Raw genomic sequence first — 46,483 nt, forward strand, 5'->3', positions numbered from 1 at the left:
TCGCCGCCTGAGAACACGAACCTTCACATGCCCGGAGCATGCCGCCAGAGAATTTCCACAGCATTCGCGACACGACCCATGGGATCCGGCACGACCCTGATCGCGGCCGAAACAACCGGCCGGGTCTGCCTCGGCGTGGAACTGAACCCGGCCTATGTCGATGTGGCCATCGAGCGATGGCAGGCCTTCACGGGTCAGGAGGCAGTGCTGGCGGAAACCAGCGAGACCTTCACCGCCCTGAGAGCCAGGCGGCTGGCTGCATGACGATGCATCTGCGCCCGAGCCAGATCGCGTTCTGGCCGCTGGATCGGCTGAAACCCTACGCCAGGAACGCGAAGATCCACGGTGCCGGCCAGGTGGCAAGGATCGCCGCCAGCATGGCCGAGTTCGGCTGGACCGTCCCCTGCCTCGTTGCCGCCGACGGCGAGCTAATCGCAGGCCACGGCCGCGTCCTGGCCGCCGCCCAGCTCGGGCTCGCCGAAGCGCCGGTCATCGTGCTGGACCATCTGACCGAGGCGCAGCGCCGCGCCTATCGCATCGCCGACAACAAGCTGACCGAAATGGGCGGATGGGACGAGGCACTTCTGTTCGAGGAACTGCGGGGCCTGATGGCGGAGGACTTCGACCTCGGGCTGATCGGCATCCCCGAGGAAGAACTGCACGCCCTGCTGCACGATGCCGACGATGACCGCGCGCCCATCGACGATGACACAGCCGACACCATCCCGGAGGCTCCGGCCGAGCCGATCACCCGGCCGGGTGACATCTGGGCGCTGGGGGATCACCGCCTGATCTGCGGCGATGCGACCGACCCGGCCGTGGTGGCGCGGCTGATGGACGGCGCGCAGGCCTCGCTGATGTTCACCTCCCCGCCCTATGCCCAGCAGCGCGACTATGGCGCCGCGAAGGAGAAGGTCGGTGACTGGGACGCGCTGATGCAGGGCGTCTTCGCCGCGGCTCCCGTCACCGCCGATGGCCAGCTGCTGGTAAACCTCGGCCTCGTCCATCGCGACAGCGAATGGACCCCCTATTGGGAGGGCTGGGTAGACTGGATGCGCGCGCAGGGCTGGCGGCGCTTCGGCTGGTATGTCTGGGACCAGGGGCCCGGCCTGCCGGGTGACTGGAACGGGCGGCTGGCGCCGTCGCACGAGTTCATCTTCCACTTCAACCGCCAGCCCCGCAAACCTAACAAGACAGTGGAGAGCAAGCACGCGGGCGAGACCCTCGGCGGCGGCGGGTTGCGCGGGGCCGACGGTACGGTCCATCGCAAGACCGGCTATGGCAACGCGATCCAGAGCCACCGCATCCCGGACTCCGTGTTCCGCATCATGCGCCACAAAGGGGGCTTGGGCGCGGCCGGATCGCACCCGGCCGTCTTCCCCGTGGCGCTGGTGGAGGCGGTGCTGGACACATTCACCGACCCCGGCGACCTGGTGTTCGAACCCTTCTGCGGTTCCGGCACCCAGCTGATCGCAGCGGAACGCACCGGGCGGCGCTGCTGTGCGGTGGAACTGGACCCGGTCTATTGCGACGTCGCCGTGCGGCGGTGGGAGGTGGCGACGGGGCGAGCAGCCCACCGGATCACTGAACAGGAGGAGGCCAGGAAACAGGCGCGCCGGTCGAGGAAGCGGGCATGACGCAGTCGCGCCGCATGTCGTTGGTCGAGGCCATCACCAATGTTGCCGTGGGCTACGCACTGGCGGTCGTCACGCAGATCATGGTGTTCCCATGGTTCGGCCTGCACCCGAGCCTCGGTGAAAACCTGGCGCTGGGCGGGCTCTTCACCGCCATATCCCTGATCAGGGGCTACGCGCTACGCAGGCTGTTCGAGCGATTTCGTTGACGGCGCGTTCGCGGTTCTCTACCTTTTCGTCAAACGATGGCCCCGACAAAGGCCTTGACGGAGCAAGAGTTCCCTCAGGTCGGCAGGACCATCCCTGACGACATCGTTGTACGGACTGCGGAACCACGAACCATCGGGTCTCGCGCGAGCAAGAGCTTCCCGCCGGGGAGCGCCCGCTTCGGGCGTCGCGCATTCGCTTCTCACGAAGTTGAATGGAGACCCCGTGGATGGGAAAGCTGTCGAATATTCGTCGAACCATGATGCTGGCGCAGGAGGGGCGGTGCTACTACTGCGACCTGCCGATGTGGGATCCGGAGCTGGGTCATGCCGTGCCGGAAATCTGCCGGGCACCCGCCATGCGGAGATATCTCCGCTGCACCGCAGAGCATCTGCACCCTCGATCCGAAGGCGGTGCCGACACGCCGGGCAACATCGTCGCGGCATGCTGGTACTGCAACACAAGGCGACATCACAGGAAGGCGCCACCCTCCCCGGACGTCCATCGCGCACGCGTTCAGGAAAGGATGGCAAAAGGGAAATGGCTGGCCGCGCAGTTGAAACAGATCAGCGCATCTGTCAGCCCGTGCGCGAAGCTCCAACGGGGCGTGCCGCTGCGGCCATGATCAGCGGAGAGAGTAGACGGTCCCCCTGCCCTCGACCTTCTCTGAAGTGACAGGAAGCCCCAGCTTCTTCTTCAGCGCGCCGGAAATGGCCCCTCTGGCAGTGTGAGCTTGCCACGACGTCGCCTCGACGATCTCGGCGATGGACGCCCCCTCGGGCCGCTGAAGGAGCGCGATGATCTGCGCCTGCTTGGTGCCTGCGCGGATGGCGACGGGCTTTGGCGCGTCGGTTGTCGGTGCGGGTTCCGCATCCGGCTGTGGCTTAGCCCTTCGTGCGGTAGCGACGGCGCTGGCCGCGACCGGCTCGATCCCGATGGCTTCCAGCCCGGCTTCGGTGGCGACCAGCGTGGTGCCATGTCCATCGCCGGTCTCGCGCCAGAGCGGCTCGCCACGGCGCAGGTCGGCATCGACCTCGTCCAGCCATCCACGCGTGATCATCGCGGTGACGGCCTTCTGCGCGGCGGCTCCGTGCAACCCCTCGGGCAGCGGCATGGCCAGATTGCCGGGGCGGGTCGCCGCGCGGCTGAGGATGAGGCTCTGGGTGTCGGTGAGTTTCGGCATGGGTCGTCTCCATGGTCAGGGCCGCGATCATCGCCGGCCTTCCACGACCCCAGGCCGCGCAGGCGCGCGGCAGGAGTTCCGGCAGCGCCGGAGATCAACGAGCGTGTTCGCCTTCGCCGAAGGCGCTGTCGGTGATGCGCTTCAGGAGGCTGGCGTAGTGCTCCAGCGTGCCGACCATGACCCAGCCGACCTCGTCGAGGTGGCAGTTGAAATGGTCGTCGCTGAGCGCCTGCAGGCGGGCGAGCATTTCGTCGATCTCGGCCTTCTTGCCGATGAAGGCATTCAGCGCGGCTTCGCGGTTGCGGCGCGCTTTCTCGGCGCGGAGTTCGTGGCGCGGGGTGGTGATCGGGTTGAGGCGGGTCATCGGCGTGGCTCCGTGGTGAGTTGCATCGTTTCCGTGAGACAACCATCGCTCCGGTGCGACGATTATCGTAGGCAAATCAGAGCGATAGAGTTTCTATCTGATCGCCACGCAGCGCGCCTGCGCGACGGGATCATGGCCGCAGCGCTTCGGGCTGCGCAGCCTCGGGATCCAGTTCGACCCACGCCCCATCCTGCCAGACGTAGAGATGGCACAGCTCGCGGGTCGGACGCGGCAGGATCGGGGGCTCGCGGGGCGGGTCGAAGCAGTCGAGTTCGTCGGACCGGACCTGCCGGATTTCCTTTGCGGCGAGGATGTCCTCGGGCGTCCACGGGGTCAACGCGGGCAGCATGTGCTCGGGATAGCCGTCGTAATGGCAGTACACATGGGCCCATTCCTCGGGCCCAAGCTGGATGGCGATCTGTGCGCGGGTGCTCATGGTCGTTCCCCTTCAGATCAGCTGCAGGCTGGCCAGCATCGTGCTGGCAGCGGCGAGCTGGGTGGTCGGTAGTTCGATCTTGATGTGCGAGATGACGTCCGAGGCCTCGGCCGTGATCCCCTCGTCGCGCAGTGCGGCCTCGATCATGCGGGCGGCGGCGTCGGGGCCCTTGAGGTTCAGCGGGTCCGGCAGCGCGGCATGGTCAATGCGGATGGTGGTGATGGCGGTCATGGTGGGATCCTTTCAGGGGTGGGTTTCGGCAGGGCCTGTGCGGCACCCGGCCTCGAAGGCCTCCTCGAGCGCGGCGCGGATGGCCCAGACGGCGACGTCGTGGAAATCCAGCCGGTCCCAGTTGCGGGTCTCCAGCGTCTCGAGATGGAACTGGCGCTGGGCGATCTCGAGCAGCTGGGCATCGCGCTGGGCGGTCGGGTCGGTGTTCTTGCGGTGCGCCATGGTCAATCCTCCCAGCGGTGTTCGGGGTGGGTGGTCCGCGCGCGGGCTTCCTCGCGCATCATCTCCTGGACCTTGGCCATCTCGACCATCCCGTCCGCCTGGCTCATCCGTCCGGACATGACCTCGTCCATCACCCAGTTCACCCGCTCCTGCGCGGGGCTGGTGTGGTCCCGCCACCCCTCGCTCATCGAGCTGTGCCCCATTCTTTCCTGTGCGCGCATGGCTCTCTCCGATCCTTGGCCGGGGGGTGCGATGCACCCGTTTCGTTGGGATCAGAGTCGCTCTATCCGGTAGTGTAATCAACTGAATAAGAAGAGCATTTACGTTTAATTCCAATATCTTGAGGATCACCGCAGCGCCATGGAAGGTATGTCCGAACGCGCCTATGCCGCCCATTCCGGCCTCTCGCGCGGGGCGGTGCAGAAGGCGCGCAAGAACGGTCGGCTGGTGCTCTTTGCAGATGGGTCGATCAACGCGGCGGCCTCGGATGCGCGCCGGGGTGCGATGACCGATCCGGACCAGCAGATGCGGTCGCGCAGTGGTGGCGAGGGGATGATCAGCGGGCCGGGAGAGACCGCGTCCTACATCAAGGCGCGCACGCTGCTGACAGTCTATTCCGCTCAGGACAAGCAGATCGCGGTCCAGAAGAAGAAGGGCGTGCTGGTCGACCGCGCGCGCGCCGAGACGCTGGTGTTCCGCCTCGCGCGCCAGGAGCGCGATACATGGGTCACATGGCCCACCCGCGTGGCAGCAACGATGGCCGCGCAATTGTCCGCAGAAATGGAGAAGGCCTCGGGGGTGCCCGTGACGATCGAGACTGCGATCCTGCAAAGGGTGCTGGAAACCCATGTCCGAGAGCAGCTCGACGCCCTCGCAGACCTCCGGGTCTCGCTTGCATGAAGGAGACGATGATCACGACCTGACCGACAGCGACCTGACCGAGGGGCTCGACCTCGGCTTTGACGGGGCCGAGGACGTCCTGCGCGCCTGGCGGCGGGGCATGCGCCCGGACGCAGATCTCACCGTGTCGGAATGGGCCGATGCGCATCGCTGGCTGTCTTCGCGCGCCTCGGCCGAGCCCGGGCGGTACCGCACCGCGCGCACGCCCTATCTGCGCGCCATCATGGATGCGCTGTCCCCGAGCCACCCGGCACAGCGGATCAGCTTCATGAAGGCCGCGCAGGTCGGGGCGACCGAGGCTGGAAATAACTGGATCGGCTTCGTGATCCATCACGCGCCGGGGCCGATGCTGGCCGTGCTGCCGACCGTCGAGATGGCCAAGCGCACCTCGCGGGGCCGGATCGACACGCTGATCGAGGACAGCCCGGCTCTGAAGGAACGAGTCAGCCCCGCTCGCTCGCGCGACGCCGGCAACTCGATGCTCTCAAAAGAGTTCCCCGGCGGCATCCTGGTGCTGACCGGGGCGAACTCGGCCACCGGCCTGCGGTCGATGCCCGCGCGCTATGTGTTTCTCGACGAGGTCGACGCCTATCCGGCGTCCGCCGACGAGGAGGGCGATCCGGTCACGCTGGCCGAGGCGCGCACCACCACCTTCGCGCATCGGCGCAAGGTGTTCATGGTCTCGACCCCGACCATCCGGGGCCTGAGCCGGATCGAGCGCGAGTTCGAAGCCTCTGACCAGCGGCGCTACTTCGTGCCCTGCCCGCATTGCGGCCACAGGCAATGGCTGCAGTTCGAGCGGCTGCGCTGGGCGAAGGGCCGACCGGAAACGGCGACATACCATTGCGAAGGGTGCGAGCGCTCCATTGCCGAGCACCACAAGACGGAGATGCTGGCGCGCGGCTATTGGCGCGCGACCGCCGTATCCGCCGACCCGACCGCCATCGGCTTCCACCTCTCGGCGCTCTATTCGCCGATCGGCTGGAAGAGCTGGGAGCAGATCGCGCGGGACTGGCTGGCCGCCCAAGGCTCGGACGATATGCTGCGCGCCGCGCGCAACACGCTGCTGGGCGAGACCTGGATCGAGAGCGGCGAGGCCCCGGAATGGCAGCGGCTGGCGGATCGACGCATCACCTTCCCGGAGCAGATCCCCGCAGGCGGGCTGTTCCTGACCGCTGGTGCCGATGTGCAGAAGGACCGGATCGAGGTCGATGTCTGGGCCTGGGGCCGGGGCTTGGAAAGCTGGCTCGTGGATCACATCGTGATCCCCGGCGGGCCGGACGATACGGCCTGCTGGGACAAGCTGACGGCCCTGCTCGGGCAGACATGGACCCATGAGAACGGCGCGGTCATGACACTGGCAAAGCTCGCCATCGACACCGGCTACGAGTCGGCGGCGGTCTATGCCTGGGCTCGCAAGCAGGGCATCGCGCAGGTCGCGCCGGTGAAGGGGCTCGAAGGGTTCAACCGGGTCACGCCGGTGTCGGGACCGACCTTCGTGGATGCGACCGTGAACGGGCGGAAGCTGAAGCGCGGGGCCCGGCTCTGGACCGTGGCCACGGCCACGTTCAAGGCGGAGACCTATCGCTACCTGCGCATCGAGCGGCCCAGTGACGAAGATCGCGCGCTGGGCGCGACGAACCCGGCAGGGACGATCCACCTGCCCGACTGGGCCGACAGCGAATGGCTCAAGCAGCTGGTGGCCGAGCAGCTGGTCACGATCCGCGACCGGCGCGGCTATGCCCGCCAGGAGTGGCAGAAGCTGCGCGAGCGCAACGAGGCGCTCGACGCCCGGGTCTATGCGCGCGCCGCGGCATGGATCCTCGGCGCCGACCGCTTCGACGAGCGGATGTGGCGACAGCTGGAGAAACAGGCGGGGGTGGAGACCGCCACCGGTGCCGCAGCCAAGAACGAACCCGAGATACCGAGCGCGCCCGAGGCCGGGCGCATCACCGCCCCCCGGCGACGTGGCTGGAAGATCAGCACGCCCCGATACATGGAGTGATCAGAAGCCCGAGAAGACCATGTCGAGGGCGCCCCGGATCTCGTAGTCGAACCGCGACAGGTCCGCGACGGGCGGCGCCTTGAGCAGGGCCGAAGGGATCGCGGCCATCTCGGCCGTGTGCAGGACATGCGCCGCGCCCTCGATCTCGAAGACCGGCTCAAGCCGCCCGATGGCCTTCGGCCCCGAGGCGGCGGGCACCAGCGGCGCGACCACCCGCGTGCCGGTCTCGATCAGATCGGTCTGGAGGTCGAGCACCATCCGGCCGCCAGGCACGCGATAGACGTGGAACTGCGCCATCAGCCGAGCTTCAGGACCTGGAGATCGGCCAGAGGGGTGCCGTTGGCCTCGATCCAGGCTCGACGCTCGGCGATCGCCTCGGCGTTCTCGCGCGCCCAGGCCTCGGCCTTCGCCGCACGCACGGCCTCGGCCAGCGCGGCATCGCTGATCGCGGAGACATTGAGTCCGAGCGCGCGCGCGGCGGCAAGGGTGGACGCTGTCAGCGAGACATTCGTGCGCTGCTTCGCGGTGCTGTTCTGCGGCATCGGGCCCTCCATCGACACAACCGTAATACACACACCTCGTGTGCTCATCAAGAGACACCCATGACCCTCGACGAGCTGAAGTCCCGACACAGCGCGCTGCTGGCCGCGCGCTACAGTGGCACGCGGTCGGTCAGCTATGACGGCAAGAGCCTCACCTATGGCTCGGACGCGGAACTGGCCGCCGCCATTGCCGATATCGAGCGCCGGATCGCGGCGCTGGAACGGACCAGCCGGCGCGTGTTGCGCCCCTTCGCCGTGAAGGACCTCTGATGAACTGGCGGCAGCGCCTCGGCGCCTTCATCGGCGGGTTCGATGCCGGCCAGCATCATCGCCGTCTGCGCGGCTTCCGGGCGACGCGCGCTCATGTCAACGCGCTCATCGCTGCCGCGGGGCCCGACATCACCGCCCGCGCGCGCTGGCTCGTGCGCAACAACGGCTATGCCGTGAACGCAGTCGAGAGCTGGGCCGCGAACACCGTGGGTGACGGGATCAAGCCGATCTCGAAGATCGGCAATGCCGCGCGCAAGGAAGAGCTGCAGCGCCTCTGGCTTGCCTGGACCGACGAGGCCGATGCCGAAGGGCTGACGGATTTCTACGGGTTGCAGCGCCGCGCGGCCCGCGAGGTGTTCATGGCGGGCGAGGTGTTCTTCCGGATCCGCATGCGCCGCGCGGGAGATGGGCTGACAGTGCCGCTGCAGCTGCAGATGCTGCCGGCCGAGATGCTGCCGCTGGAGCAGACCGGCACGGCCGCCAATGGCAACGCCATCCGGCAGGGCATCGAGTTCGACCGGATCGGGCGGCGCGTGGCCTATCACTTCCTGCGCCGCCACCCGGGCGACAGCACCGATCCGGGGCTCGCGGGTGAGGTCGTGCGCGTACCCGCGTCGGAGGTGATTCACGTGATCGACCCGGTGGAGGGCGGTCAGCTGCGCGGCGTGTCGAAACTGGCCCCGGCCATCGTGAAGCTGTTCCTGCTGGATCAGTATGACGATGCCGAGCTCGACCGGAAGAAGGTCGCAGCGATGTATGCGATGTTTGTGACCTCGCCTGCGCCGGAGAACCCGCTCGCGCCTGCCGAGGACGACGACGTGCCAGATGGGGTGGAAATCAGCCCCGGCCAGATCGTACGGCTCGATCCGGGCGAGGATGTCACGGTAGGTCAACCTGCCGACAGCGGCGCGACCTATGAGCCGTTCCAGTACCGCACGCTGCTGCAGATCTCGGCCGCGCTGGGCATCCCCTATCCCTATCTCGCCAATGACATGGTGAAGGGGAACTTCTCGAACTCGCGCCTGGCGCTGATCGAGTTCCGCCGCCGCGTCTCGGCCTGGCAGCACTCGGTAATGGTCTGGCAGCTGTGTCGGCCGGTCTATGCGCGCTGGATGGATGCGGCGGTGCTGTCGGGTACGCTCACCCTGCCCGGCTATGAGGCGAACCGCGCGCGGCTCCTGACTGCCGACTGGCTGCCCACGAAATGGGACTGGGTAGATCCGCTGAAGGACGCCAATGCCGAGATCGCCCAGATCGAAGCCGGGCTGAAATCCCGAACGCAGGCCATCGCCGAGCGCGGCTACGACGCCGAGCAGGTTGATCGCGAGATCGCAGCCGAACGCGCCCGTGAACGCGCGCTGGGCCTCGACTTCCGCCGCCCCGGCTCACCCGCGCAGGGCGTGCAAGCAGTGCCTGTCGGGAACAACGACGACGACCAACAGGACGACACCGATGACGCGGAGGATCGCCCGCGCCCAGACGAGGACCAGCCCTGATGCTCCATGCCCGCATTGCCGCGCGCGCCTTCAATACGCCGCTGCTGGTGGAACCCTCCAAGGCCATGGCCTTCCTGTCCGGCCTTGGTCCCCGCATCCTGGGGCGGCGGGTCGAACTGGCGGACGGCGCCGAGGCGCCGGATGGAGGGGCCACCCTGCCCGCTCGTGCCAGCTTGCTGGCTGGCGGCCTGTCAGACAGCTACCGCCAGCATGGCGATACGCCCTTCCCGGTCGTGGACGGCATCGCCGTGATCGAGATCGCAGGTGTGCTGATCCATCGCGGCGGCTGGATCGGCCAGTCCTCGGGCCAGACCAGCTACGAGGGGATCGCAGCCCAGATCGAGGCGGCGGCCAGCGATCCCGCCGTGCGCGGCCTGGTATTGGAAATCGACAGTTTTGGCGGCGAGGTTGCCGGAGTTTTTGACCTCGCAGATCGCATTCGTGCCATCCGAGGAGCCAAGCCGGTCTGGGCCTTTGTGGCCGAGCACGCCTTCTCGGCGGGCTATGCGCTGGCGAGCCAGGCCGACCGCATCCTCCTGCCGCGCACCGGCGCGCTGGGCAGCATCGGCGTCGTGGTGCTCCATGCCGACCTCAGCGCGCAGCTCGATCAGGACGGGGTGCGCGTCACGCTGATCCACTCGGGCAAGCACAAGGTCGATGGCAATCCGTATCAGCCCCTACCCGAGGGCGTGCGCGATGACATCCAGCGCGAGATCGACGTGCTGCGGTTCCTGTTCGCGGAGACCGTCGCCGCTGGTCGCGCCGGTCGACTGAGCCAGAACGCTGCGCTGGCGACCGAGGCCGCCACCTATCGCGGGGCAGACGCTGTCGTCGCGGGCCTCGCCGACGAGGTCACCGATCTGGCGCGCGGGTTTTCGGCGTTCCGGCAGATGCTGTCCCGCACACCGACCCTTTCACCCGCGCGCACGCGGCGCGCATCTCTTCCCCAACCCAGACAGGAGGCACTGATGGCCACCGAGAACAACTCCGACGACAGCCCGCAGGACACCGGGATCGGTGTGACGGATATCGACGATGCTGAACCTGATACCACAGATGATCCGCCTGCCGTTGCCGAGCCGTCCCCGGCAGCACCTGGGGTGCCCAGTGCCGCGGCATCTGCCCCCGCGCCGACCGCCCTGCAGGCTGGCAATCTGGCCGAGCTCTCGGCGCAGCTTCGCGAGGCGGCGGCGGAGATCGCAGAGATCGCGGCGCAGGCGGGCCGCCTCGGCATCGCCATCGACGCGGCGAAGGCGCTCCGCGAGGGCACCACCCCCGAGGCCCTGCGCCGCCTGGTGCTGGAACGCGCCAGTGCTGCCGCGGATGCCCGTGACATCGTTGCGGCCCCGCACTCGCCGGTCCTGCTGCTCGCCAAGGAAAGCCCCATCGTCGCCGCCGCGAAACGCGCCGCGGCATCAGGCCACCGGACCTGAAGCCCGACAGCCACCACCGCCGACCCCCTGCAACCGCCAGCCCCTCGCCCCCGCCGCATCCCGCGGCGGGGGTTTTGTCCCTTGCATCCCTGAGAAAGGCACCCCGCCATGACCGTCCTTCACCAGCCCGCCACGACGGGCGATGTCCTCAAGTACGAGGTCAACCCGAACTACACCCGCGAGACCGTCACCCTGCTCGAGGGCACGAACTATCCGGTCGGCGCGGTGCTCGGCCGGATCACCGCGAGCGGCAAGTACAAGCTCGCCACCTCGGGCGGCTCGGATGGCGCACAGACCGCAGCGGCCGTGCTGCTCTACGCCGTCGATGCCAGCGCCACGGACGCCATCGGCGTGGTGGTCGCGCGTGGCCCCGCCATCGTCTCGAAGGCAGCGCTGGTGTTCGACGCCACCGTCGATGACGCGCCCAAGACCGCCACCAAGCACGGCCAGCTTGCCGCGCTGGGAATCGTGCCCCGCGACACAGCCTGATCTGACGGATCGACCGTTTCCCCTATCGCGCTCTCGCGCGTTACCCCTCTCTCCCCGGAGTTTCCCATGACCATCACCCGCAACCCGTTCGACGCGGGCGGCTACTCGCTCGCCGAGATGACGCAGGCCATCAACATCCTGCCCAACCTCTACACTCGCCTCGGCCAGATCGGCCTCTTTCGCTTCGAAGGCGTGACCCAGCGCTCCATCGTCATCGAGCAGCGCGAGGGGGTACTGAGCCTCCTGCCCTCGGTGCCGCTGGGCGCGCCCGCCACCGTCGGCAACCGCGAGGCGCGCTCCATGCGCAGCTTTGCCCTGCCATGGATTCCGCATGACGATGTGATCCTGCCCGCCGATATCCAGGGGATGCCCGCGCTGGGCGTCTCGGATGCCGCCGATCCACTGGTCGAGGTGATGAACCGCAAGCTGACGCTGATGCGCCGCAAGCATGCCCAGACCCGCGAATACATGGAGATGAACGCGCTCCGTGGCATCGTGAAGGATGGCGCGGGCACGACCCTCTACAACTACTTCACCGAATTCGGCCTCGATCAGATCTCGGTCGACTTCGTCTTCGGCACCGCCGGCACCAACATCCAGGGCAAGGTCCGCACCACGCTGCGCGCAATCGAGGACAATCTTCTGGGCGAGACCATGACCACCGCCCATGCGCTGGTCAGCTCCGAATTCTTCGACAAGCTGATCAGCCACCCCAAGACCGAGGACGCCTACAAGTTCTTCTCGGCCACCGGCGGACAGCCGCTCCGCGAGGACATGCGCCGCGCCTTCCCCTTCGCCGGCATCCTCTTCGAGGAATACAACGGCTCGGTCACGCTCTCGAACGGCACGTCTGAACGGCTGATCCCGACCGGCGAGGGCATCGCCTTCCCGATGGGCACCTTCGACACCTTCACCACCTATGGCGGGCCCGCGAACCTGCTGGAGACCGCCAACACCGTGGGCCTGCCGCTCTACGCCCGCCAGATGATGGACGCCAAGGGTCGCTGGATCGACCTCATGACCGAGGCCTCGATCCTGCCGGTGAACAAGCGCCCGCGCCTCGCGATCCGCCTGCACAGCTCGAACTGACGGGCGCGCGCATGTCGGTCTTCACAGCGGCCATCGACAACCTGTTTGCCGATCCCAACATCGCCCGAGATGCCACCTGGATCGCGGACGGGGGCGCACCGAAACTCGTCCGCGCGGTCACCCGCCGCGCGGACGAGGTTACGGGCTTCGGTGACGCCCGCCTCTGGTCCGAAACCACCCGCATCGACCTGCGCGTGGCCGAGGTTCCGAACCCGCGCCCCGGCGACCGGATAGAGCTCGAGGGCGAGGCATTCCTCATTCAGGGCGAACCGGTACGTGACCGCGAGCGGCTGGTCTGGACCGTCGATCTGAGGCCGGCATGAGGTTGCAACTCGACATCACGCCGGACCTCGTCGCCATGATGGCCGCCGAAATCAGGGCAGGCGAGCGGGCCGTGAGCCAAGGGGTCAGCGAGGCCGGCAACAGCGTGAAATGCTCCTGGCGCGCGCAGATCACCGGCGCAGGGCTGGGTCAGCGCCTCGCCAACACCATCCGCTCGGAGCAGTTCCCGAAAGGCCGCCCCAGCCTCAGCGCGGCTACGGTGGTCTGGTCGAAGGCCCCGGTCATCATCGGTGCCCATGAGACCGGCCCTCTGATCCGGTCCCGCAACGGCTTCTGGCTGGCGATCCCCACGCCCGCCGCCGGGAAATCCTCGCGCGGAGGGCGGATCACCCCCGGCGAGTGGGAGCGCCGCTCGGGCCTGCGCCTGCGCTTCGTCTATCGGCGAACCGGGCCCAGCCTTCTGGTCGCCGAGGGGCGGCTGAATGCGCGCGGGCGGGCCGTGGCAAGCAGATCGAGGACCGGCCGAGGCGTGACGACCGTGCCGATCTTTCTGCTGGTGCCGCAGGTTCAGCTGCGCAAGCGGCTGGACCTCGCTCGCGATGCAGCGCGGGCGCAGGAGGCGCTGCCAGGCGCGATCGTCGCAAACTGGGTGGAGGCGCGGCTTTAGCGAAGGGGTTTCCCGATACCGGCAAACATCGAGCCGAGCAGTTGATCGGCATGCGAGGCATAGACGGCCAGGGCTTCCTCCCGGCCCGCACCACCCGCCGCAGACGCAAGCGCGAACCCGTGCAGGTGGTCCACCAGGATGTCCCTCCAGATCCCAGGCAGGCCACGTTCCAAAATGCAACGCGTCACGGCATCGGTCCATGCCCGGTGGGGCGCGGGCAGCGCGCCATGTCGCGCCACGATGGCGGAGGTGAGACCCGGATATTGCAGGACGCGCCCACAGTACCAGAGCAGGAGGTCCCGAAGATCATGATCCTCGCCGCAGTCATCCTGTGCGGAACCCTCCTTGAAGCAGCGTTCGGCCATCGCCTCCAGGAGCCCGTCCAGGTCGCCGATATGGGGATAGAGTGCCATCGGCGTGACGCCCAGAGCGGCAGCGAGGGCGCGCAAGGACAATCCACCCGGGGACCCTTCGACGAGATCCAGAGCCGTCGCGATGATCGCCTCGCGTGTGAGCGACACCGCCGATTTCGGGGGACGTCCACGCCGCGCCGCCATCAGCGGGGCACCTCATACCGCGACTGAACAAGGCCGGAGGGAAACGCCCGGGTCTCGATATGGCGGAGGGGAAGATCTCCGGACAAGGGCCCGAACAGGGGCAGGCCGGTCCCGATCAGCACCGGAATGCGCGAGATGACCATGTCGCTGATTGCACCGGCGTCGAGGAAGGCACGGATGGTGGCTCCCCCATCGACATAAATACGATCCCACCCCCTGCGCTGCCCCTCCGCAAGCGCGTCGGAAACCGACCGAACGATGGTGATCCTGTCAGCGAGATGGGAAGGAATGTCCGCAGGATCGAGCTTTCTGCTCAGGACGAGCAAGGGCTTGTCGTAGGGCCATGGCTCGAAGCCCAGGGCGATATCGAATGTCGCCCGGCCCATGACGATGCCGTCGATCCCGTCCATGAATTCCTGATATCCATGATCCTCGCCTGCCGTGTTCGCGGTGTCGAGCCAGTCGAGCCCCCCGTCGAGACGGGCGATGAACCCGTCGAGGCTGGTTGCACTGAAGACGTGTCCTGTGGGCATCCCGCGCGATTCTCCGATTAAATATATGCCGTATAATTATTGTTGATCCGTCCGGCAAGCACCCCCGATGAGAGCGAATGATGTCCACCCCCCGCGAGACCATCCTCACTACCCTGGCGGACCTGTTGCGCACGGTGCCGCATGTGCCGGTGCTGCGCGGCGAGGTGCTGCCCGAGCGCGTTCCCGCCGCAGGCCTGATGATCCTGCGCGATGGCGAGCCGGGCGAACCCGGCGTGACGCTGTCACCGCTGCGCTACCATTACCAGCACCGCGCCGAGATCGAGGCGGTCGTGCAGGGCGCTGACCGGGACACGACCTTCGCCGCGCTCTGCGCCAGTATCGGTGCCGTGATTGCGGGCGACCGCACTCTGGGCGGCCGCTGCGACTGGATCGAGGCGGAAGCGCCCCGCCCGGTGGACCTGCCTGTCGACGGCGCAGCCAGCCTGAAGGCGGCCGTGATCCCGGTGATCCTGCACTACAGCACGGCCGACGCGCTGGCCTGACCCCCAAACACCACAGGAGACGAGACGATGGCACGAGCCCACGGGGCGCGGGCGCAGATGGCGCTGGCGTTCGAGACGACCTATGGCACGCCGCCCGGCAGCGGCTACACCCGGATGCCCTTTGCCAGCACCACGCTGGGGGCGGAACAGCCGCTTCTGAACTCCGAGCTTCTCGGCTACGGCCGCGATCCGCTGGCGCCGATCAAGGATGCACTGACGGCGGATGGCGACGTGGTCGTGCCGATCGACGCGAACGGCTTCGGCTTCTGGCTGAAGGGGGCGTTCGGTGCGCCCACCACCACCGGCACCTCGCCCGGCCCATTCACGCATGAGTTCCGCTCGGGCGGCTGGCTGCTGCCCTCGATGGCGATCGAGGTCGCCATGCCCGAGGTGCCGCGCTTTGCCATGTACGCAGGCTGTGTCGTCGATCAGGTCTCGTTCCAGATGCAGCGCGCGGGCCTCCTGACCGCCACCGCCCGGCTGGTCGCGCAGGGCGAGGCGCTGGCCGCGACCACTGGCGCGGGATCCCCGGCCGCGCTCGACCTGCTGCGCTTCGGCCACTTCAACGGCACGGTCACGCGCAACGGCACGGCGCTCGGCAACCTTGTCACCGCCGAGGTGACCTATGCCAACAATCTCGACCGGATCGAGACCATCCGCGCCGACGGACGGATCGACGGCGCCGATCCCGGCATGGCCGCGCTCACGGGGCGGATGGAGGTGCGCTTCGCCGATCAGGTGCTGGCGAACCAGGCCATCGCCGGGGACCCCTGCGAGATCGAATTCGGCTGGACGCTGCCCTCGGGTGAGAGCCTGACCTTCACCATCCACGCCGTCTACCTGCCGCGCCCCCGCGTCGAGGTGCCGGGTCCGCAGGGCATCCAGGCCACCTTCGACTGGCAGGCGGCGGTCGATCCCGCGCTCGGGCGGATGTGCACGGTGACTCTGGTGAACGAACGGGAGACGTACTGATGCTGACTCTGGACCTGACGAACGCGCCGCGCTGGCTCGATCTGCTGCCCGGGGTGCGGCTGAAGCTGCGCCCGCTGACGACCGCGCTGATGGTCTCGGCCCGCGCAGATCCCGCGGTCGAGGCCTTGCCGGCCGAGGCCACGACCGAGGAACTGGCGCTCGCCATGGCCAAGGCGGTGGCCCGTCTGGCGATCCTCGAGTGGGAGGGCGTCGGCGACGCCGAGGGCAACCCGGTCGCTGTCAGCCCCGAGGGGATCGACGCGCTCCTCGAAATCTGGCCCGCCTTCGAGGCCTTCCAGGCGGCCTATGTGGCGAAGGGGCTGCTGCTGGAACAGGAAAAAAACGCCTCATCGCCCTCGCCGAGTGGTCCTACGGCGGGGGCGAAAGCTACTGCGCGGCCTGCCCGCAAGCCTGCCCGGACTGCCCGGCAAGACTGAACCGGCCGCTGACCTGGGAGGGCGGCCAGGTCTGGGACCTGGCGCAGCGCCTCGGCGGCCAGCTGCGCATCCTGCCCGGCGCGGTGATCGGGTGGGACATGGGCGCGGCGCTCGCGCTGGGCTGTGCGCTGGGTGTTCCGCCCCTCGCCATGGCCGAGTTCCTGCCGCCCATCGAGGCCGTGATGGTGCGCCGGATCAACGAGCAGATGGCGGCAGAGCGCGGCTGATGGTCAGGTGTCTACCTTCGGGATGAGCCGGACCCCCGGCAGACCGTCGAAATGTGCATCGCAGGTCAACAGCGTGGCGCCCTGCGCCCGCGCCGTGGCGAAGACGATGGCATCGGCGGTGGCGAGGCGATGCGCGCGGCAGGCCTCGGCCGCCGCGAGCGCGATCTCGGTGTCGAGCGGCACGACCCGGCAGACCTGCGTGAAGGCGATCACTTGATCGGCCTTGTCCTCGCCCACCTCGCGGGCGAGCCACTTGGCGAGTTCGAGCTGGACCATGGTGGGCACGACCCAGGCCTCCTGCTCGGGCAGATTTCCGGCGACCGCCTCGCCGGTGGGCGAGCCGATCAGCCATTCGATCCAGGCCGAGGTGTCGACGAGGACCATCAGGTCCGGTCCGACCGGTCGCGAAAGTCCTCGGGCCGCGCACCCTTCGCGAGCCCTTGAAGGCTCTCCTTCTTCGGCACCGGCACGAGCAGCACGCCGGTACCCTTCGGGATGAAGGCAAAGGTCAGCCCGGCCTCCCAGGCTTGCGCCGTCCGGATCGCCTTGGGGATCGAGATCTGGAACTTCGAGGACAGGGTCGCGGTCTCGGCCATTGTCATACGCCTTATTGGTCGATGCCAATAACGTAAGACACGCGAGCCACCAAGGCAAGGAGCATCCGATGACCGAGAAACGCGTATCCGTCCGCCTCGCGGCGGTGGGCGGACGGCAAGTGCGTGCCGAACTGGAGGGCGTCGGCGAGGCCGGGGCCCGTGGCTTCGGTCGACTGTCGCGCGAGATGGAGCTGGCCAATACCCGGCTTGCCGCCTTCGCGCGCCGGGCCCGGATCGCGGCGGCGGCTGCGGCCGGGGCGCTGGCGGCGGCAGCCACGGCGATGATCCGCTCGGGCCTGTCCGTCGTGGATGCGCAGGCCAAGCTCGCGGCCTCGCTCGATACGACGGTGGCGTCGATCCAAGTGCTGGAGCGCGCGGGCGATCTGGCGGGCGTGTCGATGGGTCAGGTCGAACAGGCGGCGATGCAGCTGACGCGACGGCTGAGCCAGGCCGCCGTCGGGGCCGGGCCCGCGACGGAAGCCCTGCGCCGCCTGCGGCTGTCGGCGGGGGAGTTGCAGGCCCTGCCGCTCGACCAGCGCATCGCGCTGATCCAGGATCGGCTGGCAGACCTCGTGCCCGAGGCGGAACGCGCGGCCATCGCCTCGCAGCTCTTCGGCGACCGGGCTGCGCTGGTCTTCACGCGGATCGATACGGCCACGCTGCGTCAGGCGACACAGGATGTGCGGGATTTCGGGGTGGTGGTCAGCGATCAGGACGCGCGCCAGATCGAACGGACCAATGACGCGATCTCGCGACTCGGCCTGATCTGGCGCGGGCTGTCGAACCAGCTGGCGGTCGCGGCGGCGCCTGCGCTGGAGGCGGTGGCCGACGCCATGGCAGCAGTCGCACGCACCACCGGGCCGCTCGGCATCGCGATCCGGACCCTGTTCGACAATCTCGGCCGTCTCGTCAGCATCGCGGGCACCTTTGCCGCCCTCATGGCCGGGCGCTGGGTCGCAGGCCTCGCGGCGGCTGCGCTCTCGGTGCGCGGACTGGCCACTGCGCTTGTGATCCTGCGTGGGGCACTGATCCGCACCGGCATCGGGGCGCTGATCGTCGGTGCGGGCGAGCTGGTCTATCAGTTCTCCCGCCTCGTCACCGGGGCGGGCGGCTTTGGGAACGCGCTGGAGCTGATGGGCAACGTGGCCCGCGCGGTCTGGGACGGCATCAAGACCACGATGGGCTCGCTGGTCGACGATTTCCGGGCCCTGCGCGCGGATATCGAGGGCATCTGGACCCGGCTCATGGCCTTCCTTGCCGGGAAGTGGGCCGACTTCCTCGGCATGATCGGCCCGACCTTCAACGCCGTGGCCGACAGGATTGGCGCGGATTTCCAGATCGACTGGTTCGGCGCGCAGTCCTGGGCCTCGATGCTCGACCATGCCGCCAGCAACGCAGGCACAATGGCCGAACGCTTCCGCGAGCGCGCGGCCGACACGCGCGCGGGGGCGTTCGACGGGGTCCGCGAGGCCGTCACCGCGCTGGTCGATGCCGTGCGCGGGTCTGGAGAGGAAACCGAAGGCGCGCTCGATGCGGCCGCAGCTGGCGCTCGGCGCGTGGCCGAGGCGCTCGACGAGGCGGAGACATCGGCGGGACGCGCGGGCGCTGCCGGGCGGCAGGCGGGAATCGACACCGCGACCGGCGCCGAGGAAGCCGTGACCGGATGGCAGGCGGTCACCGCCGCACTCGCCGACTATGCCGCCAAGGCGCGCGAGATCGGGGCCGATATCGGCGAGGCGCTCGTTGGCGCGTTCGGCGCGGCCGAGAACGCGGTTGCCGACTTCGTGCGCAAGGGCAAGCTCGACTTCCGCGATCTGGTGACCTCGATGATCGCCGATCTCGCCCGGCTCGCCGCGCGGCGCTTCATCCTCGGGCCGCTCGCAGGGCTTCTGTCAGGGGTGCTTGGCGGCGCCGGGGGCATGTTCGCCTCTGTCCTGCACGCTGGCGGCACGGTGGGCATGCCCGGCCCCGGCCGGATGGTCCCGGCGCTGGCCTTCGCGGGCGCGCCGAGGATGCATTCGGGCGGCTGGGTCGGCCTCAAGCCGGACGAGGTGCCTGCCATCCTCCAGCGCGGCGAGCGCGTGCTCTCGCGCCGCGAAGCCGCCGGGTACGGCGGGCGCGGCAGCGCACCCAGCGTCAACGTCACCATCATGGCCCGCGACGCGGAGAGCTTCCGCCAATCGCGCACGCAGGTCGCCGCCGACATCGCCCGGGCGGTGTCGATGGGCCGACGCGGTCTCTGAGGATCCCGAGCATGGCGTTTCACGAGGTCCGGTTTCCGGACGCGATCAGCCGTGGCGCGCGTGGCGGGCCGGAACGGCGCACGCAAGTGGTGGAACTGGCGAGCGGCGACGAGGAGCGCAACGCCAGCTGGGCGAACTCGCGCCGCCGCTACGACGTCGCCTACGGCATCCGCCGCGCCGACGATCTGGCCGCCGTCGTCGCCTTCTTCGAGGCGCGCAACGGGCGCCTCCACGGCTTCCGCTTCAAGGACTGGGCCGACCACAAATCTTGCCTGCCCTCGGGCACGCCCTCGCCGCTGGACCAGCCCCTCGGCACCGGCGACGGGGTGAGGACCGCCTTCCAGTTGGCAAAGCGCTATGCATCGGGCGGGCAGTCCTGGACGCGCGCCATCACCAAGCCCGTCGCGGGCACCGTCCGCGTGGCCCTCGGCGGGACCGAGCAGCTCTCGGGCTGGTCGGTCGATACCAGCACCGGCCTCGTCACCTTCGGCTCGGCCCCCGCGGCGGGCATCCCCGTCACCGCGGGCTTCGAGTTCGACACCCCCGTCCGTTTCGACACCGACACGCTCGACGTGACGCTCGACCTCGAGCGCCTCGGGTCCATCGCCTCCATCCCGCTTCTGGAGATCCGCAGATGAAGCAACTCGCCCCCGCCCTGCAGGCGCATCTCGATGACGGCACGACAACGCTGGGCTGGTGCTGGCGCATCACGCGGGCTGATGGTGTGGCCTTCGGCTTCACCGATCACGACCGGGTGCTCAACTTCGATGGGACGGACTTCGAGCCCGAGAGCGGCTTCACCGCCTCCGAGGTTCGGGCCGGATCGGACCTGTCGGTCGACGCGCAGGATGCCGAGGGGGTGCTGTCCTCCGACCGGATCACCGAGACCGACATCCTCGACGGGCGCTGGGACAATGCCGAGGTCGAGCTCTGGCGGGTGAACTGGGCCGATCCCGGCCAGCGCGTGCTGCTGCGCCGGGGCGCCATCGGCCAGGTCCGGCGCGGGCGCGTGGCCTTCGTGGCCGAGGTGCGCAGCCTCGCCCATGCGCTGGGCCAGACGGTCGGACGGACCTTCCAGGCGGGCTGCGACGCCGCGCTGGGCGATGGCCGCTGCGGCGTGAACCTCGAGGCGGCGGCGTTTCGCGGCACGGGCACGGTCACCGACATCCTGCGCGACCGGGCCTTCACGGCCTCAGGCCTGTTCGCCTTCGCGGCGGGATGGTTCGCGCATGGGACGGTTGAGTGGACCTCGGGCGCGAACGCCGGGCGCCGGGCGGAGGTATTGTCGCACGACGTGGTCGACGGGCTCGCGATCCTGACGCTGCTCGAGGCTCCGGTGCGCCCTGTCGCCGAGGGCGACAGCTTCCTCTCGCGGGCGGGCTGCGACAAGCGCGTCGCCACCTGCGGCGCGAAGTTCGGGAATGTCGCGAACTTCCGGGGTTTCCCGCATATCCCCGGCCAGGACACCATCCTGCGCTACGCCTCGCGCGACGGCGGGCATGACGGAGCGGTGCTGTGACAGCGCCACGCGCTGCCGCCGATCCGGCGTTTGTCATCACCATCGCCCGCGCCTGGCTGGGCACGCCCTACCACGACCAGGCGAGCGTCAAGGGTGTGGGCTGCGACTGCCTCGGCCTCGCCCGTGGCGTCTGGCGCGAGGTGGTCGGCCCCGAGCCCTATCCGATCCCGCCCTACAGCCGGGACTGGGGCGAGACCGGGCCGCGCGAAGTGCTTGCCGAGGGCGCGCGGGGCATGATGATCGAGGTGCCGCCCGCAGAGGCCGGGCCCGGCGCGCTGATCCTCTTCCGCATGATGCCCCGCGCCATCGCCAAGCATGTCGGGATCCTCACCCGACCCCACTGCTTCATCCACGCCTATGAGCGGCTTGGCGTGATCGAAGAACCGCTCACCCCGTCCTGGCGGCGGCGCATCGCCTTCGCCTTCCTGTTCCCGCAACGTTGAGACCCACACATGGCCACCCTCGTACTCGGCGTCGTCGGCTCCAGCATCGGCATGGGTTTCGGCGGCGCGATCCTTGGGCTGTCCGGTGCCGCCATCGGCGGGCTGATCGGCTCGACCGTGGGCTCGGTCATCGACAGCTGGATCATCTCCTCGCTCGCCCCCACCCAGCGCATCGAGGGCGCGCGGCTGGAGAGCCTGCGCATCACTTCCTCGACCGAGGGCGCCGTGATCCCGCGGCTCTACGGGCGCATGCGGATCGGCGGCAACATCGTCTGGGCCACGGATTTCCGCGAGGAGACCAGGACCACGACCCAGCGCGGTGGCGGCAAGGGCGGTGGCGGCGGGAAGGTCCGCACAACGGAGTATCTGTATTTTGCCAGTTTCGCGGTCGCCCTCTGCGAGGGCCCGATTACCGGCATCGGGCGCATCTGGGCCGATGGCAAGCCGCTCGACATGAGCGGCATCACGATGCGCTGGTATCCGGGGGACGAGGCGCAGGCGGCCGATCCGTTCATCACGGCGAAGATGGGGGCGGCGAACACGCCGGCCTATCGCGGCACGGCCTATGTCGTGTTCGAGGAACTGCCGCTTTCGGATTTCGGGAACCGGATCCCACAGCTGAGCTTCGAGGTCTTCCGCCCGCTGGCCGATCCCGACACGGCCGAGGGGCTGACGCGCGCGGTCACCATGATCCCGGCGTCGGGCGAGTTCACCTATGCGACACAGGCGATCCGCAAGACCACGGGCGGTGCCTTCGGCGGCACGAGCGGCGGCACCACCACCGCCGAGAACCTGAACGCGCTGCCGGACACCACGGACATGGTGGTGGCCCTCGATCGGCTGCAGGCCATGGCGCCGGCGGTCGAGAGCGTCAGCCTCGTGGTCGCCTGGTTCGGCACCGACCTGCGCGCGGGCAACTGCCAAGTCAGGCCCGGCGTCGAGGTCGCAGTGAAGGCCACGACCCCGCGGGTATGGTCGGTGAACGGCGTGAACCGGGCGAGCGCGCATCTCGTCAGCCGCGACAGCGAGGACCGGCCGGTCTATGGCGGCACGCCCTCAGACTTCGCGGTGGTGCAGGCCATCCAGGAGATGAAGGCGCGCGGTCTGCGCGTGACCTTTTATCCCTTCATCCTCATGGACGTGCCGCCCGGCAACAGCCTTCCGAACCCCTACAGCGACAACGCCGCCGAGGAAGGCCAGCCGGTGTTCCCGTGGCGCGGGCGGATCACCTGTTCTCCTGCAGCAGGGTTCGCGGGCAGCGTGGACAAGACCGCCACGGCCGCCACGCAGGTCGCGAGCTTCTTCGGAGCCGCGACGCCGGCCAACTTCTCGGTCTCGGGCGAGATCGTCGGCTGGACCGGCCCCGCGGGGGACTGGGGCCTGCGCCGGATGATCCTGCACTACGCCCATCTCTGCGCGGCCGCCGGGGGTATCGATGCCTTCCTGATCGGCTCGGAGATGCGCGGGCTGACCACGATCCGCTCGGGCGCGTCCACCTATCCGGCCGTGCAGGCCTTTCGCGATCTCGCCGCAGCCGTGCGCAGCATCCTCGGGCCCACGACGAAGATCAGCTACGCGGCGGACTGGTCGGAATACTTCGGTCACCAGCCGGGCGATGGCAGCAATGACGTCTTCTTCCACCTCGACCCGCTCTGGGCCGACGCCAACACCGACTTCATCGGCATCGACAACTACATGCCGCTCTCGGACTGGCGCGACGGGTTCGAGCATGCCGATGCGCAGGCCGGCTGGCCCGCGATCCACGACCGGGGCTACCTGCAGGCCAATATCGCGGGCGGCGAGGGCTTCGACTGGTTCTATGCCTCGGAGGCCGATCGCTCGGAGCAGGCTCGCACGCCGATCAGCGACGGTTCTGCAGGCAAGCCATGGGTCTTCCGCTACAAGGATCTCCGCGCCTGGTGGTCCGAGCCCCACTTCAACCGCCCTGGAGGGGTGGAAAGCGGCACGCCCACCGCATGGGTGCCGCAGTCGAAGCCCGTCTGGTTCACCGAACTCGGCTGCCCTGCCATCGACCGGGGCACGAACCAGCCGAATGTCTTCTTCGACCCGAAGTCCTCGGAGAGCTTCACGCCGTATTTCTCGCGCGGCTGGCGGGATGACGCGATCCAGCGCGCCTATCTCGAGGCGACGTATCTCTGGTGGAACGATCCGGCGAACAACCCGACCTCGTCCGTCTATGGCGGCCGGATGGTGCACGTGCCCGAATGCGCCGCCTGGACCTGGGACGCGCGGCCCTATCCGTTTTTCCCCGCGCTGACCGGCGTCTGGACGGACGGGCCCAACTGGCGGCTCGGGCACTGGCTGACCGGGCGGCTGGGGGCGGTGTCGCTCGCGGCCCTCGTCCGGCACCTCTGCCTGCGCGCCGGTCTCCCGGCGAATCGCATCGACGTCACCGGCCTCTGGGGCGCGGTCGAGGGCTATGTGATCGGCGCACTGGAAAGCCCGCGTGCGTCCATCACCACGCTCGCGCGGCATTTCGGCTTCGATGCGGTCGAGACCGGCGGGGTGATCCGCTTCGTCATGCGCGGGCGCGCGGCGGTGGCCGAGATCGGTGCCGACGATCTGGTCGCCACCCCCGATCCGCGCGCCGAAGGGCTGGAACTCACCCGCGCGCAAGAGACCGAGCTGCCGCAAGCGCTCAAGTGGCAACTGGCGCGGGCAGACGAGGACTATGACGCGGCTCAGGTCGAGGCGCAGCGCATTACCGTGTCCACGAGCCGGATCGCCTCGGAAGCCTTCCCCATGGCCGTCGCGCCCGAGGAAGCCGAGCGCCGCTGCCGCCGCGCCCTGATGGAAGCCTGGATCGGCCGCGAGACCGCGAGCTTCCGCCTGCCACCCTCGCGTCTGGCGCTCGACCCGGCCGACGTGATCCGGCTGCAGCACGACGGGCGCAGCCTCGATTTCCGGCTCCTGTCCACGGCGGATGCCGAAGCGCGCGGGATCGAGGCGATCCGCCAGGACCGTGCCGCCTACGACCTGCCGCCGGGCGATCCGCGCCCAGCGATGCTCGCGCGCCCGCTGGTGCTGACTGCGCCGGACGTCGCCTTTCTCGACCTGCCGCAGCTGACCGAGGACCAGCCCGCGCACAGGCCATTCCTCGCCGCCCACGCGCGGCCATGGCCAGGGGAACTTGCGGTCTTCCGGAGCCCCGGCAGCGACGGGTTCGAACTCCTGACCACCGTGCCCGCCCGGGCGCGGATGGGCGTTCTGGCCTTCGACCTCTGGCCCGGCCCGGTCTCGCGCTTCGATCTCGGCAATGGCCTGACGCTCGATCTGTTCACCGGCTCGCTGGAGAGCGTCACCGACCTGACGCTGTTCGGCGGGGCGAACGCACTCGCGATCGAAAGTGCGTCCGGCATCTGGGAGATCGTGCAGGCGGGCACGGTCGAGCTGATTGGGCCCGGACGCTATAGGCTGACCCGCCTCCTGCGTGGTCAGCGCGGGACCGAAGGGACAATGGGGAACCCGGCTCCCGCCGGAGCGCGGGTCGTGGTGCTCGACAGCACGCTCGCCCCTCTGCCCATCGCGCTGGGCGATATCGGCCTGCCGTGGAACTGGCGCGTGGGCCCCGCAACCCGGCCGCCCTCGGACGAGACCTATGTGGCGCAGGCCTTCACGCCCGCAGGCGCTGGTCTGCGCCCCTTCGCGCCAGTGCATGTCACGCAGCCCTGGCGGCAAGCCCGTGTGCCCGGCGACCTCACCATCCGCTGGACCCGGCGCTCCCGCGCGCTCGAGGCAGATGCCTGGGAACAGGTCGAGGTGCCGCTGGGGGAGGAGGTCGAAGGCTACGAGGTCGAGATCCGTGACGGTGCGCAGCACGCGGTGAAGCGGGTGCTCACGAGCAGCACCACGTCCGTCCTCTACACCGCCGTCCAGCAGACCGCCGACTGGGGCGCGCCGCTCGGCCCCGGCGATGCGCTCGCCCTCCGCATCTTCCAGCTCTCCGCCCGCCTCGGGCGCGGGGCGCCTGCAAGCGCGACACTCTTCTTCTGAAGGTCATCTCCCATGTCCGACACCACCACCCATCTCGGCCTGCCGTATCTCATGGCCGCGCAGGCCCAGAAGCATGTCACCCATAATGAGGCGCTGCGCCTGCTCGACGCCATGGTGCAGCTTTCTGTTCTGGACCGCACCCGCACCGCGCCGCCCGCGAGCCCTGCCGACGGCGACCGGCATCTCGTGGCCTCGGGCGCGACCGGGCTCTGGGCCGGGTGGGATCTGAACGTGGCCTTCCATGTCGACGGCGCATGGATCCGGCTCGTCCCGCGCCCCGGCTGGCTGGTCTGGGTCGCCGACGAGGGCGCCTTCCTCGTCTGGTCCGGCTCCAGCTGGGCCAGCGTGGGCGAGCCGCGCGACGTGCCCGACAGCGTCTTCAGCCTGGTGAACGACGCCGATCCCACGAAGAAGGCCGTCTTCTCGCTCGCCTCGATCTCCACTGGCCAGACCCGGACCTACACGCTGCCGAACACCTCCTCGGAACTCGCGATCCTCGCGGGCACGCAGACCTTCACCGGCAACAAGACCTTCTCCGGCACCCTGACCGCCTCCGGGAGCACGGCCACCCTTGGCACCTCGACCGGCACCGCCACCTACGGCGTCGGCACCGGCGCCACGGCCAACGGCACCACCAAGACCGTCAACATCGGCACCGGCGGCGTGTCGGGCTCGAACACCGTAGTCAACATCGGCTCGGCGACGTCCGGCGCGGGCGGGACGACCGTGATCAACACGCCCACCGTCACCTTCGCGAACAGCGTCACGCAGGTCGGCATGCCCCAGGCGAACCTGACCGCCCAGCAACTCGGCCTCGGCTGGGCCACCGCCGACGCCTTCAACCGCTTCTCGATCAACACCCCCGCGATGCTGTTCAATCACGCGGGCAACGGGATCGAGGCGACCTTCAACAAGAACACGCCGGGCGACGATGCCGCCTTCGCCTTCAAGACCGGCTTCTCCGCCCGGGCGCTGATCGGGCTCCTCGGCAACGACGACTTCAGCTTCAAGGTCAGCCCGAATGGGTCGGCCTATTTCGACGCCATCCGCATCGACCGCGCCAGCGGCCGGGTCGAACTGCCTGAGCCCATGGTCCTGCCCGGACGCGCCACGCCGCCCGATCCGCCGCCCGCGGGCCGCATCCATCTCTACGCCCGCGACCGGGCGGGGTCGGCCTGGCTCGAGGTGATGCGCCCCTCGGGGCGGCTCTTTCCGCTGCAGCCGCATTTCGGGGTGAACCGGATCGCCTGGTGGGCGCCGTCCTCGGGCACCACGATCAACGCGATCGGCATGCCGCGGACGGGCGTCGGCACCGCCTCGACGCCCGGTCTCGCCACCACCAACCTCTCGACCTCCATGCGCCGCTGGCGGATGACCAGCGCGGCCACCGTGGACGCGGCGGCCGAGGAGCGCTCGGCCGGCTGGGTCTGCTGGCGCGGCAATGCCGAAGGTCTGGGGGGCTTCACCTATGTGAACCGGCTGTCGCTGACGACCCTGCAGCCCACCGGCATGGGCTTCTTCGGGCTGATGGGTTCCACCGCCGCGCTGGCCACGACGCTGCTCCTGAGCGCGGTCGTGAACGCCATCGGCATCGGCTTCCAGCGCGGCACGCATACCAACTGGCAAATCGTCCACAACTCGGGTTCAGGCGCGCCCACGCTGATCAACTTGGGCGCCAGCTTCCCCGTCGATGCCCCAGCCAACGTCCTGACCCTCTTCCTTTACGCCGCCCCGAACGCCACCTCCGTCTGGGTCCGCGTCGTCGAGGAAGTCTCCGGCGCTGTCGCCGAGGTGGAGCTCAATTCGAACCTCCCCGCCTCCACCCAGCTCCTGAGCCCCCGCAACTACATGAACACCGGCAGCACCGCCGCCGCCGTCGCCTACGACTGCAGCGGCGTCTACGTCGAGACCGACTATTGAGAGGCCCGCCATGACCGACCGCACATCCCTCCTCGAAGAGGTCGCCCGGGCCTTCCGTGACCACGGGATCACCGCCGCCATCACCGCGCTGATCGGTGGCACGCTGGCGCTACTCGCCGCCATCACGCGCCGGGCCTTCACCAATGATGCAATGCTCGCCCGGCTCGACCGCGAGCTCCTGATCGAGCGGGATCGGGTAGAAAGGCAACGCGCCGAGGACCGCAAGGCCGATGCCGACCGGCTGGAGCGGATGGAGGGTGACATCCGCGCCATGCGCAACCTGATGTTCGAAGCCTTCCAGCGCCGCCGCGACGACTGACCACAACCCGGCGCCCAGCGCCCCGACCGACCGTCTCCCCACGTCCACGAGCCCGATCACCGCCCCTGCCCCGCCGCCCCAACAGCGGCGGGGTGCCCATTCCTGCATGTCCAACACCCCGAGGAGGTTCCCATGCCCGACCCTGTCCGCACCTTCCGTCACTTCCGCGAGGTGCCCCTGCATCTCTGGCGCTGGCCCAACTTTTCCCCGGCCGAGATCGCCTGCCGCGGCACCGGCCAGCTGAAGCTGCATCCCGCCGCGCTGGACAAGCTGCAGGCCCTGCGCGACCGGCTGGGCAAACCGCTGATCGTGCGCTCGGCCTATCGCAGCCCCGAGCACAACCGCGCCGTTGGCGGTGCCCCGCGCTCGAAGCACATGATTGGGGCGGCCTTCGATATCGCCATGTCGAACCACGACCCCGCCGCTTTCGAGGCCGCGGCACGGGAGGTGGGGTTCCTCGGCTTCGGCGCCTATCCCCGGTCGGGCTTCATGCATATCGACCTCGGCCCGGCGCGATCCTGGGGCGATCCCTTCCCGCCGCGTCCCGTCCCCTTCGCCGCCGAGACCCCGCCCGCGCGCGAAACACTGGCCGCAAGCCGCACGCTGCGCGGCACCGGCGCGGCCGGGGTGGCGACGGTGGGGGCCGCCGGGGTCGATGTCGCCCAAGAGGTGCTGACGGAGGCACAGGGCGCGATCCTGCCGCTGGTCCCCTACCTCGACACCCTGCGCTGGCTGTTCATCGCACTCGCGCTGGGCGGGATCGCGGTGGCCGTCTGGGCGCGTCTTGATGACTGGAAACGAGGGCTGCGCTGATGTGGGCCAGCCTCCTGGCTGGGCTTCTTGCCCGACCATGGGCGCGGCGAGTGGCTGCTCTCGCCCTCGCCCTGCTCACCATCGCCCTGTTCATCCTCAACCTTCGCCGCCAGGCCGAGCGCGCAGGCCGCGCCGCCGAACGGCTCGACCAGCTGGAGCAGACCCATGCCTTCCACCGCCAGATGCTGGACGCGGCCGCCCGCCGCCCTCGCAGCCGCGACGATCTTCTTGACCGCCTGCGCGACGGCGGGTTCTGACGTCCCGCCCGGCGCCTGCCCGCCCGTCGTGACGTACAGCCCGGCCGAACAGGCGCGCGTGGCGGAGGAAGTCACCGCGCTGCCCGAGGGGGCGCTGATCATGGGGTGGCTCGCCGACTACGCCGTCCTGCGCGACCAGGCGCGGGCCTGCCGATCCCCGCGCGCTAGCCGCTGACTCTCGACTGGACTATACCCGCAGGCCACGCCTGATGTCGTTGTGCCGCGTCAACGGAGCCGCACGGAATGACCCCGCAATACCCCGACATCACCGTCACGCTGACCGGCCAGGACGGCAACGCCTTTGCCATCCTCGGCCGTTGCCGCGAGGCCGCTCGCGATGCCGGGCTCTCCGATGACGAAATCGCCGCCTTCATGGCCGAGGCCATGGCGGGCGATTACGACCATCTCCTGCAGACCGCGATGCGCTGGTTCGATATCAGGTGATCGGAGCTGATCCGCTTCAGGAAGAAGCGTCTGCCTGCGCACCGAAGACCGCCGCGCACTCGGCCTCCCATGCAGCACGGTGCTGCCCCGGATCCTCCGGAAACCGGCCCAGCGCCACCGCGAGATCGAAGAAGCCTCGCCGGGGCATGTCGCCCGCGCGGCTGATCACCAGTGCTGCGATCATCGGCCGACCAGCGGCAGCATCCTCACGCATAGTCTGCTCGAGCGCGGCGGCAACGCGCTGGATCGTACCGGGCGGTTGAAGGCCGAGCGCCGTGGCCACCTCCTGATAGGTCGTGAAGGGGTCAGCCGGGGTGCGGCGCGACAGCAGCGCCCGCAGATCGGCCGCCAGCGCGGTCGGATCATTACCCACGTCGGTCATTCGCCCAGCCCCAGACGTTCGCGCACATCCTCAAACCCCGGATCCTCAGCATAGACCCGTTCTAACTCTCGCCGCGCCTGCGCCCTGCGTCCGACCTGATCGTAGAGCACCGCGCGCTCGTAGCGCAGCTGGCGCAGCAGCGTGTCGGCACGATCCTTGCGGCGGCACAGCGCCAGCGTGAACACGTCGATGGCGGCGTCAGCCAGCCCGAGCCGGGCAAGCGCCCGGCCGCGGTAGAGCAGGAGCGCCGTTTCCACCGGCGTCTCGTTCGCGATCCCGGCGGTTAGAGCGACGACCTGCTCCAGCTGCGCGCGGTCCGCGCCGCCCTCGAGGGTCAATTCGGCGAAGGACAGCAGGACCACCGGATCACCCGGTTCGATCGCCAGCAGCCGCTCGACATGGCGCATCGCCGCTGCGCGGTCGCCGTTGAGCTGGGCGATCTCGACCAGCGCCAGCGTCGTGCCGCGCTCGCGCGGGCGGGCATGGGCATCGACCTCGGGCGTTACCGGAAAGGTCACCTGCGCGGCGATCCCGTATTTCTCCAGCAGACTCCCCAGCCGGTCCAGCCCGCCCAGCGCGGCCTCCAGATGACGCCGCGCGGGCGCGAATTCCTCGCGCCGGAGCCGCAGCATGCCCGCCATCCAGGCGGCGTCGGGCAGGCTGGCAGCCCTCTCGAACTCGGCAAGCGCAGCCCCCTCATCGTCCGCATTCAGCGCCTTCAGCCCGTCGACCAGCGCGCGCTCATCCGCAGGCGTGAACAGCCGCTGGAAGAAGCCGAGGTTCAGCCGGTCGCGCTGGGCGACACTCGGCGCATTGGCGGCTGACGGGCGGCGTGGTTCGTGGACGGTGTAGAACAGGCCCGTCCCCGGAAGACCCGCGGTGACCCGGTTGCCGCGCGGGCTGACGGTGTATTTCGCGCCGCGCGGGCCGAAGGACAGCGAGGCCGTCGATTTCGACAGGTTCAGCGTGACCCCGGGAGCAATCCGGATGCGGCGCCAGAAGCGGAAGGACATGGTTCAGCCCCCGCGGGCGCCGGCGGCGATCCGGTCGAGCGTGTCCAGCGCATCCTCGAGCGTCTTCACGGCACCGAACTTTTCCATCTCGGTCATGTTCGGGTTGGACCGGATCGCCCCTGTGCCCTGCACCAGCGCCTCGCGCACAGCCGCACCGCGATCCGGCGTGCCCAGCACGATCTGACCCATCAGGATCTGGATCAGCATGTTCTGGGCCACCAGCTGCCCCGCGAAGACCTGCGTGTCGTTGCTCTTCATGATCGTCGTCGAATCCCTGCGACCTGGCCGAGGCCTGCCATCTTCAGTTGCGTTCTCGATGCCTTATAGGCAGGGAAGCGGACGAAGCCAAATCGGCAGTAGCCATCGCCTGCCATCATCCGGGATCCGTTTTGCCGATTTCCAGCTGCCGGTTTTCAGACAGTAGCCATTCCTCGATTGCCGCAGCAGTCTGCTCGACTGATCGCGGCTTTCGCAACGCGCATTCCCATACTGTCGCCACGCGCCACCCATCTGCCACCAGCGCCTCGCATGCCGCACGATCGCGCCTGACATTCGCGGCGAACTTCTCTGCCCAGAACTCGGGGCAGGTCGCGGGCGTGGTCGCATAGCGGCAGCCTTCGTGACGGTGCCAGAAGCAGCCATGCACGAAGATGACGGCCCGGTGCTTCGCGAGGATCAGGTCCGGCCGACCGGGGACACCCTTTCCATGCAGCCGATACCGGAAGCCGCGCGCGTGAAGCGCGCGCCTCAGCACCATTTCCGGCTTCGTGTCCTTGCCCCGGATCCCGGACATCATCCGAGAGCGGGTCTGCCTGTCGACGATGTCCGCCATTTGCCTCCTGGCCTCTGCGTCCGGACCTGGTATACAGCCTGAAACCCGAATTCGAGAGGCCCCTGATTTGCCAGCCACTTTCGGCATCGTCGATCTGTTTGCCGGCCCGGGCGGGCTGGGCGAGGGCTTTGCGTCCCTCGATGTCGGCGGCCACGCGCCGTTCCGGATCGGCATCTCGGTCGAGAAGGAGGCCTCGGCGCATCGCACGCTGACCCTGCGCGCCTTCCTGCGGGCGCATCAGGCGCGTCACGGGGCGTTGCCGAAGGCCTTCATCGACTTCCACGCCGGGCTGATCCCGGAGCCCGACTGGAGCGAGGTGGATGCGGCGGCGTGGCAGCATGCGACGGCGGAGGCGCAATGTCTCGAACTCGGGACGGAACCGGCTGCCGCCGCCATCGATCATGCCATCGGCGCGCTGCGCCGGGAGTTCGACGACACCATCCTGATCGGCGGCCCGCCCTGCCAAGCCTACTCGCTTGTCGGGCGCGCGCGAGCGAAGGGGAAGGTCGGATACGTCCCCGAGGAGGACGAGAGGCACTATCTCTTCCGCGAATACATCCGGGTGCTCGACCGCCTGCGCCCCGCTGCCTTCGTCATGGAAAACGTCAAGGGCATGCTGTCCTCGACGGTCGAGAGCCGCCTCGTCTTCGAGATGCTGATGGAAGACCTCGCCTCGCTCGGCACCGGCCGGGGGCATCACTACGAGATGCGGGCGATCCGGGTGGCGGACGGCAGGGCCAGCCTGCAGGAGGCCGCGCAGCCCTCGGATTTCATCGTCCGCGCCGAGGAATGGGGGGTTCCGCAGCGGCGTCATCGCGTGATCATCGTAGGCCTCCGCTCCGACCTGGCTGACAGGGCCACCGGGACGAGTGTACCGGTTTCCGGGGTGACACGGACGGTCGATGACGCCATCGGCATGATGCCGGAACTGCGCAGCGGCCTCAGCCGCGGTCTCGACGACCCGGCGAGTTGGCGGCGCGAGGTCGTCGAAGCCGCCCGGCTGCTGGCGGGCATCCACCGTGGCAAGGAAGACGGGCCACTGCGCGACGTCTTCTCCGCTGTTGCCAGGGGCCTGAAGAATGGACTGCTGGCACCCCGCCTGTCGGCACGGCGCTCCGAGGGCTACGGCACGTCGAACGACGAACTCCTCGCCTGGCTGGAGCGCCCTGCGCTGCGCGGTTTCGCCCAGCACGAGACCCGCGGACACATGCCCTCGGACCTCGGGCGCTATCTCTTCGCTGCCGTCTTCGGCGCGGTGCGCGGTTACAGCCCCAAGGCGGCCGATTTCCCGCTGGCGCTCAGCCCCGACCACCGCAACTGGCACAGCGGCGTCTTCAACGACCGCTTCCGGGTCCAGCTCGCCGGGGAGCCATCTACCACGGTCACGAGCCACATCTCGAAGGACGGCCACTACTTCATCCACCCCGATCCCATGCAGTGCCGCAGCCTGACCGTGCGCGAGGCGGCGCGCCTGCAGACCTTCCCGGATGACTACCTGTTCCTCGGCAACCGGACGCAGCAATACGTCCAGGTCGGCAACGCCGTGCCACCGTTCCTTGCAACGCAGATCGCCTCGCTCTTGCGTGCATCCCTGACAAAAGCCGACACCCTTGGCGCCTGACCGCCTTGTAACGTGACTACGTTCGCGCCAGAGTAGATCAGGTAGCCACGGTGAAAGGTTCGCATGCAGGAGATTGGCGTTTCAAGACGGGCAGATGCGACCCCTCACGCGGCTGCGCTGATAGAAGGTCTGAGGGACATCGGGTATTCCCTCGAAACCGCAATTTCAGACATCATAGACAATTCGATCACGGCAGGCGCTCGCCGCATCCAGATCATCACCGAGACGTTCGCGGAAGAGCCGCACATTGCCGTGGTCGACGACGGCGATGGCATGAGCGAGGAAGAGCTCATTGCCGCCATGCGCCCGGGAAGCCGAAATCCGCTGGCAACGCGCGATGAGCCCGATCTCGGGCGCTTCGGGCTTGGTCTGAAGAGCGCCAGCTTCTCGCAGTGCCGCCGACTGACGGTGGTGTCCCGAAAGGGCGGCAGGACCAGCACAGCGGTCTGGGATCTCGATGACGTGGCGGAACGGAACGAATGGGCAGTACAACTACCCGACGATGCGTCGGCCATTCCGGAGGTCGACAAGCTGGGCGAATCCGGAACGCTCGTCCTCTGGCAGAAGCTGGATCGGCTGACCGGTGGTTTCACGCACAATGCAGCGAAGCGCGCAGAGGTCATCAACCAGAGGATTGCCGAAACGGAACGACACCTGCGTCTGGTGTTCCACCGGTTCATGGAGGACTCGAAACCGCTCCGGATCCTTCTCAACGGCCGCCTGCTGCGCCCACTGGATCCGTTCGCGCAGAAGAACCCGGCCACGATTCCAGATCCCGAGGAAAAGCTGACGCTCATCCGCGGCGACGTGGAAATCCAGAGCTTCACGCTGCCGCACCACAGGCAGATGAGCAAGACGGACTGGGAGGACATTGCGGGGCCCGAAGGGCACCTGAAATCCCAGGGGTTCTATCTCTATCGCGGCAGACGTCTGATCCTCCACGGCACATGGTTCGGTCTGTGCCGGCAATCCGAACTGACCAAGCTGTCCCGGGTCAGGATCGACATCCCGAACAGCATGGACGCGGACTGGAAGATCGACGTCAAGAAATCGTCGGCCCAGCTGCCGCCGATTGTCCGTGATCGGCTCAGGAAGGTCATCGAGCGCATCCAGGACGGGTCCAAGCGTATCTACCGCAAGCGCGGTCAGAAGCTTGTAGACCACGAACGGCTGCCCATGTGGCATCGCATCCAGGCCGATGGCCAGATCCGCTACCGACCGAACACGGATCACCCGGCCTTCGCAGATTTCGCCGAAAGCCTGCCCCCGGATCTCCGGCGTGGCTTCTTCAACTGCATTGCGCTGGTCGGCGCATCCCTCCCCGTCGAAACCCTGCACGCAGACATGGCGGGCACGGCCGAGCAGATCGTACCTGACCGCGTCGACGAGGACACGCTGGTCCAGGCCGTCCAGTCCACGCTCACCGTGCTCATGGGGGCCCGAAAGGATATCAGGGAGATCATGGCGCTGATGAAGGACGTCGATCCCTTCCGATCCGCCTGGGAAGACACCCAGCGCATCATCGCCAGCACCATCGAGGCGAAGGAACAGCAATGACGCCGCTTCTGCGAAGCCTCGAAGGCATGACGTCGATGTACATGGCCTCCCAGACGGGGCCACACACTGCACAGTCGATCCGCGACATCATTGCGCAGCTGCGCGACACGCCGATGTTCGCTGGCAAGGTCGAGGACGCCGACGCCGAGGAACTGGCACGGCTCATCGAGGAAAAGTACGGCATCAGCATGGGCCTTGGCGCAATCGTCGATGCCGAGGATTTCCGCCCGTGGCTGCATGACGCCCGGATCAACGGCGAAGTCGGTGATTTCTACTGGAGCCGGTATCGCAGGCTGCTGAACCTCAAGGGGCTGCCGAAATCGGTGATCGACGCGACCGACGAGGTTACCGACCGGGTGCTCGACCGTCTCGGGGATCCCAACAACACGAACCCGTGGAGCCGCCGGGGCATGGTGGTGGGCCACGTCCAGAGCGGGAAGACCGCAAACTATACCGGACTGATCTGCAAGGCTGCCGATGCTGGCTATCGCCTCATCGTGGTGATCGCGGGGATCCACAACAACCTGCGCAACCAGACCCAGGCCCGGATCGACGAAGGGTTCATCGGCCGCGACACCGGGCGTCTGGCCCATGCCAACAAGGCCCAGCGCCAGAAGATCATCGGGGTCGGAACCTTCGATCAGCGGGAATTCCCGGTTTCCCTGACCAACACCTTGCGTGATTTCAACAAGGCGACGGCCACGACCAACACCAGCCAGATCGGGCAGTACAACGTGCCCGTGGTCCTGGTCATCAAGAAGAACTCGAGCACGCTGAAGAATCTCCTGGAATGGCTCAAGGAGCATTCCGTCCATCAGGGCACCCAGATGGTCAGCCAGCCGATGCTGCTGATCGACGACGAGGCCGACAACGCCTCGATCAACACGGCCTATGCCCGGGACGAGGTCACAAGGATCAACGGCCAGATCCGCGAGCTGCTCTCGCTGTTTCACCGCAGCTGCTATGTCGGCTACACGGCCACGCCCTTCGCAAACATCTTCATCGATCCGGACACCGACGACGAGGCGCTGAAGCAGGATCTGTTCCCGCGCCATTTCATCATCGGCCTCGATGCCCCGTCGAACTATTTCGGTGCGCAGAAGGTCTTCCTCGATGCCCGCGACCAGCATGTCCGCCTGATAGACGACAACGAGGACATCCTGCCGATGAAGCACAAGATCGACCATCCGGTCGATGTGCTGCCGGAGAGCCTCGTGCGTGCGGTGCGCGCCTTCATCGTTGCCCGGGCCATCCGGAATGCGCGGGGACAGCAGGCCGCGCATGCGTCCATGCTGATCAACGCATCGCGTTTCACGGATGTCCAGGGCCGGCTCCGCTCGCGCGTTGCCGATATCGTCGGCCGCATCCGGGACGCGGTCGCGGTCGATGGGGGCAAGGGACGGAGCGCCCTGCGGAACCCGGAGATCGCGGCCCTGCACGAGGTCTGGGAGGCGGAGTATGCCGAGGCGGACGAAGCGGACTGGCCCGCGGTGCAGTTGCGGCTGCACGAAGTCCTGGTCGCAGCCCGTGTGGTCGAGGTCAACGCATCGAAGAGATCACAGCCGCTCGATTACGATCAGGGCGGAGAACACGGCGTCACCGTGATTGCCGTCGGCGGCTTCTCCCTGTCGCGCGGGCTGACGCTGGAAGGGCTGACGGTCAGCTACTTCCTGCGCAATTCCATGATGTACGACACGCTCATGCAGATGGGGCGCTGGTTTGGCTACCGGCCGGGCTACGAGGACCTTTGCAGGGTCTGGATCCCGGCTGACGGGGTCGGATGGTACGCTCACATCCACGAGGCGATGGACGACCTGCAGGCACAGCTGAAGCGGATGGAGCTGGTCAAGGCCACACCCGAGCAGTTCGGGTTGGCCGTGCGCAGCCATCCGGAATCCCTGATCGTGACCGCCCGCAACAAGATGGGAACGGGCCGCGAGTTCCCGATGAAGGTCGGGCTTGCAGGCAAGCTGGTGGAGACAACGCGGATTCGCTCGGACCGCGAACAGCTGGACCGCAACCGAAGGGCCGGACGAGAACTGGTGGCAGCCATGAAGGCGCTGGGGCTGGCGGAGGACCACCCCTCGAGGGGCACCCTCTACAGATCCGTTCCGGTCGACCTCGTTCGCGATTTCCTGCGGGTTTTCCGCGCCGATGCCGCCGATCCCCTGACCGATCCCCGCCTCATGAGCGACTACATCGATGCCCGCGCTGATGGCGAACTCAAGGTCTGGGACGTCCTGCTTGCCAGCGCCCAGAAGGCGGATGCGAGCCCGGATGACCTTGCCGGGGTCGTCATGCGCGCCTTCGGCCGATCGGTCGGTGAGGCCGACCTGCGTCAGGGTGTCCTGGCGATCAGTGGCACCAGCAGGCGCGTTGGCTCGCCGGGCGACGAACGTGTCGGCCTGACCCCGGAACAGATCGACGCGGCGGTCAGCGCGTTTCACGATGAGTGCAAGCGCGAAGGACGAGAACCCCCGAAAACCCTGCCACCGCGCATCTTCTGCGAAATCCGTGGCCGCCGCCCCCTGATCATCCTTCGCTTCGTCGACCCGAAGGTGCCGGACGAGCCGAAGCTGAAGTCGCCCGGCAATGTCCTTGCGTGGAGCATCTGCTTCCCGCCGTCCGATGTTCAGGGCGGCACAGTCGAGTACGTCGTCAACACCATCCGCATGCGCGAGATGTTCGGCGAGGAAGAGATCGAAGAGGAGGCGCTGGGTGATCCCGAGTGATACGCCATGGTCCGGCCTCGAAGTCGGAAAGACGGATACGCGGCGGGTTTCGGCCTCTGCCCGGTGGAACTGGTTCTGGGCCGTGATGCCGCGTGCCGATGTCGCGCTCGTGCTGCAGCTGAACGAACTGCCGAAGCCTGCCCCCGATCTGCCAAAGCTCAGGAACCTCGAGATCCGGTTCCAGACCCTGCCCGGAGGCCCGATCCTTTACATCAGGTTGAAGGACAGCGCACAGCTGGAGCTGTTCGAAACGCTCTGTCGCGACGTCATGGCGGCGGGCGAGCTTGCCGAGACCGAACCCGAGGCCCTCGAACGCGCCATCGGGCGGACCTTCCGATGGCACTACCTGCTGCGCGGCGGAAAGCCGGAGGTCCTTTCGGAAGAGGCGCAGAAGGGCCTGATCGGCGAGATCGAGGTCCTGAAGCTCCTGATCGCCGCGCTGGGCGCAAGACCGGCCCTCTCGGCCTGGACGGGGCCATCGGGCGCGCCGAAGGACTTCGAGCTGAGGTCGGACTGCATAGAGGTGAAGGCCAGACGCGGGGCCTCGCAGCCTTTCGTCAGGATCACGAGCGAGCATCAGCTCGCTGACGTTCCGGAGCGTCGCCTGTGGCTGGGGGTTCTCGCCGTCGACAAGGTGCAGCCGCCCCACGGCCGGACACTGACAGAGCATGTCGACGAAGTGACCGACCTGCTCGAGCGGACCGAACCCTCTGCGATCATGGACTGGGATCTGCATCTGGCCGACGCTGGATACGACGCCCTGCATGACTACACGCACTGGCGCTGGATCGTCTCGACGCCCGAATTCCACGCGGTCACCGACGGGTTTCCGCGGATCGCCGCCCCCGTACCGCTCGGTGTCGCCGGCGTCACCTATGCGCTCGCGCTCTCGGCCTGCACCCCGTTCAGGACGGACTGGGAGGAGGTTCGCGCGGGCCTCGCTGAAGAGGACGAGGGATGAGTGAGCTTCACGAGTACCACCAGAACCTGATGGCGGATATCCGCCGCGAAGCCGATGCCAGTGGCGTTCTGATGGTCGAGGCATTCTTCGACCGCATGACCGAGCGACTGACCGAGGCCGGGGAGCTCGAGGTGGCCGACCGCGCCTTCTACCAGAGCGGCGAAGGCGGCCAGAAACTCCGGATCGATGGCTATGCAGGTGATCCGCGCGACAGCGAAGGCGTCCTCGGCCTGATCGTCTGCGACTTCGTGGACAGCGACGAGGTTCGAACCTTCGGAAAAGGCGACGTCCCCCCCATTCTCAACCCGCTGATCCGCTTCCTGAAGAAGGCGCGCACCGAGGAGTTCCGGGATGCCCTGAACGAGGTCAGCCCTGCCTTCCAGGTCTCCGACCTCATCATCGCGACATGGGCGCAGGTCACGAAGGTCAAGCTGATCCTCGTTTCCAACCGTCAGTACATCGGTCGCGACGACACGGTGAAGCTGGCCGAGCTCAGCGATGTGCCGATCACATGGTCGGTCTGGGACCTTGCGCGGTTCGAACGCTTCGACCGTTCCGGTCAGGCGCGCGAGGACATGGTGATCGATTTCGCGAATGACTTCGGCGCCCCGCTTCCTGCGCTGAAGGCCTCCCAGACAGGTGCTGCGCTGGAGAGCTATCTGATGATCGTGCCGGGGCAGCAGTTGGCGGAGATCTACGACCGCTGGGGCGCGCGCCTTCTCGAGGCAAACGTGCGATCCTTCCTGCAGGCACGCGCCAAGACGAACAAGGGCATCCAGAAGACGGTCAAGGAGGAACCGGAGCTCTTCTTCCCCTACAACAACGGTCTGTCGGCCACGGCGGACGAAGTGACCTGCGTCCGAACAAATGACGGCCTGGCAGTCGCGTCCATCAGCAACCTGCAGATCGTGAACGGTGCCCAGACGACAGGCTCGATCCATGCCGGCCTGAAATCCGCCAGGGAGCAGCTGTCCCAGGTCTTCGTGCAGATGAAGCTGACGGTAGTTCCCCCGGACCGATCCGAGGACATCGTCCCGAAGATCTCCGAATACGCCAACACCCAGAACAAGGTGAATGCCGCCGACTTTTTCTCGAACCATCCTTTCCATATCCGGATCGAACAGTTCTCGCGCAGCGTGATCTTCACAGCCCGCGAAGGGGAACGCCACGACAGCAAGTGGTTCTACGAGCGCTCGCGCGGGCAGTTCATCAACGCTCGCGGGCGGCTGACGCCAGCGCAGCAGAAGAAGTTCGATCTCGAGTTCCCCAAGGCGCAGCTCTTCAGCAAGACTGACCTCGCCAAATTCGAGTATTCGGCCGCAGGGTATCCACATGTCGTCTCCAGGGGCGCCCAGAAGAACTTCGCCGAATTCGCGAAGGAGATCGGGGAAGCATGGTCGAAGAGCGACGCGAAATATGACGAGCTCTGGTACCGCCGACTGATCGCCAAGGCCATCATCTTCCGGAAACTCGAGACCGAGGTTCCCAAACAGCCGTGGTACGAAGGCGGTTACCGCGCGAACATCGTGACCTATGCCATGGCGAAGGTGTTCCACGACGCCAACGGTGAAAAACAGGTGCTCGATCTAGATGCCATCTGGCGACGCCAGTCGGTACCGGAGGCCCTGCAGCGCGCCTTGCTGCTTGCCGCGGCCGAAGCCCATGACGTGATCACGCGTCCTCCATCCGGTGTGCGGAACATGTCGGAATGGGCAAAGCAGCAGGCGTGCTGGAACGGCCTGAAGGGACGAAAGCTCGACTACGACGAGGATTTCGACAGCTGCCTCACGCTGGTCGAGACGGCACGCAGCACCAGACGGGCAGCGCGGGCGACAGAGGTCATGACCGAAGGCATCAACGCCCAGACAGAGGCCGTAAGCCTCGGAGCCGGCTTCTGGAACACGGTGATGGACTGGGGTCGAAGTGAGCGGAAGCTGACTCCAAAGGACATGCAGATCCTCCAGATCTGCGCCTCGATGCCTCGGCGGATACCAACCGATTTCCAGGCAAAACACGCGATGGACCTTCTCGCGAGGCTGAAGGACCAGGGATTCGAAGGGGGGCATTCCCAGTGAAGGGGCCGCCACTCGAAATGTCGAGCAGCGCGCGTAGCGCTCCCTGTGGCGCGCGACTCGTCGGTGGTCGATGCGCGCATCCTCTTGATTGCCTGGCTTGGGGAGCAGACAGCCTCATCGGAGTCAGAAAAGACATCTGAAATTCGGCGGCCAAAGAGTCTGAAAATTCGGCCTCAAGAAACAGATTCTGACTCGATCGCGACCACATGGCGGCACATGATGTGCAGGGTAGCGATGGAGGCATTGATGGGACATTCCGAGCACAGCAGGAGGCGCGCAGCCCAGCGTGGCGTCAGCGACCGCTTTGTGCAGTCGATACTGGTGCACGCGGACATCGAGCGCCCGATCGGGGACAACTGCCGCTTGATGCGCGTCAGCCGTCGGCGCTCGCGAAAGCTCAACATCGACGACAGGCTCGGGCGTTACGCCCTGATCTGGAGCGACGACAGCGCACGGATCGTGACTGTCATGCCGGTCCATGATGGCGTCAACGGACGGCGCTATCGGAAACAGCATTGAGGGCGGGCACGATGTCACACGATGAAAGCCGGGAAGAGCGTAGGGCACAGAAACGGCGAGAAGAGGTCGCCAAGCTTCGGCGCCTCGAGAGCGAGGCGGTCCGTCTGGGAACGAAGGTTCACAAAAAGGACCGCCTTTGGGCCGCCTTTAACCTGACGCGGGCCTGGGGCGAGGCAAAGGCCGCCGGTCTGCGGAAGGAGGACTTCCAGGACGAGATTCAGAGCCGCCTCCAGCGCCCACATGGCAGCCGGCAGGAGTTTCGTCTTTCCAACTGGATACTGAAGCGCGGCGAGGATCCGACCACGCAACCCGGGCTCGTGAAGGAATACGAAACGAAAACCACGCCACAGAAGGCACTGGAGCCCTATCTGGTCGGCATCTCAGTCGCAGCAGAACATTGCGGCGCCGATGCCGACGACTGGAAACTGGCGATGGCACGGGATCTCTCGATCTGGCCGCGGCTGTCGGGGGCGGCCGACGTGGTGTCGCCGGATGAGCGTCCTTCGGAGACGCTCGCGGTGCTGCTGAATGCGCTGTGTGTCAGACTGGCCAAGGACAACCGGCTGGAACAGACATTCGCAGCCATCCGGGCGATGAATTGTCACTGGGACATGGACGAAGAGCGGCTTTCCCACTCCCGGCATGCTCCCATGCAGAGGATCGAAAGCCCGATCTTTCCCATAAATGAGGACTGTCTTCATTTCGGGGAAATGTTTCCGTTTCCGTCGATCCCGTTGATCCGCGTGCCGTATGTAACCGGCGACGCCGTTTTCAACCTTGCTCTGGCCAACGGGCATGATCCCAGGGCGGGCACGCGCATGGAGGCCGGTGAACCACGATATGAGGGGATCCCCGGTGAAGTCGTCTGGTTCCGTGAAATCAGGCTTTGCATCGTGCCGGGCGACCGTGGCGGGTTTGTCAGTGCGCTGGAAACACGACCGCATATGGAAGTGCGCATTCAGGGCGAAACCGGTGTGGCCGGTCGGTATCCTGTCTTCCGGTCTGCGTTGATCGACATCGCTGATGGCAGCCATTACGGCCCGCCAGATCTCGGTCCGTCAATCCAGACGAGGGATGGCCAGACATGGGCGATCGAGATGGCGTTGTGGCCGGGAAAGCTTCGCCATGCGCTGGCTGGGAAAATCCGCCCTGCCTTTCCCTTCTCCAGTGAGTTGTATTTCGATCCTGATCCCATCCAGACTCCTGGCGTTGCCGGCTTCGAACCGTGGTACTTATCCTATACCCCCGCGACGCCGCCATATCTGCGCCATTGGCTGACGCAGGAGTGGCGGCGTGAAAACGAGGAGGCCGTCTGCCCGTGGAGTCGCGACAACTGCGAACGCGGGGCGCATGGGGATCGATGGGATCGCAACGTCCCGCCCATCCATGAGCTCAATTTCCCGGGCTTCAGCCACGCCACCTGGATCGAGTGCTGCCTTCACAACGGACTGATCGAGGAGGCCCTGCAGGCCAGCATCGACCGCCTTAAGGATCAGACGACGCGCCTGCAGGCGGATTGGCACGACGCGCGCGAACGCCACAGCAACGCCCTTCTGCGGCGCTGGAGCACCGAAACAGAACAGGAGGGCCATCAATGACCCGCATTTACGAACGCCAGACCGATGGGCTCTTCCTTGCCGGCTTCGAGCGGAACCCGGCATTCGCGGCAGCATTCCTCGGCGCCATCGACGGGGTGCCAGGCAACCGGGTGCGCAGCGTTGCCAGCCAGACCCGCCATCGGGGCACCGGACAGGCAGGCACCATCGATCTCGAGATCACACTCGAGGACGGCTCGATCCTGCTTGTCGAAAACAAGATCGACGCGGGCTATAGCGTCACGCGCGTCGGCGATCCCCAGCCTGACCGCTATCGGGCCAGCGTCGCCGCGCTGCGCGCGTCGGGCCGCAACGCGGCGTCGGTGCTGCTGGCACCCGAGGTCTATCTGCGGGGCACCCGGCACGCCGCAGCGTTCGACCATCAGATCAGCTACGAAGCGCTGCGTCCGGTCTTCCACGGCGACGACATTGCGCTGCTCGACGCCGCGATCCTGCAGGCCGTGACCCCGTACGATCCCGAACCCAACCCATCAAGCGCCACCTTTTTCGCCGCATATGCGGATTTCGCTCGCCACCATTTCCCCGAACTGGTGATCAAGCGGAATCCGAACGGCAACGGCGTGCGGCCGACCGAATCCCGGACCATATACTTCGACGTGCAGCGAACCCTGCGCGACTGGGCGCATCTGCCCCGCCCGCGCATGTCGCTGCAATGCCGCGATAGCGCGGCGCCCTCGGCTTCGGTGAAGATCATGCTGGGTGGCTGGGCCGCTCGTGCGCGAACCATGCGCGCGCCCGACAGTTTCGCGGAAACGGGCGGATACATCCGGCCGGCAGGCCGTTCGCTCGGCTTCGTCGTCGACACGCCGCAACTTGACACGCAGATGCCCTTCGACGCTCAGGTTCCTGCGGTGGAGGAAGGGCTCGAGGCGGCCCGGCGACTCGCTGCGTGGTGGAACCACCATGCCGACCAGATATCGGCCTGAAATGAAGAGGGAAAGCGAATGAGTCACATCGACAGCACCATTGCACGGATCCCGACAATGACAGCCAGGGAGCGGTCCACCTGGCAACACAAGGCTGACGCCGTTCTGCAGAAGAAACCCGGGAATGCCGACGCGCTACGGCTGCTCGGCGCTCTGGATGCGTTTGAATCGGGACAATCAGGTTCCGCGAGTCTTGAAGTGACCGGCCTCCTCGCCTGGGAGAAGTACGATCGAGGAACCGAGACGCCATTTCGAGCCTTCCACGGGGACCGGGTCGTCGGACGCATCGTCAAGAGCGCCACGCACACCGCCAATCGCAAGCAGGTGTATTCCGTCGAGATCCTTGGCCAGGCGCTGTCTGGCAGGTGGGAGAACATCAGCGATGCGCGCAAGGCCGGAGAGGCGGCTTATGCCCAGATGCAATCGGATACACCAACATGACGGTCCTTCTCTCCACATGTCCGCCACCGGCCGAACACCGCGTGATCGATGTTGTCGGCGCCGTGGGTGTTTCCCACAAGACATTCATGCAGGGCCCTGATCTCGGAGTGGCGCTCGAAGCGTGCCGAGAAGGTCTTCGCAGACGGGCGGAAGAGCTCGGCGCTAACTTCGTTGCCGGCTGCCATTTTCAGGTCGATTTCAACGCGAGCGTTGCAAATGTCACCGGCTTCGGCACAGCAGTGAGATTGCTTAGCGGGAAGGATGCGTGACGGCCGGTTGTCTCCATCCGCTTGATCCATGGCAACGGCACGTCTCATGGCAGCAGGGGGTTTCGGCACGGGGCAAAGCGCGGAGCAGGGTGGCCGAGACAGACTTCACTCCGACAGGTGATCATGTCGATGACAATTCCGTGGCCGACGCATAGGGTGGCAGCAAGGAATGACGTGATTCAAAAGGCGGGACTGCGTGGCGGAAGGACAGCTAGAGACAGTGTTGGCGGAACTGGCGCGTTTGCGCGAAGACGATGGCGCGCGCCGCGAGGTTCTCGACAGGGCCAGTGTCTCGATGCTCCATAGGCCGGCGCTGGGCGGCCAGCTGATCGCAAGGATCTGCGCGACCGAAGAGACCGCGCCGGAGCTGGAGCCCCTTACCGAACTGCTGGGGTCGGCTCTGGACGCCGCCCGGATCGCGCGCGAGAACCGGAAGAAGCGCGGCAGCGCTTTCCTCCAGACCTTGGGCGATGCGGTTGCCCTGGCATCCGGGCAGGGCCGGTTGTCCCCGTTCCACCGGCTGCTTCTAGCCAGCGCGTGGACCCGAAACGGACTGGCTGCGCCGGCTTCTCTGGAACTGTCTGCAACGGACATCGACGCATCCGGCCTTGCGCCTGGCATCCCGGACCGCACGGAGGCCGATGCCCTGCTGGATGATCTTTTCCAGAACCTGATCGAGCAGACAGAAGGCGATGCGCTCGCGCTGCATGCCGCCTTGACCGAGACCTTCCCGGCCATGCCGCCCGAGATGCGCTGGCATGTCATCCGGGTGTCGACGGAACGCGCTGAACCCATCCATGCGCGGCTGACGTGCTTCTGGCTACTCGACCGGGACGCCGCGATCCGCATCGCAGCAGCCCGTGCGCTTGCCGATCGGGCCGCAAGCGGCGCGCTCACGGCCGAACTGGCCGGCCGGATCGTGGTGTTGCGCAACTGGATGCCACCGGACGAAGCACGCGGCCTGGTCGACAAGGCCGTGAAGCTGTCCATGCGATCCGGACTGACGGCAGGAGTCACACCGGCGCCTTGGACCACTCATTCCGTCATGGCGACGCTCCCCGACGGCGGTGGGGCGCAGAGCATCGCGATCTCGCTGCAATCGAGCGGCCGCCGGATGGTGGCGATGCTGCTGCTGAAACAGGGCCATGGGGTGAAGGACGCCTATACCATCGCCTGCACCTCGGCGAGCGAACAGAAGGCGCTGATTCAGCGCGTCAAGGACGAGGCCGGCGCCGTCAGCGTGCCAGCGTCCTGGATGGAACATGCCCTGTCGGTTGCGCTGGCCGATGGCCTCGCAACGGGAGTGCCCCCTGCCCCGGGTCTCGTCGAGATTGCGGAACTCTGCGGCTTGGACCGGCTGCGCGCCGAGGCCGTTACCACCGAGGCACTGATTGACGCCCTCCCGGCGGCGGAAAGGTTGCGGAGCCTCTCCGCACAGGCGCGCGGCAAGCTGATCAATGCCAGCGAGGGGTGGTGGGATCGTCACGAGATCGTCCAGAGCTGGTTCGAGGAAAGCGATCCCGCACATGAGGTTCTGGAGGGCACACGCAGTCCGCGCGGCGTGGAGGCCGCACTCTGGCGATGGCTCGACACAAGGCGGGACTACTGGGCGCGCGTGGTGGCGCGGGCGGCCGATGTGCTTGCAGCAGCGGGGGATCAGGACGCCGACAGCTTCACAGTCACCGCGATGGCGCTAGTTGAAGGGCGCGATCTGAAGAAGATCCCGGTGATGCATGATGTGCATGAGCAGACCATAGAGGCCTGGGTTTTCGACGACCCCGACGCGGATCAGGACGCCACACTCGAGGAATGGGTCGAGGACGCGGAGCCGAAGTCTCCGAAGCCCGAGCGCAAGGGCGAGCTGGCACGCCTGCTGAAGGGCGCGGCCATCACGGCAGACTGGATCGACGGCTTCCTGATGGCGATCACCCTCGCACCGAAGATGATCGCGCCAAACAGATGGCTTCCCGAGATCCTCGGAAGCGCCGTTGCCGGCCTGACGTCGGACAGCCTCCAGCGCTTCGCCGATCTGATCCTGATGCGCGCCAACGCCAGCGTGGAGCAGGCGGAGAGCCCGGCCGAATTCGCCGCAGCGATGTCCAGGCGCAGCAGCATGGCCTCACGCGACTGGGCGGCGGGTTTCAGCTATGCCACAGGGCACTTTCGGTCGTCATGGCCAGCCAGGTCGACCACGCCAGACGACCGAGCGATGATCCATCGGATCTCGGACGCCATGTCGACGGGGTTCACCGCGTCAGGGGTGAAGACCCTTGGCCAGTGGATTTCCGCAAG

The 46,483-nt window shown here is 67.5% G+C and carries 53 protein-coding genes and 1 pseudogene; 38 read left to right on the forward strand and 16 right to left on the reverse strand.

Going from position 1 to position 46,483, the window contains the following annotated elements; genetic code table 11:
• Positions 1–78: 78 nt before the first annotated feature.
• From GH815_RS16040 to GH815_RS16055, 4 genes and pseudogenes are all read left to right on the forward strand, one after another.
• Positions 79–264: pseudogene (locus GH815_RS16040) on the forward strand (DNA methylase); the annotation flags it as partial.
• Positions 261–1,637 carry a site-specific DNA-methyltransferase gene (locus GH815_RS16045; protein ID WP_153749769.1) on the forward strand — a complete coding sequence of 459 codons (1,377 nt, stop codon included), beginning with the start codon at positions 261–263 and terminating at the stop codon, positions 1,635–1,637. The pseudogene GH815_RS16040 and the gene GH815_RS16045, both read left to right, overlap by 4 nt.
• Positions 1,634–1,843: a DUF7220 family protein gene (locus GH815_RS16050; RefSeq protein WP_153749770.1), complete on the forward strand. Its 210-nt coding sequence runs from the start codon at positions 1,634–1,636 to the stop codon at positions 1,841–1,843. The genes GH815_RS16045 and GH815_RS16050 overlap by 4 nt, the downstream gene beginning before the upstream one ends.
• Before the next feature lie 227 nt (positions 1,844–2,070).
• Positions 2,071–2,466: an HNH endonuclease gene (locus GH815_RS16055; RefSeq protein WP_153749771.1), complete on the forward strand. Its 396-nt coding sequence runs from the start codon at positions 2,071–2,073 to the stop codon at positions 2,464–2,466.
• Here the strand turns inward: GH815_RS16055 and GH815_RS16060 are convergent, their stop codons facing one another.
• From GH815_RS16060 to GH815_RS16085, 6 genes are all read right to left on the reverse strand, one after another.
• Positions 2,467–3,024: a DUF3489 domain-containing protein gene (locus GH815_RS16060; RefSeq protein WP_153749772.1), complete on the reverse strand. Its 558-nt coding sequence runs from the start codon at positions 3,022–3,024 to the stop codon at positions 2,467–2,469.
• A gap of 94 nt (positions 3,025–3,118) precedes the next feature.
• A complete protein-coding gene (locus GH815_RS16065; protein WP_153749773.1) occupies positions 3,119–3,388 on the reverse strand; it encodes a hypothetical protein in 270 nt (89 codons plus the stop codon).
• Between the two features lie 130 nt (positions 3,389–3,518).
• A complete protein-coding gene (locus tag GH815_RS16070; protein WP_153749774.1) occupies positions 3,519–3,824 on the reverse strand; it encodes a hypothetical protein in 306 nt (101 codons plus the stop codon).
• Between the two features lie 12 nt (positions 3,825–3,836).
• Positions 3,837–4,055, reverse strand: coding sequence for a hypothetical protein (locus GH815_RS16075; protein ID WP_114965873.1), 219 nt, complete (start codon positions 4,053–4,055; stop codon positions 3,837–3,839).
• 12 nt (positions 4,056–4,067) lie between these two features.
• A complete protein-coding gene (locus GH815_RS16080) occupies positions 4,068–4,277 on the reverse strand; it encodes a DUF6900 domain-containing protein (protein ID WP_153749775.1) in 210 nt (69 codons plus the stop codon).
• A 2-nt stretch (positions 4,278–4,279) separates the two neighbouring features.
• Positions 4,280–4,465 (reverse strand): hypothetical protein, encoded by a 186-nt coding sequence (locus GH815_RS16085; protein WP_246176490.1) that lies wholly within the window; start codon positions 4,463–4,465, stop codon positions 4,280–4,282.
• A 172-nt stretch (positions 4,466–4,637) separates the two neighbouring features.
• Between GH815_RS16085 and GH815_RS16090 the strand changes: the two genes are divergently transcribed.
• A complete protein-coding gene (locus tag GH815_RS16090; protein ID WP_153749777.1) occupies positions 4,638–5,177 on the forward strand; it encodes a hypothetical protein in 540 nt (179 codons plus the stop codon).
• On the forward strand, positions 5,125–7,182 hold the full coding sequence (locus GH815_RS16095) for a phage terminase large subunit family protein (protein ID WP_170290369.1): 2,058 nt from the start codon (positions 5,125–5,127) through the stop codon (positions 7,180–7,182). The genes GH815_RS16090 and GH815_RS16095 overlap by 53 nt, the downstream gene beginning before the upstream one ends.
• Here GH815_RS16095 and GH815_RS16100 read toward each other — a convergent pair whose 3' ends face one another.
• Positions 7,183–7,479: a CcdB family protein gene (locus GH815_RS16100; protein ID WP_153749778.1), complete on the reverse strand. Its 297-nt coding sequence runs from the start codon at positions 7,477–7,479 to the stop codon at positions 7,183–7,185.
• Complete coding sequence (locus GH815_RS16105) at positions 7,479–7,724, reverse strand: type II toxin-antitoxin system CcdA family antitoxin (protein WP_153749779.1); 246 nt, start codon at positions 7,722–7,724, stop codon at positions 7,479–7,481. The genes GH815_RS16100 and GH815_RS16105 overlap by 1 nt, the downstream gene beginning before the upstream one ends.
• Positions 7,725–7,784: 60 nt before the next feature.
• On the opposite strand from GH815_RS16105, the gene GH815_RS16110 reads away from it, so the two are divergent.
• The 7 genes from GH815_RS16110 (at position 7,785) to GH815_RS16140 (ending at position 13,450) form a co-directional block, all read left to right on the forward strand.
• Positions 7,785–7,994 carry a phage head-tail joining protein gene (locus GH815_RS16110; RefSeq protein WP_153749780.1) on the forward strand — a complete coding sequence of 70 codons (210 nt, stop codon included), beginning with the start codon at positions 7,785–7,787 and terminating at the stop codon, positions 7,992–7,994.
• Positions 7,994–9,490 (forward strand): phage portal protein, encoded by a 1,497-nt coding sequence (locus GH815_RS16115; RefSeq protein WP_153749781.1) that lies wholly within the window; start codon positions 7,994–7,996, stop codon positions 9,488–9,490. The genes GH815_RS16110 and GH815_RS16115 overlap by 1 nt, the downstream gene beginning before the upstream one ends.
• A complete protein-coding gene (locus tag GH815_RS16120) occupies positions 9,490–10,923 on the forward strand; it encodes a S49 family peptidase (RefSeq protein ID WP_153749782.1) in 1,434 nt (477 codons plus the stop codon). Before GH815_RS16115 ends, GH815_RS16120 begins: the two co-directional genes overlap by 1 nt.
• Before the next feature lie 108 nt (positions 10,924–11,031).
• On the forward strand, positions 11,032–11,412 hold the full coding sequence (locus GH815_RS16125; RefSeq protein ID WP_153749783.1) for a head decoration protein: 381 nt from the start codon (positions 11,032–11,034) through the stop codon (positions 11,410–11,412).
• Positions 11,413–11,478: 66 nt separating this feature from the next.
• On the forward strand, positions 11,479–12,501 hold the full coding sequence (locus GH815_RS16130) for a major capsid protein (RefSeq protein ID WP_153749217.1): 1,023 nt from the start codon (positions 11,479–11,481) through the stop codon (positions 12,499–12,501).
• Between the two features lie 11 nt (positions 12,502–12,512).
• On the forward strand, positions 12,513–12,824 hold the full coding sequence (locus GH815_RS16135; RefSeq protein ID WP_153749784.1) for a head-tail joining protein: 312 nt from the start codon (positions 12,513–12,515) through the stop codon (positions 12,822–12,824).
• Complete coding sequence (locus tag GH815_RS16140; protein WP_153749785.1) at positions 12,821–13,450, forward strand: DUF6441 family protein; 630 nt, start codon at positions 12,821–12,823, stop codon at positions 13,448–13,450. The genes GH815_RS16135 and GH815_RS16140 overlap by 4 nt, the downstream gene beginning before the upstream one ends.
• Here GH815_RS16140 and GH815_RS16145 read toward each other — a convergent pair.
• Entirely contained in the window at positions 13,447–13,971 is a 525-nt protein-coding gene (locus tag GH815_RS16145; RefSeq protein WP_170290370.1) for a TetR/AcrR family transcriptional regulator, read from the reverse strand. The genes GH815_RS16140 and GH815_RS16145 overlap by 4 nt on opposite strands.
• 35 nt (positions 13,972–14,006) lie before the next feature.
• On the reverse strand, positions 14,007–14,540 hold the full coding sequence (locus GH815_RS16150; RefSeq protein WP_153749787.1) for a dihydrofolate reductase family protein: 534 nt from the start codon (positions 14,538–14,540) through the stop codon (positions 14,007–14,009).
• 80 nt (positions 14,541–14,620) lie between these two features.
• Between GH815_RS16150 and GH815_RS16155 the strand changes: the two genes are divergently transcribed.
• The 4 genes from GH815_RS16155 (at position 14,621) to GH815_RS19440 (ending at position 16,679) form a co-directional block, all read left to right on the forward strand.
• On the forward strand, positions 14,621–15,043 hold the full coding sequence (locus GH815_RS16155; RefSeq protein WP_153749788.1) for an acyl-CoA transferase: 423 nt from the start codon (positions 14,621–14,623) through the stop codon (positions 15,041–15,043).
• A gap of 27 nt (positions 15,044–15,070) precedes the next feature.
• Positions 15,071–16,015, forward strand: a complete 945-nt coding sequence (locus tag GH815_RS16160) for a phage tail tube protein (protein WP_153749789.1) — start codon at positions 15,071–15,073, stop codon at positions 16,013–16,015.
• On the forward strand, positions 16,015–16,452 hold the full coding sequence (locus GH815_RS16165) for a hypothetical protein (protein ID WP_153749790.1): 438 nt from the start codon (positions 16,015–16,017) through the stop codon (positions 16,450–16,452). Before GH815_RS16160 ends, GH815_RS16165 begins: the two co-directional genes overlap by 1 nt.
• A gap of 83 nt (positions 16,453–16,535) precedes the next feature.
• Positions 16,536–16,679 (forward strand): DUF7697 family protein, encoded by a 144-nt coding sequence (locus GH815_RS19440; RefSeq protein ID WP_425542008.1) that lies wholly within the window; start codon positions 16,536–16,538, stop codon positions 16,677–16,679.
• A 3-nt stretch (positions 16,680–16,682) separates the two neighbouring features.
• Here the strand turns inward: GH815_RS19440 and GH815_RS16175 are convergent, their stop codons facing one another.
• Positions 16,683–17,063: a type II toxin-antitoxin system VapC family toxin gene (locus GH815_RS16175; protein WP_153749791.1), complete on the reverse strand. Its 381-nt coding sequence runs from the start codon at positions 17,061–17,063 to the stop codon at positions 16,683–16,685.
• Complete coding sequence (locus tag GH815_RS16180) at positions 17,063–17,275, reverse strand: AbrB/MazE/SpoVT family DNA-binding domain-containing protein (protein ID WP_153749792.1); 213 nt, start codon at positions 17,273–17,275, stop codon at positions 17,063–17,065. Before GH815_RS16180 ends, GH815_RS16175 begins: the two co-directional genes overlap by 1 nt.
• Before the next feature lie 68 nt (positions 17,276–17,343).
• On the opposite strand from GH815_RS16180, the gene GH815_RS16185 reads away from it, so the two are divergent.
• The 10 genes from GH815_RS16185 to GH815_RS16230 all read left to right on the forward strand — a co-directional run bounded on the left by GH815_RS16185 (position 17,344) and on the right by GH815_RS16230 (position 29,247).
• The gene (locus GH815_RS16185; protein ID WP_153749793.1) at positions 17,344–19,518 is read left to right on the forward strand and encodes a phage tail tape measure C-terminal domain-containing protein; all 2,175 of its coding nucleotides are present in this window, start codon (positions 17,344–17,346) and stop codon (positions 19,516–19,518) included.
• A gap of 11 nt (positions 19,519–19,529) precedes the next feature.
• Positions 19,530–20,156 (forward strand): DUF2460 domain-containing protein, encoded by a 627-nt coding sequence (locus tag GH815_RS16190; protein ID WP_153749794.1) that lies wholly within the window; start codon positions 19,530–19,532, stop codon positions 20,154–20,156.
• Positions 20,153–21,037, forward strand: a complete 885-nt coding sequence (locus GH815_RS16195; protein ID WP_153749795.1) for a DUF2163 domain-containing protein — start codon at positions 20,153–20,155, stop codon at positions 21,035–21,037. Before GH815_RS16190 ends, GH815_RS16195 begins: the two co-directional genes overlap by 4 nt.
• On the forward strand, positions 21,034–21,480 hold the full coding sequence (locus GH815_RS16200) for an NlpC/P60 family protein (protein ID WP_343030921.1): 447 nt from the start codon (positions 21,034–21,036) through the stop codon (positions 21,478–21,480). Before GH815_RS16195 ends, GH815_RS16200 begins: the two co-directional genes overlap by 4 nt.
• 9 nt (positions 21,481–21,489) lie before the next feature.
• Positions 21,490–25,494: a baseplate multidomain protein megatron gene (locus tag GH815_RS16205; RefSeq protein WP_153749796.1), complete on the forward strand. Its 4,005-nt coding sequence runs from the start codon at positions 21,490–21,492 to the stop codon at positions 25,492–25,494.
• Positions 25,495–25,506: 12 nt separating this feature from the next.
• Positions 25,507–27,414: a DUF2793 domain-containing protein gene (locus GH815_RS16210; RefSeq protein ID WP_153749797.1), complete on the forward strand. Its 1,908-nt coding sequence runs from the start codon at positions 25,507–25,509 to the stop codon at positions 27,412–27,414.
• A gap of 10 nt (positions 27,415–27,424) precedes the next feature.
• Positions 27,425–27,733 (forward strand): hypothetical protein, encoded by a 309-nt coding sequence (locus tag GH815_RS16215; protein ID WP_153749798.1) that lies wholly within the window; start codon positions 27,425–27,427, stop codon positions 27,731–27,733.
• Between the two features lie 132 nt (positions 27,734–27,865).
• Positions 27,866–28,546 carry a YcbK family protein gene (locus GH815_RS16220; protein ID WP_153749799.1) on the forward strand — a complete coding sequence of 227 codons (681 nt, stop codon included), beginning with the start codon at positions 27,866–27,868 and terminating at the stop codon, positions 28,544–28,546.
• Positions 28,547–28,596: 50 nt separating this feature from the next.
• Entirely contained in the window at positions 28,597–28,803 is a 207-nt protein-coding gene (locus GH815_RS16225) for a hypothetical protein (protein ID WP_343030922.1), read from the forward strand.
• Between the two features lie 243 nt (positions 28,804–29,046).
• Positions 29,047–29,247: a hypothetical protein gene (locus tag GH815_RS16230; protein WP_153749801.1), complete on the forward strand. Its 201-nt coding sequence runs from the start codon at positions 29,047–29,049 to the stop codon at positions 29,245–29,247.
• A gap of 16 nt (positions 29,248–29,263) precedes the next feature.
• Here GH815_RS16230 and GH815_RS16235 read toward each other — a convergent pair whose 3' ends face one another.
• The 4 genes from GH815_RS16235 to GH815_RS16250 all read right to left on the reverse strand — a co-directional run bounded on the left by GH815_RS16235 (position 29,264) and on the right by GH815_RS16250 (position 31,474).
• Entirely contained in the window at positions 29,264–29,629 is a 366-nt protein-coding gene (locus tag GH815_RS16235) for a hypothetical protein (protein WP_153749802.1), read from the reverse strand.
• On the reverse strand, positions 29,626–30,642 hold the full coding sequence (locus GH815_RS16240) for a DUF4236 domain-containing protein (protein ID WP_153749803.1): 1,017 nt from the start codon (positions 30,640–30,642) through the stop codon (positions 29,626–29,628). Before GH815_RS16240 ends, GH815_RS16235 begins: the two co-directional genes overlap by 4 nt.
• Positions 30,643–30,645: 3 nt before the next feature.
• A complete protein-coding gene (locus GH815_RS16245) occupies positions 30,646–30,900 on the reverse strand; it encodes a hypothetical protein (protein WP_015923069.1) in 255 nt (84 codons plus the stop codon).
• 115 nt (positions 30,901–31,015) lie between these two features.
• The gene (locus tag GH815_RS16250) at positions 31,016–31,474 is read right to left on the reverse strand and encodes a very short patch repair endonuclease (protein ID WP_153749804.1); all 459 of its coding nucleotides are present in this window, start codon (positions 31,472–31,474) and stop codon (positions 31,016–31,018) included.
• A 67-nt stretch (positions 31,475–31,541) separates the two neighbouring features.
• Between GH815_RS16250 and GH815_RS16255 the strand changes: the two genes are divergently transcribed.
• From GH815_RS16255 to GH815_RS16305, 11 genes are all read left to right on the forward strand, one after another.
• The gene (locus GH815_RS16255) at positions 31,542–33,095 is read left to right on the forward strand and encodes a DNA cytosine methyltransferase (RefSeq protein WP_211365107.1); all 1,554 of its coding nucleotides are present in this window, start codon (positions 31,542–31,544) and stop codon (positions 33,093–33,095) included.
• A gap of 63 nt (positions 33,096–33,158) precedes the next feature.
• Positions 33,159–34,652, forward strand: a complete 1,494-nt coding sequence (locus tag GH815_RS16260; RefSeq protein ID WP_153749806.1) for an ATP-binding protein — start codon at positions 33,159–33,161, stop codon at positions 34,650–34,652.
• A complete protein-coding gene (locus tag GH815_RS16265; protein ID WP_153749807.1) occupies positions 34,649–37,384 on the forward strand; it encodes a Z1 domain-containing protein in 2,736 nt (911 codons plus the stop codon). Before GH815_RS16260 ends, GH815_RS16265 begins: the two co-directional genes overlap by 4 nt.
• Positions 37,371–38,345 (forward strand): PD-(D/E)XK motif protein, encoded by a 975-nt coding sequence (locus tag GH815_RS16270; protein WP_211365109.1) that lies wholly within the window; start codon positions 37,371–37,373, stop codon positions 38,343–38,345. The genes GH815_RS16265 and GH815_RS16270 overlap by 14 nt, the downstream gene beginning before the upstream one ends.
• Complete coding sequence (locus tag GH815_RS16275) at positions 38,342–40,420, forward strand: AIPR family protein (RefSeq protein ID WP_153749809.1); 2,079 nt, start codon at positions 38,342–38,344, stop codon at positions 40,418–40,420. Before GH815_RS16270 ends, GH815_RS16275 begins: the two co-directional genes overlap by 4 nt.
• Positions 40,421–40,666: 246 nt before the next feature.
• Positions 40,667–40,939 (forward strand): hypothetical protein, encoded by a 273-nt coding sequence (locus tag GH815_RS16280; RefSeq protein ID WP_153749810.1) that lies wholly within the window; start codon positions 40,667–40,669, stop codon positions 40,937–40,939.
• 11 nt (positions 40,940–40,950) lie between these two features.
• On the forward strand, positions 40,951–42,537 hold the full coding sequence (locus tag GH815_RS16285) for a hypothetical protein (protein WP_153749811.1): 1,587 nt from the start codon (positions 40,951–40,953) through the stop codon (positions 42,535–42,537).
• Positions 42,534–43,481 (forward strand): hypothetical protein, encoded by a 948-nt coding sequence (locus GH815_RS16290; RefSeq protein WP_153749812.1) that lies wholly within the window; start codon positions 42,534–42,536, stop codon positions 43,479–43,481. The genes GH815_RS16285 and GH815_RS16290 overlap by 4 nt, the downstream gene beginning before the upstream one ends.
• An 18-nt stretch (positions 43,482–43,499) precedes the next feature.
• Complete coding sequence (locus GH815_RS16295) at positions 43,500–43,922, forward strand: hypothetical protein (protein WP_153749813.1); 423 nt, start codon at positions 43,500–43,502, stop codon at positions 43,920–43,922.
• A gap of 41 nt (positions 43,923–43,963) precedes the next feature.
• Positions 43,964–44,191 carry a hypothetical protein gene (locus GH815_RS16300; protein WP_153749814.1) on the forward strand — a complete coding sequence of 76 codons (228 nt, stop codon included), beginning with the start codon at positions 43,964–43,966 and terminating at the stop codon, positions 44,189–44,191.
• Positions 44,192–44,414: 223 nt separating this feature from the next.
• On the forward strand, positions 44,415–46,483 hold a 2,069-nt coding region (locus GH815_RS16305), incomplete at its 3' end, for a UPF0149 family protein (protein WP_153749815.1).

The sequence above is a fragment of the Rhodovulum strictum genome, from assembly GCF_009649175.1.
Classification (GTDB): domain Bacteria; phylum Pseudomonadota; class Alphaproteobacteria; order Rhodobacterales; family Rhodobacteraceae; genus Rhodovulum; species Rhodovulum strictum.

Bases quoted from the DNA above. Each gene is read 5' to 3' on its own strand.
- GH815_RS16045 (WP_153749769.1), top strand. From the start codon at position 261: ATGACGATGCATCTGCGCCCGAGCCAGATCGCGTTCTGGCCGCTGGAT.
- GH815_RS16050 (WP_153749770.1), top strand. From the start codon at position 1,634: ATGACGCAGTCGCGCCGCATGTCGTTGGTCGAGGCCATCACCAATGTT.
- GH815_RS16055 (WP_153749771.1), top strand. From the start codon at position 2,071: ATGGGAAAGCTGTCGAATATTCGTCGAACCATGATGCTGGCGCAGGAG.
- GH815_RS16060 (WP_153749772.1), bottom strand. From the start codon at position 3,024: ATGCCGAAACTCACCGACACCCAGAGCCTCATCCTCAGCCGCGCGGCG.
- GH815_RS16065 (WP_153749773.1), bottom strand. From the start codon at position 3,388: ATGACCCGCCTCAACCCGATCACCACCCCGCGCCACGAACTCCGCGCC.
- GH815_RS16070 (WP_153749774.1), bottom strand. From the start codon at position 3,824: ATGAGCACCCGCGCACAGATCGCCATCCAGCTTGGGCCCGAGGAATGG.
- GH815_RS16075 (WP_114965873.1), bottom strand. From the start codon at position 4,055: ATGACCGCCATCACCACCATCCGCATTGACCATGCCGCGCTGCCGGAC.
- GH815_RS16080 (WP_153749775.1), bottom strand. From the start codon at position 4,277: ATGGCGCACCGCAAGAACACCGACCCGACCGCCCAGCGCGATGCCCAG.
- GH815_RS16085 (WP_246176490.1), bottom strand. From the start codon at position 4,465: ATGAGCGAGGGGTGGCGGGACCACACCAGCCCCGCGCAGGAGCGGGTG.
- GH815_RS16090 (WP_153749777.1), top strand. From the start codon at position 4,638: ATGGAAGGTATGTCCGAACGCGCCTATGCCGCCCATTCCGGCCTCTCG.
- GH815_RS16095 (WP_170290369.1), top strand. From the start codon at position 5,125: ATGTCCGAGAGCAGCTCGACGCCCTCGCAGACCTCCGGGTCTCGCTTG.
- GH815_RS16100 (WP_153749778.1), bottom strand. From the start codon at position 7,479: ATGGCGCAGTTCCACGTCTATCGCGTGCCTGGCGGCCGGATGGTGCTC.
- GH815_RS16105 (WP_153749779.1), bottom strand. From the start codon at position 7,724: ATGCCGCAGAACAGCACCGCGAAGCAGCGCACGAATGTCTCGCTGACA.
- GH815_RS16110 (WP_153749780.1), top strand. From the start codon at position 7,785: ATGACCCTCGACGAGCTGAAGTCCCGACACAGCGCGCTGCTGGCCGCG.
- GH815_RS16115 (WP_153749781.1), top strand. From the start codon at position 7,994: ATGAACTGGCGGCAGCGCCTCGGCGCCTTCATCGGCGGGTTCGATGCC.
- GH815_RS16120 (WP_153749782.1), top strand. From the start codon at position 9,490: ATGCTCCATGCCCGCATTGCCGCGCGCGCCTTCAATACGCCGCTGCTG.
- GH815_RS16125 (WP_153749783.1), top strand. From the start codon at position 11,032: ATGACCGTCCTTCACCAGCCCGCCACGACGGGCGATGTCCTCAAGTAC.
- GH815_RS16130 (WP_153749217.1), top strand. From the start codon at position 11,479: ATGACCATCACCCGCAACCCGTTCGACGCGGGCGGCTACTCGCTCGCC.
- GH815_RS16135 (WP_153749784.1), top strand. From the start codon at position 12,513: ATGTCGGTCTTCACAGCGGCCATCGACAACCTGTTTGCCGATCCCAAC.
- GH815_RS16140 (WP_153749785.1), top strand. From the start codon at position 12,821: ATGAGGTTGCAACTCGACATCACGCCGGACCTCGTCGCCATGATGGCC.
- GH815_RS16150 (WP_153749787.1), bottom strand. From the start codon at position 14,540: ATGCCCACAGGACACGTCTTCAGTGCAACCAGCCTCGACGGGTTCATC.
- GH815_RS16155 (WP_153749788.1), top strand. From the start codon at position 14,621: ATGTCCACCCCCCGCGAGACCATCCTCACTACCCTGGCGGACCTGTTG.
- GH815_RS16160 (WP_153749789.1), top strand. From the start codon at position 15,071: ATGGCACGAGCCCACGGGGCGCGGGCGCAGATGGCGCTGGCGTTCGAG.
- GH815_RS16165 (WP_153749790.1), top strand. From the start codon at position 16,015: ATGCTGACTCTGGACCTGACGAACGCGCCGCGCTGGCTCGATCTGCTG.
- GH815_RS16175 (WP_153749791.1), bottom strand. From the start codon at position 17,063: ATGGTCCTCGTCGACACCTCGGCCTGGATCGAATGGCTGATCGGCTCG.
- GH815_RS16180 (WP_153749792.1), bottom strand. From the start codon at position 17,275: ATGGCCGAGACCGCGACCCTGTCCTCGAAGTTCCAGATCTCGATCCCC.
- GH815_RS16185 (WP_153749793.1), top strand. From the start codon at position 17,344: ATGACCGAGAAACGCGTATCCGTCCGCCTCGCGGCGGTGGGCGGACGG.
- GH815_RS16190 (WP_153749794.1), top strand. From the start codon at position 19,530: ATGGCGTTTCACGAGGTCCGGTTTCCGGACGCGATCAGCCGTGGCGCG.
- GH815_RS16195 (WP_153749795.1), top strand. From the start codon at position 20,153: ATGAAGCAACTCGCCCCCGCCCTGCAGGCGCATCTCGATGACGGCACG.
- GH815_RS16205 (WP_153749796.1), top strand. From the start codon at position 21,490: ATGGCCACCCTCGTACTCGGCGTCGTCGGCTCCAGCATCGGCATGGGT.
- GH815_RS16210 (WP_153749797.1), top strand. From the start codon at position 25,507: ATGTCCGACACCACCACCCATCTCGGCCTGCCGTATCTCATGGCCGCG.
- GH815_RS16215 (WP_153749798.1), top strand. From the start codon at position 27,425: ATGACCGACCGCACATCCCTCCTCGAAGAGGTCGCCCGGGCCTTCCGT.
- GH815_RS16220 (WP_153749799.1), top strand. From the start codon at position 27,866: ATGCCCGACCCTGTCCGCACCTTCCGTCACTTCCGCGAGGTGCCCCTG.
- GH815_RS16230 (WP_153749801.1), top strand. From the start codon at position 29,047: ATGACCCCGCAATACCCCGACATCACCGTCACGCTGACCGGCCAGGAC.
- GH815_RS16235 (WP_153749802.1), bottom strand. From the start codon at position 29,629: ATGACCGACGTGGGTAATGATCCGACCGCGCTGGCGGCCGATCTGCGG.
- GH815_RS16240 (WP_153749803.1), bottom strand. From the start codon at position 30,642: ATGTCCTTCCGCTTCTGGCGCCGCATCCGGATTGCTCCCGGGGTCACG.
- GH815_RS16245 (WP_015923069.1), bottom strand. From the start codon at position 30,900: ATGAAGAGCAACGACACGCAGGTCTTCGCGGGGCAGCTGGTGGCCCAG.
- GH815_RS16250 (WP_153749804.1), bottom strand. From the start codon at position 31,474: ATGGCGGACATCGTCGACAGGCAGACCCGCTCTCGGATGATGTCCGGG.
- GH815_RS16260 (WP_153749806.1), top strand. From the start codon at position 33,159: ATGCAGGAGATTGGCGTTTCAAGACGGGCAGATGCGACCCCTCACGCG.
- GH815_RS16265 (WP_153749807.1), top strand. From the start codon at position 34,649: ATGACGCCGCTTCTGCGAAGCCTCGAAGGCATGACGTCGATGTACATG.
- GH815_RS16275 (WP_153749809.1), top strand. From the start codon at position 38,342: ATGAGTGAGCTTCACGAGTACCACCAGAACCTGATGGCGGATATCCGC.
- GH815_RS16280 (WP_153749810.1), top strand. From the start codon at position 40,667: ATGGGACATTCCGAGCACAGCAGGAGGCGCGCAGCCCAGCGTGGCGTC.
- GH815_RS16285 (WP_153749811.1), top strand. From the start codon at position 40,951: ATGTCACACGATGAAAGCCGGGAAGAGCGTAGGGCACAGAAACGGCGA.
- GH815_RS16290 (WP_153749812.1), top strand. From the start codon at position 42,534: ATGACCCGCATTTACGAACGCCAGACCGATGGGCTCTTCCTTGCCGGC.
- GH815_RS16295 (WP_153749813.1), top strand. From the start codon at position 43,500: ATGAGTCACATCGACAGCACCATTGCACGGATCCCGACAATGACAGCC.